This window comes from Mesorhizobium sp. (genome assembly GCF_004962245.1).
Classification (GTDB): Bacteria; Pseudomonadota; Alphaproteobacteria; order Rhizobiales; family Rhizobiaceae; genus Mesorhizobium.
Genome location: NZ_SUHQ01000030.1, coordinates 1 through 56,305, shown reverse-complemented (window position 1 = coordinate 56,305; position 56,305 = coordinate 1). Strand labels below are relative to the sequence as shown.

Sequence of the window (56,305 nt, the reverse complement as noted above, 5' to 3'; positions counted from 1 at the left end):
GTCGTGCCCGACAAGATGTCGCGCGAAAAAATCCAGCATCTGCGCGCTCTCGGCGCGGAAGTGCGCATGACCCGTTCCGATGTCGGCAAGGGTCACGCGGAATATTATCAGGACATGGCCGAGAAGATCGCAGCCGAGCTGCCCGGCGCCTTCTACGCCAACCAGTTCGCCAATCCGGCCAATCCGCTGGCCCACGAAACCACGACCGGTCCGGAAATCTTTCAACAGCTCGACGGCGACGTCGATGCGGTAGTCGTCGGGGTCGGCTCCGGCGGCACGCTGACCGGGCTTGGCCGCTATTTCGCTGATGTCTCGCCGAAGACCGAGATGATTCTCGCCGATCCGGTCGGCTCCGTGCTGGCGCCGTTGATCAAGACCGGCAAGATGATAGAGGCCGGAAGCTGGACCGTGGAAGGCATCGGTGAGGATTTCGTCCCGCCCAATGCCGATCTGTCGCTGGTCAAAAAGGCCTACTCCATCCCCGACAAGCAGAGCATGCTGGCGGTGCGCGACCTGCTTTCCAAGGAGGGCATCCTGGCCGGCTCGTCGTCCGGCACGTTGCTCTCGACAGCCTTGCGCTATTGCCGCGAGCAGACCGTGCCGAAACGGGTTGTCACCTTCGTCTGCGACAGCGGCAACAAATACCTGTCGAAAGTCTTCGACGATTTCTGGCTGGCCGAGCAGGGTCTGGCCGAGCAGGAGCAGCATGGCGATCTGCGCGATCTGGTGATGCGCTCGCACCGCACCGGCGACACCGTGTTTGTCGGCCCCGACGAAAGCCTGCTCAACGCCTATGGCCGCATGCGCCGTTCGGACGTTTCGCAGCTGCCGGTGCTGGATGAGGGCAGGCTGGTCGGCATCGTCGACGAAAGCGATATCCTCGCCCATGTCGAAGGCCCCTATGACAGCCGCTGGGACCGTTTCAAGGCCCCGGTCCGCACGGCGATGACCTCCACCCTGCACACGCTGCAGGCCAGCCAGACGCTGGACGCGCTGCTGCCGGTGTTCGACCGCAACGAGGTCGCCATCGTCTTCGACGGCGACGAGTTCATCGGCCTGATAACCCGCATCGACCTGATCAACCATCTGAGGCGCCGCGCACGATGACCATAAAAGCAACCGTATCGGGCAGGAACCGTCTGGCCTTCTCGACGCGCACGATCCATGGCGGCCAGAGCCACGACCCGACCACGGGCGCGGTGATGGTGCCGATCTACGCGACCTCGACCTATGGCCAGCAGAGTCCGGGCGTGCACAAGGGCTTCGAATATGCCCGCAGCCAGAATCCGACCCGCTTCGCCTTCGAGCGCGCGGTGGCCGATCTCGAAAGCGGCACCGCTGCCTTCGCCTTCGCTTCGGGGCTGGCGGCGATCGCCACCGTGTTCGAACTGCTCGATTCAGGCGCCCACATCGTCGCCACCGACGACATCTATGGCGGCACCTTCCGGCTGCTGGAGCGGGTGCGTAAGCGCTCGGCCAACCTCCAGGTCGACTTCGTCGACTTCACCGATCTTGCCGCGGTCGAAGCGGCGATCCGCCCGGAAACGAAAATGCTCTGGGTCGAGACGCCGACCAACCCGCTGCTGCGTGTCGTCGACCTCGAAAGCGTTGCCGCGTTGGCCAGGCGCAAGGGGGTGCTCTCGGTCGCCGACAACACCTTCTGCAGCCCCTATCTGCAGCGGCCGTTGGAGCTCGGCATCGACATATCAGTCCACTCGACGACGAAATACCTCAACGGTCATTCCGACATGGTCGGCGGCGTCGCCGTGGTCGGCGATAACAAGGATCTCGCCGACCGCCTGAAATTCCTGCAGAACGCTATCGGCGCCATATCAGGCCCGTTCGACAGCTTCCTGGCGCTGCGCGGCCTCAAGACGCTGGCGCTGAGGATGGAGCGTCATTCGTCGAATGGCCAGAAGATCGCGCACTGGCTGGAGAGCCGCCCCGACATCCGCCGCGTCATCTATCCCGGTCTTCCCAGCCACCCGCAGCACGCAATCGCCAGGCGGCAGATGCATGCCTTCGGCGGGATGATCACGGTCGAGCTCGACCGCGATCTTGCGGGGACAAAACGCTTCCTCGAACACACGCAGCTGTTCACGCTGGCCGAAAGCCTTGGCGGCGTCGAAAGCCTGATCGAGCACCCGGCGCTGATGACGCACGGCTCGATCCCGGCGCAAAAGCGGGCGGAGATCGGGATTTCCGATTCTTTGGTGCGGTTGTCGGCCGGGATCGAGGATGGCGACGATCTGATTGCGGATCTTGATCAAGCGCTGGCGAGCTGAAGGGGGGACGCGTGCCAGGCAACCGCTTCGACGTTGGCGCTGCCCCAGCTTTGTGGCCAAGCCCCTTCTCCCCGTCCCTCACGGGGAGAAGGTTCCGGCAGAGGGTTGAGGGGCAGAATTGTGGCCTTCACTGCAATTGCCGACGGCACGGTTGAAGTCATGACTATTCGTGAGCGCGACCAGCCAAAGCCCCCAGACACCCCCCTCACCTTCGCGGTGCTGGTCTTCCCCGGCTTTCCGATGATGGCGTTCAGTTCGGTGATCGAGCCGTTGCGCGCGGCCAATGTGCTCGCGAAAAAAGACTGCTATCGCTGGATCATTGTCGGCGCCGCCGCAGGGCCGGTCGAGGCTTCGAACGGCGTCGTCATCCAGCCCGGCTTTTTCGCCGGCGATGCGCCGAAGGTTGATCGTATCGTCGTCTGTTCGGGCGGCAATGCCGATCATCTTGTCGCCGACGATGCCGTGAGCTGGATCCGCAAGAGCCTGCGCGGTGGCGCCCATATCGGCGCGGTGGCCGATGCCGCCTTCTTTTTGGCGCGGGCCGGCCTGCTCGACGGCCATGCCTGCACCTTGCACTGGACCAGCCAGGCGGCCTTCACCGAGGCGTTTCCGGACATCGAGCTCAGGCGCGATCTCTACGTCATCGACCGCAAGCGCTTCACCTCGGCCGGCGGCGTCGGCAGTCTCGACATGATGCTGGAGATCATCACCAACGATTATGGCGCCGAGCTCGCGGCCGGCGTCGCCGAATGGTTCGTGCACAGCCCGCTGCGCTCCAGCGTCGACCGCAAGCTGATGCCGCTGCGCTTACGTACCGGCGTCCAGAACGAACTGGTTCTCTCGGCCATCGCCATCATGGAGGATGCGGTGGAGGAGCGCCTGGGCATGACGGAGCTGGCGGAGAGGCTCGGGGTGTCCTCCGACAAGCTCGAACGCAATTTCCGCTCCGAGCTCAGCATCTCGCCCAACGGCTATTACCGCCGCCTGCGGCTGAAGCGCGCCGCTGATCTCTTGGCGCATTCGACGCTGATGGTGCGCGACGTGGCGCTGGCCTGCGGTTTTGCTTCGATGTCGAGTTTTGCCCGGGCGTTCAGAGAGGAGCATGGGCATGCGCCGAAGGTGGCGCGGAGGCGTTAGGGCGTCGTCGCACCAGGCGCGCCTTGCCGAGTTCCTTTCCACCCCCCTCTGGCCCTGCCGGCCATCTCCCCCGCAAGCCAGAGGGGGGTGCTGTCCCTCCGGCGTCTCTGCGGCATCCAGCACAACATCTGCGGTATCCCGCACAGCCTCAGCGCAAGGCATGGCTCATCTTCTCCGCTTCCAGGAGGCACCCATGAGCATTGTCGTTTTTGACCCCGACAGCACCGAGGACGTGGATTTCAAGGACCGCATGCGCCACCCGGCGGCGTCCGACCCGGCCGGCGGCATGTGGCTGTCCGACACCGAGCCGTCCTTCATCGACGCGGACGCGCTGCGCAAGGGACGGCTGGCCAGGTTGCGCGCCTGGATGCGCGAGGCCGGCTATGGCGGCGTCGTGCTATTCGACCCCTACAACCAGCGTTACGCCACCGGCTCACGCAATATGTTCGGCTATTTCCTGCGCAACTCGACGCGCTATTTCTTCATCCCGACATCAGGGCCGATCGTGCTGTTCGAATATCCGCAAAGCTACCATGTCTCCATGGTGCTCGACACGATCGACGAGGCGCGTCCGTCCAAGCTGGTCTGGTCCTCCGTCTCGGGCCGCGACGACGAAACAGCAGGCCCGTTCGCCGACGAGATCGCCGAATTGCTGAAAACGCATGGCGGCGGCTCGATGAAGCTCGGCCTCGATCGCTGTGGTCATTTGCAGGCGCTGGCGCTGGAAAAGCGCGGTTGCGAGATCAGGGATTGCCAGGGCGAAATCCTGGCGGTGCGCGCGGTCAAGACGCCGGAAGAGGTCAAATGCCTGCAGGTGTCGATGGCCGGCGCCGAGGCCGCCGTCTATGCGGTGCGCGAGGCGATCAAGCCCGGCGTGTCCGAAAACGATCTGTTCGCCATCATGTATCACGAGGTGATCCGGCAGGGCGGCGAGTTCATCGAAACCCGCCTGCTCACCTCGGGCCAGCGCACCAACCCGTGGTTCAACGAGGCGAGCGGCCGCAAGATCAGGCCGGGCGAACTTTTGGCGCTGGATACCGATACGATCGGCTGCTACGGCTATTATTCGGACTTCTCGCGCACCTTCCGCTGTGGGCCGGGCAAGCCGACCGATTATCAGAAATCGCTTTACCGCATGGCCCACGACCAGGTTCAGCACAACATCTCGATCGTCAAGCCGGGCATGGCGTTTCGCGAGATTGCCGAAAAGGCCTGGAAGATCCCGGACCGCTTCGTCGACCAGCGCTATACGTCGGTCATGCACGGCGTCGGCATGCATGGCGAGACGCCGTTCATCGCGCACGCCATGGACTACGAGATCTATGGCCGCGACGGTTTTGTCGTGCCCGGCATGGTGGTCAGCGTCGAGAGCTATATCGGCGAGAAAGGCGGACGCGAGGGTGTCAAGCTCGAGGACGAGATCCTGGTCACCGAGACCGGCACCGAGCTTCTGTCGCGCTTTCCCTATGAGGACGACTTTCTTGACAGGCAGGTTTGAATGAAAGGCCCGGTCTCGATCGAGCGCGGCACGGTGGCCGCGGTCTTCGTCGACCTCCAGGAGGAGCATCGGCAGGACAAGCGCTATCTCGTCGAGGGTTTTGGCGACATTCTCGCCAACGTCCAACGCCTGCAGGCAACGGCGCGGTCCAACAAAGTGTTGCTCTACCATTCGGCTTATATCGTCGATCTTACCAAGGAGGCGCGGCGGTTCCATCCGGTCGATGCGAATGGCAGGTCGGCTTTCTCCGACAAGGACGATCCGCTCACCGCGATCTGTCCCGAAGTGGCGCCGGTCGCCGGCGAGATGATGCTGGTCAAGACTGAGGCCAGCGCCCTCGGTGCAGGCCCTGCCGCGGGCCGGCTCAAGGCCAAAGGGATCGAGTGGCTGGTCGTTGCCGGCGTGTGGACCGAGGCCTGCATCGACGCCACCGTCAGGGATGCAGTGTCATCAGGCTTTCGCGTGCTGCTGGTCAAGGATGCGTGCGGCAGCGGCAGCACGGCAATGCACCAGACAGCCATCCTCAACCTTGCCAACCGGCTCTATGGCGGCGCCGTCACCACCACCGAGGGCGCGTGCCGATTGATGGCAGGTGAGACGGTCGATGCATGGCAGGTCGTAGGTTCGGTGCCTTTGCGCTTCACCTATGAAAACGCGGCCCGCCTTTACGGCGAGCTCTGACGCTCCCAGGGGATTTGGTGGGAGCGGATGGCGATGGTCAGTGACGCCGAAAAGCCCGAGACAGCAAACCGGGGAAAATACGCGACGCTGCTCGAGCCGGCGCTGTGGACCTATGTCGACCGGGTCAACGCATGGTATCCGCCCGAAATGGACCTGCCGGTCGACCAGCAGCGGGCGCTCTATGACACGATGTGCCGGGCGTTCCACCGAGGCTATCCTGCAGGTGTCGAAGCCAGCGACGGCACGGTTGCCGCCGGCGGCCATGCGATCCCTGTCCGGCGCTACCATCTGGCGGGCAAGGCACCGCAGGCGATGGTCGTCTATTATCACGGCGGCGGCTTCGTGCTCGGCGGGCTCGACAGTCATGACGACATCTGCGCCGAGATCTGCGCCGGCACCGGCTTCGCAGTCTTGTCCGCCGACTACCGTCTGGCGCCCGAACACCTGCATCCGGCCGCCTTCGACGATGCGCTGGCGGTGTTCGAATGGGCGGCGGCGACAACGGCCTTGCCGATCGTGCTGTGCGGTGAGAGCGCCGGCGGCAATCTCGCCGCCGCGGTCGCGCACGCGGCGCGCCGCCACGCTCGCCCCGCAATCGGCCAGGTGCTGATCTATCCCGAGCTGGGCAGCGATGAGAGCGCCGGCTCCTATGTCGAGCACGCCGAAGCGCCGCTGCTGACGCTCAGTGACATCGAATTCTACCGTCAGGTCCGTTCCGGCAAGGCACAGGCACCAGACGATCCGACCTTCTCACCGCTGCGCGACACCGATTTCTCCGGCCTGCCGCCGACGGTCGTCATATCAGCGCAATGCGATCCGCTGTCATCGGACGGCGAGGCCTATCGCGACCGCATCCTCGCCGCTGGCGGCCGCTCCTGGTGGCACGAGGAACCGCGCCTCGTGCACAGTTTCCTGCGCGCCCGCAAAACCGTGCCACGGGCCGGCGAAGCGTTCACGCGCATCGTCGCCGCCATCGCGACGCTCGGCAAGGGCGAGTGGCCGTATTGACGTCGAGTTCCCCGCTGGCGGGAAATCGCAGCAGCCATTCGGGACTCAAAGGCTGGCGATCCTTCGCGCCCCCAGCAGCGCAAGCTCCACTTCCACCGCTGCGGAACAGTGCACAACAACTGCGGAAACGTGAACACTTTCCCGGTAGAGCCCGCACTATCATTGCCGATGGCCATAGGCACACCGGCGAAACGCATCCGCCCCCGCGAAGCGATCGGCCGGGCACCGACAAGGAGGGATCGACGATGAAGTTCATGTTGACCGACAGAGCGTTGCATCCGCAGGCCGAGCCCGTCGCCGACGGCTTCAAGAAAGGCCAGATGAATCGGCGCGAATATCTCGCCAGCATGGCCGCGCTCGGCGTCAGCGCCGCCGGCGCGCTGGCGCTTGGCGGCCTTGCGCCCTCCCCGTCCAGGGCAGCCGAGGAGCCGAAGCGCGGCGGTGTCTTGCGCGTCGCCATGAACGTCAAGGGCTGGAAGGACCCGCGCACTTTCGACGGCGTTGAAATGTCCAACGTTGCCCGCCAGTGCAACGAATATCTGGTGCGTTGGAACCGCGATTTCACTTTCGAGCCGTGGCTGCTCGAGAGCTGGGAGACCAGCGACGACGCTCGCGTGCTCACGCTGCACGTCCGCAAGGGCATCACCTGGTCGAACGGCGACACCTTCAACGCCGACGACGTCGTCCACAATCTTACGCGCTGGTGCGATGCCAGCGTCGCCGGCAATTCGGTCGCAGAGCGCATGGGGGCGCTGGTCGACGCCGCCTCCAAGAAACCGGTCGACGGCGGCATCGAGCGTGTCGACGACTTTACCGTCCGGCTCAATCTGCCGAAGCCCGACATTTCGCTGATCGCCGGCATGACCGACTATCCGGCGCTGATCATGCACCGCAGCTACGATGGCGACGGCGATCCGCCGAAGGCGCTGGCGATCACCACTGGACCTTGCGAACTGGTGGCATGGGACGCCGAGGTCGGCGCCGAGGTCCGCCGCAAGGATAAGCCGTGGTGGAAAGGCGACTTCTACCTCGACGGCATCCAGTGGATCGACTACGGCTCCGATCCCAATGCCATGTTCTCGGCTTTTGAATCGGGCGAGATCGACACCAACCACGAAACGGCCGCCGACACGGTTTCGCAGACGGACGCCATGGATCTGAGCAATTCGGAGCTTGCCACCGGCTCGACGATCGTCGCGCGCTTCAATGTCGGCAATCCGCCCTATGACGACGTCAGGGTACGGCGCGCCGCCCAGCTCGCTGTCGACAACGGCGCGATCCTGAAGATCGGCATGGACGACCGGGGCAAGCCGGCCGAGAACCACCATGTCGGGCCGATGCATGCCGAATACGCCGATATCGGGCCGGCGGTGCGCGATGTCGACCAAGCCAAGGCCCTGCTTGCCGAGGCCGGCAAGTCCGACCACGAATACGATCTCATCTCCGTCGACGTCGACTGGCAGAAGAACACCGGCGACGCCATCGCCGCGCAGATGCGCGACGCCGGGCTGAAGGTCAAACGCACCGTGCTTCCGGCGGCGACGTTCTGGAACGACTGGAGCAAATATCCCTTCTCCTGCACCGAGTGGCTCGGCCGGCCGCTGGGCGTCCAGGTGTTGGCTCTTGCCTACAAGTCCGGCGCCGCCTGGAACGAGAGCGCTTACGCCAATCCGGAATTCGACGCTTTGCTCGACAAGGCTCTGGCCACGCCCGACGCCGGTGCACGCAAGGAGATCATGGCCAAGATCGAACAGAATCTGCGCGACTCCGGCATCATCATCCAGCCCTATTGGCGCTCGGTCTACCGCACGTTCCGCAAAGGCGTGCACGGATGCGAACAGCACCAGTCGCTGGAGCAGCATTTCGAGAAGGTCTGGCTCGACGACGCGTAGTCTGTGTCGCCGGATCGGACAGCCGGCGGTCAGCGCAACGGGAAAGCCGGCGTCAACTGGCGACGCCAAGCCTTGAAATCTCTCGTCCGAGGCGCACTGTTTCCCGCACCAGCAGGTCCAGGTCCTCGCGCTGGGTTCGGTGATTGTTGATCGCCACCCGCAGGCAATGCTGGCCGTGCACCGTCGTATCTGAAAGGGCTGCGGTGCCCTCCTCCTGCAGCCTCAGCATGATCTCGGTGTTGAGTGCCTTCTGCTGCTCGGCCGTCAGCCCGTCGCCGCGGTAGCGAAAACAGACGATGTTGATGTTCGGTGGCGCGATCAGTTCCAGCAGCGGCTCGGCCTCGATCAGCCTGCCGAGCGTGAGGCCCTGTGCGATGTTCTGGTCGATCAGGCGGCCGAACTTCTCGATGCCGTGCTCCTTCAGCGCCATCCACACCTTGAGCGCCCTGAAACCGCGTGACGTCTGCAGGCCAAAATCATGCAACCATTGTCCGGAGGCGAGGCCGCGCGGCGTCGACTCCAGATATTCCGGCGTCACCGCAAACGTGTTGCGATGCGATGCGGCATCCCTGATCAGGGCGCAGCCGACCTCGAACGGGGCGTGCAGCCATTTGTGCGGGTCGAGCGCGATGGAGTGGGCGTGCTCGATGCCGGCAACGCGATAGGAATTTTCCGGCGCGATGGCGATCAGCGCGCCGATGCAGCCATCGACATGGAACCAGAGGTCCTCTTGCGCCGCCAGACTTGCAAGCGCCTGCAGATCGTCGATTGCTCCGGTGTTCACAGTGCCTGCCGTGCCGATTACGCAGGCCGGCCGAAAACCCGCCTTGCGGTCCTCGGCGATCGCCGCCCGCAAGGCATCGATATCGATCCGCAATCCGGCATCGGTGGGGATGCGTCGAAGCGCCTGGTTGCCCAGGCCGAGCGCTTCCATCGCCTTGCGATGGCAGGAGTGAAGCTGGTCCGAACCGTAGAAACGCAGCGGGTTTGCTACGGCGGCGACGCCATGCTCGCGCACATCGACGCCTGCCTTGACGTTGCGCGCCACGGTCAGGCCGATGATGTTGGCCATCGAGCCGCCGCTGACCAGCGTGCCGCTGGCCGATTGGGGAAAGCCCATCATCTGCTTGCACCAGTCGACGACCTGGCTGTCCATCAGCGCGGCGGCATGGTTGCCGCCACCGAGGTTGGAACCCTGGATCGCCGCCAGGAAATCGCCGAGTGCCCCGGTGAAATTGCTCGATCCCATATACCAGGACCAGAAGCGCGGATGGATGTTGCCCATCGGATAGGCCATTACATTCCGCGCAACCTCGCCATAGACCTGGGAAAGCGGCTGCGGCGAGCGCGGCAGGGGCTCCGCGAAAAAGGCTTTCACCTCAGCGGGCATGTCCCGCCACACGGGACGTTCCCGAACATCGCGCAGATAGTCGACGGCATCGTCGACGATCCGATGCGACAGCGCCTGAACCTCGGCCCAGTCGACCGGATCGAGCGTTTCTTCGGCAGCCGTGCCAGCGGCTTTCAACATGGCGTCCATCCGCGTCGCTCCCTATACGCTGTTACTCGGTCGGAAACTGGCAGCCAGGCGTCGAGCGCGAAAGCGCTGTTTCCTCCGCGTCCATCTCGGCTTCGATGCCGTCGAACAGCGGCGTCGTCATATAGCGTTCGCCGGTGTCGGGAAGCATGCACAGGATCACCGAGCCGGGTGCAGCGTTTTCCGCGATCTGGCGCGCCACCGCGAAGGTAGCCCCGCCGGAGATGCCGGTGAAAATCCCTTCTTTCTGCGCCAGTGCCTTGGCCCACTTGATGCCCTCGGGCCCGGGAACAGGCACCACCTCGTCATACAAGCCGGCGTCGACCGCCTCCTGCAGGACGTTGGGAATGAAATCCGGTGTCCAGCCCTGGATCGGGTGCGGCTCGAAGGCCGGATGGCTGGCGGCCGGCGCATCGTCGGCGCCGCGCTCCTGGGCCTTGCCGCTGCCGATGAGCTGAGCGTTGGCGGGTTCGGCCAGCACGATCCTGGTCTCCGGACGCTCCCGGCGCAGCACACGCCCGACACCGACGACGGTGCCACCGGTTCCGTAGCCGGTGACGAAGCAGTCGAGCCGCGATCCGGCGAAATCGTTGATGATCTCGCGCGCCGTCGTCGCCTCGTGAATGGCGGCATTGGCCTTGGTCTCGAACTGGCGGGCCAGGAACCAGCCATTGGCTTGCGCCAGTTCCACAGCCTTCATGTACATGCCGAAGCCCTTCTGGGCGCGCGGCGTCAGCACCACCTTGGCGCCCAGCATGCGCATCAGCTTGCGGCGCTCGATGGAGAAGCTGTCGGCCATGGTCACCACCAGCGGATAACCCTTCTGCGCGCAGACCATGGCCAGCCCAATGCCGGTGTTGCCGCTGGTTGCCTCGACGACGGTCTGGCCGGGCTTCAAGGCGCCGCTGCGCTCGCCCTCCTCGATGATGTTGAGCGCCAGCCGGTCCTTCACCGACGCCGCCGGATTGAAGAACTCGGCCTTCACATAGATTGTCACATGATCGGGGCCGAGATTGTTGATCCTGATCACCGGCGTATCGCCGACCGTGTCGAGAATGCTGTCGAACAGGCGGCCACGCCCGGCCGTGGTCCTGATTTTCTGTTGCTGCAACATGTTGATCTCCTCCTGTTTGTCGTCGTGGCTGTTGTCACGGGCCGGTTACAGACCGGCGGCTTGGGCGGCGAGGTTTCGAGACCTTGCCGCGGTACGGTTCCTTTGCCGGCGAGGTGGCAACGCCGGCATCCGGCGCGGAAATTCGTTGCCGGATGCAGTCTATCGCTTTCAGTGATAAAACAGAGGGCGACTGGCCAGCGTGGGAGCAAGCGTGGGAACGCACGTGGAATCCACCCGATCGAGCCTGGACGGCGGGGCGGCCGGGCTTTGCGTGCGGCTGCTCGGGCCGCTGACGGTCATCCGTGACGGCGCCACGGTGCAGCTGCCGGCATCGCGCAAGCTGCGCGCGCTCTTCGCCTATCTGGCGCTCGCGCCGCATGCCGTTGGCCGCAGCCGTCTGTGCGAGCTGCTATGGGATGTGCCGAACGATCCGCGGGGCGAGCTTCGCTGGTGCCTCAGCAAGCTCAGGGGCATTCTCGACGAACCGGATCGCCGCAGGATCGAAACGCCAGGCGACACGATCGCGCTTGATCTGAACGACAGTTTCGTCGACGCGATCGACATCGCCTCGGCCGCCGCGACAGGAATCGAGACACTCGATCTGGAGCGGCTGCAAGCGCTTTCCAAACTGTTCGTCGGCGATTTCCTCGACGGGCTGGAGATCGATCGCAGCCCGCATTTCAACAGCTGGGTGACCGCGCAGCGCCGCCGCTTCAGGTCATGCCATGCCGCCATTCTGGAACATCTCGTCAACAATCTCCCGGCAGGTGCTGACGAAACGTCTGCGCATCTGGAAAAGTGGGTGGAGCTCGCTCCGTTCGACGGGCGCGCGCATGCGGCTCTTCTGGCAGGGCTCGCACGGCGCGGCCAGATCGGCGCGTGCGAGGAACATCTCGCCTCCGCGGCGGAGCTGTTTGCTTCGGAGGACCTGGATTTCGGTCCCGTTCGTGAGGTATGGCGGACGATCCGCGGCGAACGACCGGGCGTGACGCGCTTGGCGCGACCGACACTCGTACCCGCCGTTCCCCAATCGGCAATTGTGCTTCCCGATGCCAGTATTGCTGCCTCGTGCAAGGCTTCGCTTGCTGTGATGCCGTTTGTCGAGGAAGCCGGCATCGGCGTTCGCGGTGGCCCTCGCGGTGGATTGGCCGACGGCCTGACCCACGACATCATCACCCGCCTGGCCAAGCTTAGGGACTTCTTCGTCATCGCCCGCGGCTCCGTCTTTGCGCTGGCGGAAAAAAACATCGCGCCGGAGGATGCAGGCCAGCGGCTGAACGTCGATTATGTCGCCACCGGGACCGTGCGCAGCCAGACAGGCCGCGTCGTCGTCAGCGTGGAGCTTGTCGAGGTGCGCACGGCCAGGATCGTGTGGGCCGAGACGTTCGAACGCAAGCCCGACGACATCTTTGCCGTCCTTGACGAGATCGGCAACAACATCGTCTCGTCGATCTCGGCCGAGATCGAGACAGTGGAGCGCAACCGCGCCATGCTGAAAGCGCCCAACTCGCTGAATGCCTGGGAGGCCTTCATCGGGGTCTTTGGCACATGTATCGCTTCACCCGCACGGAAAACGAGCTGGCCCGGCATTTCTTCGGGGTGGCCCTGAAGCTGGATCCGACCTTCGCCCGTGCCTATGCCGGCCTGTCCTTCACCCATTGGCAAAACGCCTTTCAGCGCTGGGGAGACCGTGACCAGGAAAGCGCGCTTGCCTTCGAGACCGCCGGCCAGAGTCTTTTGGTCGATGATCACAATCCGGCCGCGCACTGGGCCATGGGCCGGGCGCTATGGCTGCGCGGCGAGCAGGACGGGTCCCTCACCGAGCTGGAGCGGGCCGTGGACCTCAGCCCGAACTTCGCGCTCGGCCACTACGCGCTGTCGTTTGTACACTCACAGTCGGGCGACCCGAAAGCCGCGATCGGTTGCTCCGACCATTCGCGGCATCTCAGCCCCTTCGATCCGCTGCTGTTCGGCATGCTGGGCGCCAGGGCAATGGCGCATGTCCGCCTCGGCCAGTTCGACGAGGCCGCCGAATGGGCGCTGAAGGCGGCCGCTCGTCCCAACGCCCATGCCATCATCCTGGCGATCGCCGCGCACTGCCTTGCGCTTGCGGGACGTGTTGACGAGGCCCGCACTTTCGCGGCCACAATCCGCAAGGCGCTGCCGAACTACTGCGCCGACGACTTCATCGGCACTTTCCGGTTCGAGCCTGACGCCGCAACCCTGTTCCGGCAAGGCGCCAAGCGGATCGGGCTGGGCTGATCCAACCCAAGCCACTGCTTCAACCGATCAGTCCATTAACAGTCGGCTGAACGCGAATCGATAGCCGTCCGACAACCGGACAAAAGCCGCGCAATCGGCTGGGAAGGGCTGCGTTCGTCGCAACTATATGCCGAGCATCGTTTTGGCTTCGTTGAGCGCAGCCTCCGACCCTGCATGATCGCCGGCCGCGTGCAGTTTCTCGCCTTGGGCGCGCAGTTCCTTGACTTTGGTCATATCGGCCTCGGAGAGTGTTGCGGTCGGCAGCGCCGCGTCGATCGCGGCCATGATGGTCGGGCATTTATTTGCAAAGGCTGTCGCTGGAACGACCGCCAGGAAAACCGCAAGCGAAATTGATCGTAACATGGACGTTTCTCCCTTGCCGGCTCACGGAACGCGCCGCGTCGACGACCGGCGAGGGCATAGTACTTGGTAAAGCCTGGGCGTGGCAATCACGATGGTGTCGTTGAGCGTGCGTCAGCACCGATGCCCCTCGCATGTTCAGACGACCAGGACAGGGGCGAAACCGCCGCCGGGTGTGCGGAAATTGGTGGTCTGGCCCTGGTAGAGGCGCGCGGCGGCGAGCAGCACCTGGCCGCCATAAGTATAAAGCCGCACGTCCATCTTGCGCGGCGCTGGTGCGCCATCGATTTCGATCATGCGCTGTCCGGGTGCGGCAAATGACTGGGCCACGTAGCCGCCACGGGCGATCTCGGCCCACACCCCTTTGGTCACCTTGTCGCCTCGGTAGACCGCCTTGCTGCCGTGACCGGAGAGCGGCTTGAAGAACATGTCCTTGCGGGATTGCCAGGCGGCATCCGAATTGTCGGGCGTGACCAGCGTGGTTCGCGGAATGCCGGCGAGCTGCGCGCGCTGCTCCGGAGAAAGGCCGAACGCTTCGAGCGCCGCCGGATCGGACAGCAATGTCAGATTGCGCTTGCTTGCAAAGAGCGCATGGTTGTGCGGATTGGGCGTGACAACCACGGCGCCGTCCCGGTAAGCCGCTCTGAGCGCGGCATGCTCCCGGCGATCGAGCGTGAAATCGACCAGGCGGTTGTAGACGAGGTCAATCTCCCGTCCGTCGAGTCGAAGCCTGCCGCCATCATATTTCAGCTCGCTCGCGTCGCCGATCACCGCTTCGGTGCCGTGTTTCAGCAACAACTGCCTGGCAAGCACGAATTCAGGATAGAGATACTGCTCCTCAGGCCGGTCGTCGACGATCACGATTCTTCGCGGCGAACCGGCTCCGCGCTGGCGGCGCCATTCGTTCTCGAACATAGCGACGACGCTGGCTTCGAAGCGATCGTCCCTTGTGCCGATCAATGCCCGGTCGACTTCGGAGCAGCAGGCCTTCTGTGCCCTGGCCAGCAGGGCGTTGAGGAAAGCGCCACCGGCGTTGGTGTTCACCTCGATCAGCTTGGGACCGTCATCGTCGAGATGGAAATCGTAGCCCATCAGAGCGCCGAGCGGTCCAAAATCCCGATGCGCGATTTCGGCAGCCCAGGAGAGGACGGCATCGCGGTAGGGTGGCAACTTTGCTGTCGCTTCGATGGCGGCGACGATTTTCTGCATCTCGTCGATGGCGGACGCGGCGAGGAAGACCGGGACATTGGAAAACAGATGCGGCCGCGACGCGATGAAGGTTTCGCAGAAGCCGGGGTCGCCGGCTTCGCGGTTCAGTGCATTCCAAAGCGCAATCCGGTCGAGCGTAATGCAGAAGCATTTGCGGTTGAGCCGCGCCGACAGGGACGTGGTGGCCTCCGCCACGCTGGGGACTGTGAGCATGTCACCTCCTTGCCGGCCGCTGTTTCTGAGACTTTGCGAATTCAGAAGTTTCACCGACTTGCGGGCATTGATTTGCGTCAAAGTAGCGACGCGAAGTTGAGCTACACTGATATCATGAAAACCGTGTTGGGTCAGCTTCGGTTACTGCTGGCCGTGATCCTCCTGATCGCGGGCGGTGCTGCCATTGCTGGTTTTGCCGAGCGGACTTCTGCAATGGGCGTTGGTGCCGGCGTCACTGCCGACGTTGCGACGCTCTCGACGAACGCCCCGCACAAGGTGACAGGTCACGTCGCGTCCACAGGCCAGGACAACCATCACGCCTCATGTGAAGGCTGCCTGGATTGCGTGCACTCGACCGGTTCAGGCTGTTGTGCTGCAAGCATTTTCGCCGGCGAATGCCGCGTTCTTCACGACGCGCCGGATGCCGTCCGCTTCATGGCGGGTAAGGCGTTCCTGGCAACGGGCATCGACCCCGAGGCCCTCCTGCAACCTCCCCGGACATTCGCCTGATATCGCGCCGTCGCGGTGCTTGGGACTGTTGAACCCGGCAGTGTCCGCCAAGGCCCCATAGCGCGCGAACGATCCGCGAAACCGAACCGGTACCGGCGATCCGGGCTGCCATTGCGCGCCCAATTCCAGAGTTCGCCTGTCGGCTTCGCAACCAGCGTCGGCTTCACACCAACGACAAGGAAACAGTCATGAAAACCCACCTTCGAATGATCGCGCTTGCCGCATTCACAACGCTTTCAGGCGCGGCTTTTGCCCAGACGGATCCGCACCATCCCGAGGCCGGCGCACCACAAGCCACGACAGCGGCTCCGGCCGCGGAGGCGATGCCGGCGGTTTGCCCGAGCAGTGCACGACGATGATGTCAACGATGCAGACGATGATGCCCATGATGCAGCAAATGATGCCGATGATGCAGCAGATGATGCAAGGCGGCCAGGGCGGCATGATGGACAATATGCCGATGGGCAACATGCCCGAGGCCTCCAGGGTTTACATGGATGCCATGAAATGGGCGGGCCGATGATGAAGGCCATCCAGGCCGAAGATCCCGATGTCGCCTTCGTCCAGGCAATGGTTCCGCACCACCAGGGCGCGATCGATATGGCCCGTGCGGTCCTGCAATTCGGCAAGGACGATCAGGTCAGGGACTGGGCCAATCAGATCATCACGGCTCAGCAAGCCGAGATCGCCGCGATGCAGAAATGGCTCAAACAACATGTGAAGTGACGGGCAACATGTGAAGTGACGGGAGGAACCTATGAACAAACTCAGCATTCTGTCCGCCGGCGTTGCGCTGGGCGTGACGCTGGCCCTGATGAGCATGCTCTGTGCTCTGGCCTTCGCCATCTGGCCGGAAGCGACGCTCGATTTCTTCGGCGCCTTCATACATGGGCTCGACTTCAGCCCGATCAGATTGGCGGCGCAGATGAGCCCTGGCCGCGTTCTCTATGGTGTTCTCGGCCTTGGCGTCGTCGGCCTCGTGGCGGGTGTCGTGTACGCCTCGATCTACAACATCGTCGCCACCGGGCGGCGTTAGGGCAGATCTCATGAACGCCGCAGTCATCCCATGGACGATGTCGTCCGCGACGCTTGCCCTGGCGGGAATGATCATCGCGGGGACTAGCAATCAAAGGGAATCCAACCCATGAACCCCAATGCGCACCCCATGTCCGATCCCCCGACCGGCTCCGAACCAGAACAGGACGCCGAGGCAGGAACGGGCGGATTCTGGACGTCGAAGACCGGCCTGGTCACGATTGCCTTCCTGCTGATCGCCGCTTTCTTCCTCCTCTCCGAGCACCGGGCGCATGCCTTCGGTATCCTTCCCTATCTGCTGTTGCTCGCCTGCCCTCTGCTTCACATATTCATGCATGGTGGCCACGGGGGGCATGGCGGCCATCGGAGACATACGCAGCACAAGGAAACCGAGCCGGGCGCGCAAGGCGGCCCCACACACCGTAAAGGAGCATGACCATGGTCGAGCAATCTTCCGGCTACGGGCTCTGGGGCCTGGCTATAATCAATTCGGCGATTTTCATCCTGTTCGCCTTCAGCTTCTTCAAGCCGCGAACCGGCCGCGACTGGCGCTCCTTCGGTGCATTCAGCGCCTTCCTGGTGGCGCTGTTCGCCGAGATGTACGGGTTCCCCCTGACGATCTACCTGTTCTCGGGGTGGCTGCAGAGCCAATACCCCGGCGTCGACTGGCTCTCGCATGATGCCGGTCATCTCCTGGAGATGATGTTCGGCTGGCGGCTCAATCCGCATTTCGGTCCCTTTCACATTCTCAGCTTCTTCCTGATCGGCGGCGGCTTCGTGCTGATCGCGACCGCGTGGCGGGTGCTTTACGAAGCGCAGCGCCACAATCGCCTCGCCACCGGCGGCCCATATGCCTCCGTCCGGCATCCGCAATATGTCGGCTTCATTCTCGTCATGGCGGGGTTCCTCGTGCAGTGGCCGACGCTGCTGACGCTGGCGATGTTCCCCGTTCTGGTCGGCATGTATGTGCGGCTTTCCTTCATTGAGGAGCGTGAGGCGAGAAAGGAGTTCGGCGACGCCTACGACCGCTATGCCGCCCGCGTGCCCGCCTTTTTTCCGCATGTGGCCAGGCTGTTCGGCTCCGCCGGCGCGCGCCGCGCGCCATGAGAGCGAGTGGCGTTTGAGCATGATCCTTGTGCGCTGAACGAAAGACGAAATCCGAAATCGAAACCGAAGGAAACCATCATGAAACGCCGAGATATCCTGAAGGGCGCAGTGACAGGCGCCGCGGCTCTTGCGCTCCCGTCGAGCTTGCTCGCGGCAGCCTTCACCAGCCAGTCAGGCGGCCAGACGCTTGGCGTCTCGCGCCGCACGATCGAGGTGAACGGCAAGGCTGCAAGCGTCTTCGGCCTGCGAGGGGCCGACGGTGCGCCCGGCCTGCGCTTGCGGGCGGGCGATGCCTTCAATGTCCTGCTGCGAAACGAAACTGCCGAGCCGACGATCATACATTGGCACGGACTAACGCCGCCCTGGCCGAGCGACGGCGTCCCCGACGCGCCACTGCCGCTCATCGGCGCCCAGGCCGATCGCAGTTTCGATTTTCCGGTCGGCGAGCCCGGCACCCATTGGATGCATGCCCATACCCTGCAGGAACAATTGCTGCTCGCCGCTCCGCTTATCGTCGCCGATCCCGCCGACGCAAGGGATGAGCAGGAGGTCGTCATCCTGCTGCACGATTTCTCGTTCTCAACGCCGGAGGAATTGCTGGCCGGTCTGACGGGAGGCGCTGCACCGATGCAGCATGGCGGCATGAACATGTCCGGTGACGCCATGGCAGGGATGAGCCATGGCGGCATGGTGATGGATATCAACGACATCGAGTATGACGCCTATCTGGCCAATGACCGCTCCCTGGACGACCCCGAGGTCGTGCCGGTCGAACGGGGCGGGCGCGCGCGGGTGCGGATCATCAATGCCGCCACGGCGACCGCGTTCACGATCGACTTCGGCGCGCTTGAAGGCGAGTTGATCGCGGTCGACGGTCAGCCGGTCGAGCCGGTCAGGGGCCGGCTGTTTCCGATGACGATGGGACAGCGCATCGACGTGCGCGTGCGGTTGCCGCGCGATCTCAGCGCCTCCTTCCCGATCCTGGCGCTGCGCGAGGGGAGCAAGGAACGGACCGGAATTGTCCTGCGTCCGGCGGGAGCGGCGGTGGCCAGGCTCGGGACGGCGGCGGATGTCGACGCTCCGGTTCTCGACCTGACGCTCGAGGCGCAACTTCGGGCAATAGTGCCGTTTGGATCACGCCGTGCCGACAAGACGTTCGATATGGCGCTGACCGGCGACATGGCCGCCTATCGCTGGGGTCTCGAGACCAGCGCTCCGATCCTCGTGGACAGGGGCGATCGCGTCGAGGTCACGCTGCGCAACGACACCATGATGGCCCACCCGATGCACCTTCACGGCCATCGTTTCCAGGTGGTCGCGATTGATGGGCAGCGCTTCCAGGGTGCCGTTCGCGACACCGTGCTGGTGCCGCCGATGCGCTCGATCACCATTGCCGTCGATGCCGGCAATCCCGGCCAGTGGGCCTTCCACTGTCACCACCTCTACCACATGGCGAGCGGCATGATGTCGACCTTCGCCTACCGAAGCTGAGACACCGCTGCGTGCGATCGCGCCACGAAACGCGGCATGGAGAACGACGATGAGGAAGGTCAACCTGGAAGTGCGCGACCTTGTCGGCATGATGGATTTCGCGGCGGTCGAAAAACGTCTCGCGGCTTTGCCTGGCGTCGCCAGTGTCGCGATGAATGCGGGGTCGACCACCGCGACCATCGAGTTCGACGAGAGACGGACGAGCCCGCAGGCCCTTGCCCGGGAAATCGAGGCCTGCGGCTTCCATTGCCGCGGCGAGGTCGTGCCGCGGCATCTGTGCATTCCCGGCGGCACGACGGTTGCGCCGGGCCATCCGCACGCGACCGCCGGGCATGGTCACGCCGCCATGATCGAGCCGGCTCCAGCGGGCAAGGGCAAGGTTGCAGCCAAGCCGCCGCACGACGCCATGGCCCACGAGATGGGGCACGGCGCCGGCATGGACATGCAAGGCATGGTCAAGGACATGCGCAACCGGTTCCTTGTCAGCTTGGTTTTCACGCTGCCGATTTTCGCCATGGAGCCGATGGGCCTGGGCGAGCCCTGGCTGCGCCCGCCTTTCGGACTGAGCGAAGACGTCGCGATGTTTTTCCTCGCCAGCGCCGCGATCCTCTATCCGGTCTGGCCGTTCCTGGTCGCCGCCTGGCGGGCCCTGCGCAACGGCGTCCTCAACATGGCCGTGCTGGTGGTGCTGAGCGTCGGCACCGGCTACCTGTTCAGCGTCGGCGCGACCTTTTTCTTCGAGGGGCAGCAATTCTACGAGGCCGCGAGCGTGCTGCTCGTGTTCATCCTGCTCGGCCACTGGCTCGAGATGCGCGCCCGCGCCGGGGCGTCGGCCGCGATCAGGGCCCTGCTCGACCTCGCCCCGCCCAAGGCCACCGTCTTGCGCGATGGCAAGGAGGTCGAGGTTGCGACCGCGGACGTCGTGCTCGGCGACATCGTGGTCCTGCGCCCCGGCAACAAGCTTCCCGTCGACGGCGAGGTGACCGAGGGCACGTCGACCATCGACGAATCGATGCTGACCGGCGAGTCGATGCCGGTGACCAAGAACGTCGGCGACAAGGTCATCGGGGCGACCATCAACAAGAGCGGCACGCTGCGCTACCGTTCCACCAAGGTGGGCGCCGACACGGCCCTGGCCCAGATCGTCAAGCTGGTCCAGGAAGCCCAGAATTCGAAGGCGCCGGCGCAGCTTCTCGCCGATCGTGCCTCGCAATGGCTGGTGCTCGCCGCGATCGTCATCGGGCTTGCGACCTTCGCCGTCTGGTTCTGGTGGCTCGGCCAGCCCCTGCTGTTCGCGATGACCCTGACCATCACGGTCTTCGTCATCGCCTGTCCCGATGCGCTCGGCCTTGCCACGCCGATGGCCGTCATGGTCGGCACCGGCCTTGGCGCCGCAAACGGGATCCTGTTCAAGAATGCCGCCGCTCTCGAGGAGGCGACCAGGCTCGACGTGATCGTCTTCGACAAGACCGGCACGCTGACCATGGGCCAGCCCAAGGTCGTCGAGATCGTTCCGGCTGCCGGCGTTTCACCCGACGAGGTTCTGCAGGTCGCGGCCGCCGTGGACCAGGGGTCGGATCACCCGCTGGCCGTCGCCATCGTCGAGCGGGCCAAGGACCTGAAGCTTCCCGAGGTCTCGGGCTTCCTCAACATCGAAGGCAAGGGCGCCAGCGCCGCCATCGGCGGCAGTCCGGTTTTCGTCGGCAACCGGCGCCTTATGGACGAGCAGAAGATCGATCTTCTGGCGCTCGGCGAGAAGGCCGACACGCTCAAGGGCGAAGGCCGCACCGTCATCCATCTGGCGCGGTCCGGCAAGCTGCTCGGGCTGATTGCGATCGCCGACACGCCGCGCCCGACGGCCATCGCAACGATTGCCAAACTGCACGAGCAGGGCGTGCGCGTGGCCATGCTGACGGGCGACAATGCCGGCACCGCCAGACGCATCGCGGACATGCTCGGCATAGACATCGTCCTGGCCGACGTGCTGCCGGGGCAGAAGGTCGAAAAGATCAAGGAGCTGCAGGGACAGGGGCTCAAGGTCGGCATGGTCGGCGACGGCGTCAACGATGCGCCGGCCCTGACGCAAGCCGATGTCGGATTCGCCATCGGCGCGGGCACCGATGTCGCCATTGAAAGCGCCGACATCGTGCTGATGAAGAGCGATCCCTACGACGTTGTCGGTGCGATGACGCTTTCGCGCGCCACGCTGCGCAAGATGCACCAGAACCTCTGGTGGGCGGCCGGGTACAATGTCATCGCCTTCCCGATCGCGGCAGGCGTGTTCTACCCGTTCCTGCTGAGCCCCGAGATTGCGGCGTTGGCAATGTCGGGCAGTTCGGCCCTAGTGGCCGTCAACGCGCTTTTGCTCAAACGAACCAGGATCGAGGGCATCCATCCTGCCGCATCGACCACCGCAGGCGCCGGTCATGAGCACCCGACTGGCGCGCCGGCATGAGCGTATCGATGCAAGGTCCCTTGGCCGTGTCGCGATGGAGTCTTGGCGTACTTCTGGCCTCGGCCTTCGTTGTTGCGCTCGGCTACGGAATCGTCTTGCCGGTCCTGCCGATGATGGTCGAGCGGCTTGCCGGTTCCGCAGACCCGACATTCGCAGACCCGACATTCAACGCGCGGCACACCGGCTTTTTGACCGCTGCCTATGTCACCGCGCCGGTGGCGGTCGCGTTCCTCTGGGGGAGATGGTCGGATTCGATCGGGCGCAGGCCCGTTCTTGTCGCCGGTCTGCTCGGCTTTGCCGTCACCTTGGCGGTTTCGGCGCTGGCGCCGGGTCTGCTCGTTCTTTATGTCGGGCGGATCTTGAATGGCGGCTTCGCGGCTGCCGTGGTGCCAACGGCCCTTGCGTTCATTGCCGACACAGAAGGTGGGGCCGACACCGAAGCCGGGGACGATCGTCGCACAAGAGGCTTCGGCTGGATCAGCATGGCATCGATCGCAGGCTTTCTGGTCGGGCCGATGCTCGGCGGGCTCGCTGCGGAACTGGAGTTTGACCTGGGTGCAGCGGCTGCCCCACCGCAGGCCGTTCCCTTCTTTCTTGCGTCCGGCCTCGCTGTCGCGGCAGCCCTTGGCGTGTGGTTTGCGCTGCCTGGAAACCTGTTGCCAGGGGCCTCTGTCGAGGCGCGCAATCGCGGCCCGTCAATGTTCGTGCCCGGAGAGCTACGGCTGCTCGCACTTGCCGCTGTCGCTGCGGCGGGGCTTGGCGCGTTCGAGGTCGGGCTCACCCTGCGAAACGTCGAACTCGCCATGGGCCCCGCCACGCTGGGCCTAATGTTCGCGACTTGCAGCGTTGCGATGTTCGTGGTCCAGGGCCTTGTTTTTTCGCCGCTCGTCAAACCGGCAGCGGCAAGGTTGCTTGTGGCCCCCGCCTTCCTGGTGATGGCGATCGGCCTGGCGGTTCTTCCGACAATAGCCGGCCTCGGCAAAATGCTGTTCGCGGTTTCCGTTGTCGCGGCATCGGCCGGGGTGATCAGTCCGCTGCTCGCCTATTGGGTGTCGCGGATCACCGCACGAAGCCAGGGCATGGAACTGGGCATCCAGTCGGCGGCGGTCAGCCTCGGTCTATCGGTGGGCTCTGCTGCCGCCGGCCTGCTGTTCGGTTTTCGCGGTCTGGAAGGCGCGGCCTTTCTTGCCGCCGCCGCTGTCATGGGGCTCGCCGCGATCGCTAGCCTGAAGCTGCCGCGGCTGACAGCGTCTGTGACGGCTAACCTTCGTGCCGTTTCCGCCAGGAGTGTTTCAGAATGAGCATTTTTGAACTTTTGCCAACTGCCTGGAGAGTTAAGTGAAACGACATTCCTCGCTTCAATTTCTTGGCGCCGCCGGAACCGTAACCGGATCACGCTACCTCCTCGAAACGGATGGACACCGCGTTCTCATCGATTGCGGTCTCTTTCAAGGCTACAAGCAACTGCGCGATCGCAATCGCGCGGCATTTCCAGTGCCGCCTGAAACGATCGATACGGTGCTGCTGACCCATGCGCACCTGGATCACTCAGGCTACATTCCCGCCCTCGTGCGCAATGGCTTTCGGGGTGAGGTGATTTGTACCCCCGCCACCGCCGAGTTGTGTTCGCTGCTGCTCCCCGACAGCGGCTACCTTCAGGAAGAAGAGGCTAGGTATGCCAGGCGGAAAGGCTATTCAAAGCACGCAAGCCCTACGCCGCTCTACACGCTCGAGGACGCCAAGGCTTCACTCGAACACATCTCAACCCACGGCTTCGACGACGACTTCCAGGCCGGCCATGGTATCCGAGCCCGTTTCCTTCACGCCGGGCATCTTCTTGGCGCGGCGCAGATGAGCGTCGACATAGCTGGAACGACCCTGCACTTCAGCGGCGATCTCGGGCGCCAACAAGACCCGCTGATGCGGCCACCCCTTCCGCTGCTCGGAGCCGACATACTCGTGTGCGAGTCCACCTACGGCAACCGCAGACACCCGCATATTGACGCGGAGGCGGAGCTTGCGCCGGTGATCCGGCGTGTCGCCGGTCGAGGTGGCGTGATCGTGATTCCGGCTTTCGCGGTTGGCCGCGTGCAAGGCATCCTGCTGCACATTGCGCGCCTTCGTCAGCGAGGCGATATCCCGGCCGTGCCCGTTTTTCTCAACAGCCCGATGGCGATCGACGCCACGGACATCTATCATCGCTTTCATGACGAACACCACGTCAGCCTCGAGGAATGCCGGGCGATGTATTCGATCGCGACGCTGGTGAGATCGGTTGATGAATCCAAGGCCCTGAACCTCAGGCGGGGACCGATGATCATCGTGTCGGCAAGCGGCATGCTCACGGGAGGACGAGTGCTACACCATCTTCAGGCCTTCGGGTCAGACGCGCGCAATGCGATCTTGCTTTCGGGTTTCCAAGCCGGAGGCACAAGAGGAGCGGCTCTGGCAGCCGGTGCCGACCATTTGCGAATGTTTGGACATGATGTGCCGATCCGGGCGGAAGTCGTTCAGCTCGAAAGCTTTTCCGGTCACGCGGACGCAGACGAGATTCTCGACTGGATGCGTCAAGCCCGCCGCGCGCCCAGGATTACATACCTCACGCACGGCGAGCCGGACGCCGCAGATACGCTGCGTGGCCGCATCAATCGCGAACTCGGATGGCAGGCGCGTGTCCCCGAGCATCTCGAGCGGATCGATCTGGAGCAGCCGACATGAGTGACAGCCATGGCCGGTTACGTCTCGTCCGAGCGGGTATCGACACCTATCAGCAACCCGTCGTCTACATGCATCGCGATTGCCATGTCTGTCTGTCGGAAGGATTCACCGCTCTGACCCGGGTTCTGGCGCGCAGTGGCGACCGCGAGGTGGTTGCCACGCTCAACGTGGTTGTCGACGGTCACCTCGAACTTGATGTCGCCGCGCTGTCCGAAGCGGCCTGGACGATCCTCCAACCAGGCGCCGACGCAGTCGCCGTATTCAGCCATCCGGAGCCGCCCGCCTCGGCACCGGCGTTGCGGGCGAAGGCCTTCGGCCAGCGACTGGGCGAGACCGACTTCCTCGCCCTTATGCGCGACACGGTCGAGAATCGGCTGTCGGATATCGAACTGGCGGCATTCATCACGGCATGCGCCGGCGAGCGGCTCGACGTGGAGGAAACGGTTGCGCTCACCAAGGCGATGCTTGCGGTCGGAAATCGTATCGATTGGGGCAGCGGCGCGGTGTTGGACAAGCACTGCGTCGGTGGCCTTCCCGGAAATCGCACCACGCCCATCGTGGTCGCCATCGTTGCTGCAGCCGGCCACCGCATCCCAAAGACGTCGTCACGGGCCATCACATCCCCTGCCGGCACGGCAGACGCCATGGAGGTCATGGCGCCGGTGGCGCTGGGCCTCGAAGCCATGCGAAGCGTGGTCGAGCGCGAGGGAGGCTGCATCGTTTGGGGCGGAAGTGTCAGGCTAAGCCCCGCCGACCACATTCTGATCCGCGTCGAGCGTCCGCTCGACTTCGACAGCGACGGACAGATCGTCGCAAGTGTGCTCTCGAAGAAGGCCGCGGCCGGCTCGAGCCACGTGCTGATCGACATTCCGGTCGGACCGACCGCCAAGGTGCGCTCTGCCGCCGCCGCCGCGTCGCTCGAGGCAAGGCTCATTGCCACGGCCCAAGCTCTTGGACTTGGCCTCTCAGTGCTGCGCACCGATGGCCTCCAGCCGGTTGGATATGGCATCGGTCCGGCCCTTGAGGCGCGAGACGTGATGAGCGTCTTGCGCAACGATGCGGCAGCGCCCTTCGATCTGCGCAGCCGTGCGCTCGATATTGCCGGCGCCTTGCTTGATGTCGCACCTGGGGCGGTGGTGGGGAAAGGCCGGGCAGTAGCATCCAAGCTGCTCTACAGCGGCGCCGCCCTTGGCAAGTTTCTGGCGATCTGCGAGGCACAGGGCGGCTTTACCGAGCCAGGAGTGGCTCCGTATGTAAGGCCGGTTTTCGCCAACCGTACCGGCCAGGTCCAGGCGATCGACAACCGCCGGCTTGCAAAGATCGCCAAGCTCGCCGGCGCGCCGCGCAGCGCTACCGCTGGAATTGATTCAAGGGTTCGGATTGGCAAGAATATCCAGGCCGGTGAGCCGCTGTTTCACGTCCATGCCCGGTCACCAGGAGAACTGGATTATGCACTCGACTATGCTTCGGCTCATCCGGACATAGTCGAGATCGGAACCGGACAATGACCCGCGTGCTGCTTGCTTTCCCGTTGCAGCGAACCCTGGCTGACGCAATGGCCCCGTTGCTGGGCGCGCGAACCGGTCGGCTGGACTGGCGCCGCTTTCCCGATGGTGAATCCCTGATCACGATCGAACAGGATCTGCACGGCGCCGACATCGCCCTCGTAGCCAGTCTCCGCAACCCCGATGAACTCGCACTGCCGCTGCGCTTCGCGGCGGCGACGGCGCGCGAATTCGGAGCACGCACGGTTGGCCTCATTGCGCCATATCTGGCCTACATGCGGCAGGACAAGCGGTTCAATCCCGGCGAAGCCGTAAGCGCGCCATTGTTCGCACAGTTCCTGGCGGACAGTTTTGATTGGCTGGTGACGGCAGATCCTCATTTGCACAGGAACCCCAGGCTTTCCGAGCTGTTTTGCATCCCGGCCCATGCGGTCACCACGGCTCCCATTGTCGCGGGCTGGATCAGAGACAACGTCCCGAATGCCGTCCTGATAGGTCCCGACAGTGAAAGCGGCCAATGGGTATCCGACATTGCCGACCGTGCCGGCGTCGCCTATCAGATCTCGACGAAAACCCGCCGAGGTGACCGCGACGTCGAGGTGAGCCTTCCTTCGATCGAAGCGGCTCGCGGCCGAACCCCGGTCATCGTCGATGACATCGCGTCGTCGGGGCAAACCATGATCGAAACCCTGCATCACCTGAGGCAGCTTGGTCTGCCTCCTGCAGTCTGCATTGTCATTCATCCCGTATTCGCCCAGGACGCCTACGCCCAACTGTTGGCGGCTGGCGCCGAAAGGGTTGTGAGCACGGACTCGATTCCGCATCCGTCGAATGCGATTTCCATCGCCGGCTTGCTGGCCGAAGGTAGCGCCGAATTGTTCGGGAACTCTGCGCCCAGAGAAAAATTGTAAGCCCGACTTTGGCGCCCCGCCACTGGGGAAGTGTCAGCAAATCGCTGCTTCGCAAAGGTGCGTTCCTGCTCCAGGCGAAGGCGGGCGGTCACGTCTCCGTCATAAAAGATAGGACTGACCTCGGCATTCAGCAGGGACGAGCGAATGTCGACGTTGCTCGACCCGATCATCGTGATTTCGCCACTTCGCGTGCAGCAAGCGGCTCCGACAAAGGTGAATTCGAATGCCGGCTTCAAGCCGTTCCTCATAATACGAGCGCTGGGGGGTCCGCCCTCAAGGATTGTACGCAATCGGGCGAAGCGCATGTAACGCCATTTTGGATAGCTCGGCCTTCCAATAAGGACATACAGCACAAGGGCTGGAACCGGCAAAAAGAAGACCAGAAGCAGCCCTTTGCGGCATCGGGTGATCGACGAAAGGGGATGACCACCAACATGATGATGCACGTCCATATCAGAGCGATTTCTGAGAAGCGGAATACCTATGTCTAGTGTTCGTACGTGAACCTGACTCGCGCAGGCGCGGGGCGTCCGGGGGCGATGATGTCCACCAGAATATCATAGTGGTCTCTGCCGGGCAGCGTGACGAAGCCGCCATAGGTCACCGTCCCGGCGATTGCCATCGGCTCAAGTTCCAAGCTGTTCTGCCCAACATGTCCCAGGCCCGACACGGTTGCAGTCAACTTGGCGTTCTCGATGCGCGCGCCCGTCGCGACCTCGAAGACCGCAATGATGATGTGGTATTTATGCGCACCGCGCGTGGCGCCGCCATGCATGGTGGCCTCCGGGTGACTCTCAAGATGACCGCGTGCAATTGCCGCCGGCAAGACTCCCAGATACACGCCTAACCCCTGCGCGACTTTATAGTTTTCATCTTCTTTGGTCGAAACCAGGGTAACCACAAAGGGCAAATAGTGAACGGCCGTAACTCGCGCGGGCAGTTGCGCAGTCGTGACCAATCCCGCGGGTGTGTGACAAACTTTTCCACAGCCGCCGCCCCTGCATGTTGGGAGGCTGTGGCTCTGACATACGCCGCTAGTTGACCCGTACCAGGCTGTCGACGAAAGACCAGCGAAGCCGCCATTAGCCGCGACGAGGTGATTGGCGACGGCGGCCGGCCCTTCGGCCCTGGCGTGAACCACCGACGCCAATAGGCTCACCGCGAGTAAAACCGCGAGAAACATGTGCCCTGCCGCTGCCCCATTCGGCTGCGCCGCAACTGCACACGCTTTTGCTTGCAAGGTAACCATGGCATCATACCATCGAATCCTGGCAACGGGCGCCTTGACCTTGATCAAGAAATGCCAGGCGTCGGCGGGAGCGGTGGCTTTTGGAGGTGGCTCGACCTCATCCTGAATTTCACGAGCCAGACAGATGATTGGCTTTGCGGCACAGGCCCCTCGCAAGCCGATCAAGCAGCTGGCTGATCGAACTCTCTCAGCCAGCCGCCTTCAAATCCCGCCCGTTGCAGGCCGCTGCGGATGTACCGGCACGAGCGCATCAGCCGCCACAGGAGGCCGCTGCGATCGTTCTCGATCATCAGGACGATGGGGCCTTCGTCCAGGCCGAAGTGCCAGGGCGAAACCCACCAGTCAAAGGCGGCGTCGGGCGCTCCCGGATGCGTCGGGTTGAAGGCCGCCTTGAAACCATAGGCTTTGGCGGCCTTGAGCTTGGCCTGGTGAATGCAGAAGCTGATCGTCGGCCGCACGATTTCCGGAGCGAACGGCAAGGAGGCGGCGACGGCCCACGGCGCGAGCGTGCCATCATCGGGACCGTACGGAACGCCACGCGCCGCATAGGCGAGGAACCGGCGTTCGATACCCTTCAACTTGAGTGTGCAGGGGCCTGGGCCATCGCTCGCGGTGATGCCCCAACAGTGCTCGCCATAACCTTCAAAACCGCGCGGGTTCTCGATGGCGTAGCGGTGCTGGACCAAGGTGGCGCGCCGGCTGTTCTCGAAATAGTCGCTTCCCTTGCTGCGCATGAAGGGGTCTTGCAGGCCCCGAAGATCGATCCATACGTGCGAGAGCTGGTGGATGAAAAGCGGTCCCGCATAAAGATAGTCGTAGCCGTAACAGTGCTCCCATCGGAAGGTCGCGGTCCAGGCCGTGTAGCTGCTTCGGGGTAAGGGATATGTCGGCGAACCGAGCCCCAGGACATAGAGCAGGAGCGCTTCGTCATAGCCTTCCCAGCGATGCTTCAGAAATCCGTGCTCGGGTGTCCAACCGTGGGTGACGGTTTCTCCCCGGTCCTGCGCCCATTGCCAATCGGCCCGGCGGTAGAGCGCCTTCGCCAAGTTGCGGATTTCGGCTTCGGCCTCGGTATCGGCATCGAAATACTGCCCTGCGGCCAGCGCGCCCGCCAGCAGGAACGTGCTGTCGATGGTCGACAGCTCGCATTGCCAGGCCCGCCGGCCGGTCTGCATGTCCAGGAAGTGATAGTAGAAGCCGCGATATCCCGTGGCGTCCGGCTCCAGGCCCTGTGGGCTGTTCCAGAAGAAGCGCAGCGTTGCCAAGCTGCGTTCCACAGCCGCGCTTCGCGTCATGAATCCGCGCTCGACTCCCACCGGATAGCACGCCAGCGCAAGGCCGGTGGCTGCGATGCTGGCGGGGGAAATCGCTTCGGTCTTGTCCCGAATAAGACCGTTGGCAGGATTCGCTTCATGGATGAAATAGTCGAACGTCTCCCGCTGCAGCGTCGCCAGATCGTCCTGCATGGCAGGAGTGTTCACGAGGCGGTCGGAAGGATGCGATCGCATCTCTGCTCGCCTTCGAACCGCTGCTCACGGATGGGCCAAATAGAGGTGGTCGTACACACCTTTAACGCCTTTGACGCCTTCGGCAACCACGCGCACGGCATCCCGTTCACTCTGCGATCCGACTGCGCCCGAAAAATGCACCAGACCATCGCTGACCGTAAGAATTAACGCGTCGCCGTTGACGCCTGCGTCCTCTCGCAGCCGCGTAAGAATGCTGCGTCGAATCGCATCGTCACCTGCCGCCGTGGCGTCGTCGAGCTTTGCCGCAACGACGACGCGCAAAAGATCAGCACGGCTGACGACGCCGACCAGGCGCGGTCCCCTCAACACCGGTATACGCTTGATGCAGTGCTCCTGCATCAGAACGGCAATTCGCTCGATCGGAATTTCCTCGTCAGCCACAACGACGTCGGAAGTCATCAAATCCGCCACTTTCCAGCCGTGGCCCTTCACATAGCCACGCGCCTCACCTGACGACAATGCCGGGGCGCCGAGTTCCGACCTGCGCAGGAAGTCACCTTCGCTCACAATTCCAACCACGCGGCCGCCGTCGTCGACGACCGGCATGCCGCTGATGCGATGATCCAGCATGATCCGTGCTGCATGTCTTACGCTGTGGTCAGGCGACACCGTAACAACCTTTGCAGTCATTACATCCTTCGCTTTCATCTGCCTTCATCCCATAAGCTCAGTTCAAGTGAGCAGGTGCCCGGACACCAATTGATGATATCGTAGCGCAGACGCGCCCGGTCCCTTTGAGGCAAATCAATAACGGCTCCGAACCAGCCGACCCGGGCGACTTGAACGACTGCTCCCAGCGCTTGACGCTCACCGCCTTGCGCTGGCGGGACGGCTCGACGCCGCCATCCTATTCAGCCGACGATTACTTTCCGGTTCGAGCCGGACGCCGCAGCCCTGTTCCGGCAAGGCGCCAAGCGGATTGGACTGGGTTGAGGCAAGGCGCCGTCGGCCGGGGCTTTTTCTCGGGGTTTCTGAACCTTCATCACGGCTCCGCGCCACCAACAACGTCACGTCCGAAGCCGACGCCAGGTTCGCGGCAATCGTCAGATCGTCGCAAGATTCCTCGACCAGAGCGGATCAGGCGGGCTCAACGGATGTGACATTGCCTTCGGTATCCACAAGGCAGCTTGTCTTCTTGCCACCAGCATCGAGTTCAACCTGATAGGTTTTGGAATCGAGCTTGCTCGATGAAACCGGAAGTATCTTCGTGCTGTCGACGCCGCTCGCCTTGGCGACCGCGTTGGCGCAAAGAAGCTGAAGGTCCGCCGGGGCCGTCTCGACCTTGGTCCTGGACATCTGGTCCTGGGGAGGAGGAGGCGGCGCGCTGATGCAAGCGCTCAGGGGCCCAACCAAGAATCCAATTGCTATTGCCAGGATCGATCGTCTCACTGCACGTTTTGCCGACATCGCTTGTCCCTCTCCGAAATGCCGCTTCACACACCCTTGTAAAGGGCCGCCCCCTGCATGAGAACGATGACCTTGGCTCCAACCTTGACGCGGGATGCGAGATCGGTGATGTCGTCGTTCCTCATCCGGATACACCCTGATGACACGTCGAGCCCGATCGTCCAGGGTTCTGGCGTGCCGTGTATCCGGTAGATCGTGTCTTGGTCACGCTCATACAGATAGAGCGCCCTGGCGCCGAGCGGATTGTCAGGCCCCCCCGGCATGCCTCCCGCATGTTTGACCGCGTTCGGATCACGAGCGACCATTTCGGCCGGAGGCGTCCAGGTCGGCCATTCTGCCATGCGGCCGACGCGCACGATTCCGGCCCATCCAAACCCTTCGCGGCCCACGCCGATACCGTAGCGCATGGCCCGCTGACCCGGCTGCACAAGGTAGAGAAAATGCTGGTTGCCATCGATGATAATCGTACCGGGCACTTCCGCGGTGCGGAACTTGACCATCTGCGGGCGAAACGCCTCGGGCACTTCATTGTGCGCGGCATAGTATTTGCGCGCCTTGGTACGGTCATAGTCCACCCATTTGCGGGTTTTCGGATCGAAAACCTGTGTTCCCGCAGCCAGCGCCGCCACCGCGACAAGACCGAACGCTACCGCGACAATTGCCGTAAGGGAGCGCCGCTGGAGAGTGGCGCGTCCCGCGATCATCAGCTTTCCACTCATGGATTTGCCCACCCGTGCACCCGGGCGCCCTGCGCGGCAACCCATTGTTTGGCGTACTCGTAAGGATCCTGACGCTCCACCTGGAGCGCATAACTCATCTTCGTGACGTCCTCGGGCTTGAGGTCGACCTGTTCCAGGAACTCTACCACCCTCGGGTATTTTTTGCGCAGTGAGGCGGCGTAAGCGATATGGAAATGCGCGGTGTCCCATGACACTGGCGCGCTGGACTTCGAGACCCAGAGCGGGTCCTCGGAAGGCAGCACGATCCTCCACTTTGCCGGGTCAAACGGCGGCTCGGTAAGTCGGACAATGTCGTGCAGTTCAAACACGTGATGCGGCGCGTAGCAGGCAAACACCATCGGATGATCCGTGGCAACCGCGGCATCGACAGCCGCCATTCCGACATCCTCCGGCGTCTCCAGCAATGTCATCGTCTTGGCGTAGCCGTAGCTGTTGGCGCGGACACGCTCGATAGCCGTTGAGGACCAGCCCTCAGCGCCAATCCAAAGCTCCCCATGTCCGTCCCGATCAGTGTCCAACGCGGCAGTTTTGCGCGGATCGGTGAGATCCGAAATGTCACGAATCCCAAATTTGTCGGCAGTTTCGCGGGTAGCGCATATGCCTTGCCATGCCGGCACCCCGATGGGACTGATGGCTACCGTTCCAGCGCCGTCGACATATTTCTTCACCAGATTGTCCAGGTTGGGCAGCCAGATTTCGGGATGAATATCCACCTCGCCCGAATCGAGGCCGGCAAAGGCAATAAGCGTCCCCATCTCGCGCACATCAGCATCGAGCCCGAACTGTTCCTTCAGGCTGACCTTGAGAATGTTTGCCGTCGCCTGGCCCGACGGCCAGTTCGGCATCGCAATGACGAGATCAGCCGCGTGGACCGGGATGTTTACCGCCAGCATCGTCAATGCTGCCAGCGACATTTTCCGCAGACACTGCTGAAATCGGTTGTGCATTTTCTTCCCCCTCGCTTCGGTGCTGAAATGAACCGGGACGGGAACAACTTGTCGCGGCAAGCACCGGGTTGTGACACCAGTGCCATCTTCTGACGGCAACTGCTGAAGGTGCGGCAGTGCATTCGCCAAAGAAAGCGCCGTCACGTGCCGACCCTGCACGCTACTCGATGACACTCCGTCTGGGAAGATGCTCACAACGCGGCCGCCGCGCCCAACTTTCAAAATGTCCGCCGACACACGCCTTAGGAACTGTAGGGGGGCCGCATCAGAACGCCTGATGGCCTTCAGACTCCCCGTTTTGATTTACGTCAATGTGGCTCTCATCTGCAGGGATGACTGTGGTGCGGAGATACGAGGGGTTGAGCTGGCCAAGCCGCTTTTTCCCAGCCCAGCTCGCGGATCTATTCTGGAGCCGGCGCGGCAGATGCCTCGAACATGCGATCTCCAAAGGCCATGGCTGACCTCGTCTTCAGCGCCAGAGCGCTGACCAAAACTTACACCTCGGGCGAGACGCAGGTGCTTGCCTTGCGCGCGCTGGACCTGGAAATCTTCGCTGGAGAAGTGGTCGTTCTGCTCGGCCCGTCAGGCAGCGGCAAGTCGACCCTCCTCAACATCATGGGCGGGCTCGACCATGCCACAAGCGGTCAGTTGTTCTTCAAGGGTCAGGAGTTGACCAACCTCGATGATCGAGGCCTTACGGCCTATCGCCGCCAGCACGTCGGGTTCGTTTTCCAGTTCTACAATCTGATCCCCAGCCTGACGGCTTATGAAAATGTCGCTCTGGTTACGGAGATTTCCGATCACCCGATGCGTCCCGACGAAGCCCTCGCGCTCGTCGGGCTCAAGCCGCGGATGCACCACTTCCCGGCACAGCTCTCGGGCGGCGAACAGCAACGCGTGGCCATTGCCCGGGCGATCGCCAAACGGCCGGAGGTGCTGCTCTGCGATGAGCCGACGGGCGCCCTGGATTCGAAGACAGGCATTCGGGTCATCGAGGCACTGCTGGGCATCAATGCGCAGCTCGGCACCACGGTCCTCATCATAACGCACAACGCCAGCATCCAGGACGTCGCCGACCGCGTGCTGTTCTTCGCCGACGGTCAAATCTCGAGAATTCACAGGAACGAGGCGCGCCGGGCTGCCGCCGAGCTCGTCTGGTGATCCTGATGCGCGCGCTGGATATCAAGCTCTTTCGCGATCTTGTACGGCTGTGGGCCCAGGCGCTTGCGATCGCTCTCGTCATTGCCGGCGGAGTGTCCACAGTGGTTCTTGCTGTCGGCTCCTTGCGGTCTCTGGAGGAAACCCGAATTGCATATTACGAGAGGCACCAATTCGCCGATATCTTTGCGTTGGTCAGGCGTGCGCCGAAGACGCTGCTCACTCAAATTGCCGAAATCCCCGGGGTTGCCGCCGTGCAAGGGCGCATTGCCAAATTGGCCCTGCTCGATATTCCCCAGTTTCGCGAGCCTGCAACGGGGCAATTCATTTCGTTGCGTGAGGACGGTCAGCCCGCGCTTAATCGGCTGTACATAAGGTTGGGCCGGATGCCCGAGCCTGGGCGAGGCGATGAGGTTGTCGTCACCGAGGGCTTTGCCAAGGCACATGCATTCAAGCCGGGGTCCCACTTCGCTGCCATTCTCAACGGCCGCAAGCGCGACCTCGTCGTCGTGGGTATCGCGCTCTCGCCGGAATTCATCTACGCCATAGGGCCGGGCGACCGCATGCCGGACGAACGTCGCTTTGCCATCGTCTGGATGTCTGAAAAGGCTCTCGCCAGCGTCTATGACCTGGACGGCGCGTTTTCCTCGGTCACTCTCAAGCTGATGCGGGACGCCTCGGAAGGCGAGGTCATCAAGCGCCTCGACGCGTTGCTCGACCGCTACGGCGGACAAGCAGCATATGGGCGCAAGGATCAGACCTCACACGCCTTTCTGGAACACGGGCTCGATATGCTCAGGAATATGAGCCGCACGCTGCCGCCGATCTTTCTTTTGGTGGCAGCGTTCCTGATCAACGTGACGCTTAGCCGGATCGTCGCGCTCGAACGCGAACAAATCGGTCTGCTGAAGGCGCTTGGCTATCGGAACGCCGCCGTCGCCTGGCATTACATCAAATTCATCATCGTGATTGTCACGATCGGCGTCGTCATCGGCAGTGCGGCTGGAACGTGGCTGGGCACTTTCGTAACAGAGATGTATGGCGACTTTTATCGGTTCCCATTCCTCGTTTTCGTCCAAAGCCCGGATGTCTACGTCGCGGCTGCGGCGCTGAGCCTTGCTGCTGCGATCGTCGGCGCGGTGCGTGCGTTGCGCGATATCATGAGGTTGCCGCCCGCCGTTGCGATGCAGCCGCCCGCCCCGCCCCGCTTCCGCCGCCTGCTGCCTGCGACCTTTGCTGTCCGCAACGTCCTTTCACAACCGGCTGTGATGATGGTGCGCAACATCAGCGGCCATCCGATCAGGGCCCTGTTTACGATAGCGGGCATGTCGCTGGCGACAGGAATCCTGATCGCCTCGCTTTTCCTCAACGGCACGATGGAGGCGTTGATCGACGTGACGTATTTCATGTCCGACCGCCAGGATGCCACTGTGAGTTTTGTCGAACGGCGTCCGCTGAAAGCAGTCAATCAAATTGCGCGGCTGCCCGGTATTCTTGCGGCGGAGCCTTTTCGGGAGGTTCCCGTTCGCATACGGAATGGAAACATCGAGCGTCGGATCATGATCAGCGGAAGACCGCCCGATGCCGACCTCAACAGGATCATCGACACTGACCTGCATCCCGTCGAGCTGCCGGGAGCGGGTCTGGCACTTTCGAGTTGGCTCGCGCAGATTCTCGGGACACAGGTCGGCGATTTCGTCGAAATCGATTTGCTGGAAGGGCAGCGACGGACCGTCTCTCTTCCCGTGACCGCGTTGGTCGAGGATTATTTCGGCATTCAGGGAATGATGCATTTCGATGCCCTGGCTCGCTTGATGCGGGAGGCGCCGGCCGTCAATAGCGTGAGCGTAAGCCTCGATGCGAACGAGCGTGACCGATTTTACGACGCTATCAAGAGCATGCCGACGGTCAGCGGCGTGGCCCTGCAACGCGTATCGCTTGCTAACTTCCGCGATGCATTGGCCGTGTTGGTGACCACGATGGCAAACATTTACATTGGGCTCGCGGCCGTTATCGCCTTCGGTGTCGTCTACAACAGCGCAAGAATCTCGCTTTCCGAACGCGCGCGCGAGCTGGCCAGCCTGCGTGTCCTCGGCTTCACCCGGGGAGAAGTGTTGCGAATTCTGCTCCTCGAACTGGCCGTGTTGACGTTGCTTGCGCAGCCGCCGGGGTGGGTCATCGGCTACGGCCTCGCCTGGACATTGCAAACAAAAATGGCTGGCGAGTTGATGCGGTCTCGCTTGGTTGTGGAACATTCTACCTATGTACTTGCCAGCGCGATGGTGATTGCTGCGGCACTGTTCTCCGCGCTCGTCGTACGCCGGCGGATCAACCAACTCGACCTTGTCACCGTTCTCAAGACGCGAGATTGAACCATGCGCACGATCTGGATGAAGCGAACCGTGGGCGCCATGGCCTTGGGTGTTTTGGCAGCCGCTGCGGTCTGGTTCGCATGGCCACGGCCGATCGTAGTGGATCTGGCGACGGTGACGGAAGGTCCCATGGAGGTCACGATCGACGACGAGGCCAAGACGCGCGTCCGCCACCTCTATACGGTGTCCGCGCCAATTGCTGGAAAAGTCCTGCGAATCTCCCCGCCTCGCCATGTCGGGGATCAGGTTACTGTGGACGAGACGGTGGCGGTGATGCAGCCGACCGTACCGAGCTTCCACGATGCCCGCACGCACGAGGAGCTACTGGCTGCGCTGGCGGCAACCGAAGCGGCAATGACACTTTCGGAAGCCGAAGTTCGCCGGATCGAGGCGGCGCTCAAATTTTCGCGCACGGAGCTTCAGCGGGCAGAGGCGCTCGCCCGCACCGAGGCGATCTCGGTCAAAGGTTTGGACAAGGCGAGATTCGACGTCGAAACCAATGAAGCTGCGTTGGCAAGCGCCAAGGCGCAGGTCGAGGTGCGGCGCAATGAGCGCTCGAGCGTCGCGGCCCGACTCAGCGAACCGTCGGGCGCCATCCCGCAATCGAATCCTGCCTGCTGCATCCAGCTACGCGCCCCAATGAGCGGCAGCATCCTGAAGATCATTCAGGAGAGCGAAGGCGTGGTGCAAGCAGGTGCCCCGTTGATCGAGATCGGCGATCCGCGCGACCTCGAGATCGTCGCCGAGCTTTTGTCGACCGACGCTGTCCGGATCAAGCCCGGCGCACCTGTCCGGATCGATGGCTGGGGCGGATCACCCATCCGTGGCCAGGTGACACGGGTGGACCCGGCGGGGTTCGTCAAGATCTCTGCACTCGGTATCGAGGAACAAAGGGTCCGCACGATCATCGATTTCGTCGATCCTCCCGAAGCTTGGCCGTCGCTCGGTCACGATTATCGTGTGATCGTGCATGTCACGATCTGGAATGCGGAAGACGTGCTGACGGTGCCGGTGGCGGCTCTGTTTCGAAAGAGCGATGACTGGGCTGTCTTCGCAGTCAGGGATGGCCGTGCACGGGCAACGATCGTAAAGGTCGGTCAGCGAAACAACCGGGCAGCGGAGGTTCTGTTAGGCCTTGCCGCAGGCGATCGCGTGGTGCTGCACCCGAGTGACAGGGTCACGGACGGCGTGACCGTAGCCCAGCGCGAGGTACGATAACAAAAAAGCCCGGCGAACCGGGCTTTCCTTGAGGCTGCTGAACCATGTCGGGTGGTCCGAAACAGCAATTTGGTGCCCAGAAGAGGACTCGAACCTCCACTCCTTGCGGAACACGGACCTGAACCGTGCGCGTCTACCAATTCCGCCATCTGGGCTGGTGCGGGCTCATGTAAGCGGGCAAACGGTGGGTGTCAACGCGCTTTTTTGAAAGCCGCGATCCGCCGCCGGCTCAGTCCTCCAGCACTTCCTTGGAAGCCACGGTCGAATCGGCATTGAGCTTGTAGATAACCGGCACGCCGGTGCCGAGTTCCAGCTTGACGATCTCCTCGCCCGATTTGCCGTCCAGCGCCATGATCAGCGCGCGTAGCGAATTGCCGTGCGCCGCCACCAGCACGGTGCCACCGCGCAGCACATGCGGCTGCAGGTCGTGCAGATAATAGGGCCAGACGCGCGCTCCGGTGTCCTTCAGGCTTTCGCCGCCGGGCGGCGAAACATCGTAGGAACGGCGCCAGATATGCACCTGCTCCTCGCCCCATTTCTTGCGCGCATCGTCCTTGTTGAGGCCGGAGAGGTCGCCATAGTCGCGCTCGTTCAGCGCCTGGTTGCGGATGGTCTCCAGATCGCTTTGCCCGACCGCGTCGAGAATGTGCTGGCAGGTCTTCTGTGCCCGGATCAGCGCCGAAGTGAAGGCGATGTCGAATTTCATGCCGCGCGCCTTTAGCTTCGCGCCCGCCTCCTTGGCCTCGGCGTGGCCCAGCTCGGTCAGGTCGACGTCGCGCCAGCCGGTGAAAAGGTTCTTCAGGTTCCATTCGCTCTGGCCATGGCGTACGAGCACGAGAGTTCCCGACATTTTTGCTCCTTCAGCTTGTGGATAGGACCGCCTCAGTTCAATCCGAGCACGTCCCGCATCGAATACAGCCCCGGCTTCTTGCCGCGCGCCCACAGTGCGGCCTTGACCGCGCCGCGGGCGAAGATCGCCCGGTCCTCGGCATGATGGGCGAGCGTGATGCGCTCACCGGTGCCGGCCAGCACCACACTGTGGTCACCGACCACCGAGCCGCCCCGCAGCGTGGCGAAACCGATCGAGCCGGTTTTTCGCACGCCGGTGTGGCCGTCGCGCACCCGCACGCTGTTCCCGTCAAGATCGATGCCGCGCCCGGTGGCGGCGGCTTCGCCGAGCAGCAGTGCCGTCCCCGACGGTGCGTCGACCTTGTGCCGGTGATGCATTTCCAGGATTTCGATGTCGAAATCGTCGGCATCGAGCGCGCGCGCCGCCTGTTCCACCAGCACCGCTAGCAGATTGACGCCGAGGCTCATATTGCCTGACTTGACCACCGTCGCGTGGCGCGCCGCAGCCAGGATCTTCGCATTGTCGTCCGTCGAGCAGCCGGTGGTGCCGATGACGTGGACGATGCGCGCCTGCGCGGCATAGCCGGCGAATTCGACTGTCGCTGCCGGGCTCGTGAAATCAAGCACGCCGTCGGCCTTGGCGAAAGCCGGCAGCGGATCGTCGCCGATCGTCACGTCGATATTGCCGATGCCGGCAAGCTCGCCGGCGTCCTTGCCGAGATGGGGCGAACCGGCCCGCTCGACCGCGCCGGCGACGCGTGCGCCCGGTATCGTGTGGATGGCGCGGATCAGCGCCTGGCCCATGCGGCCGGCCGCACCCACCACCACCAGGCCCATATCTTTTGTGGGCGTGCCGTTCATAACGTTCTCCCGATCGCTTTTTTTGCGCGCCGCACCGGAGTTTGGATTGGCTTGCCGTCGTCGACAAGTCCCAGCCCCTTGTTGCCCTGCACCCGATGGAAACGGGCATAGACGCTGTGCGGGTCGGCCATCAGCGAGGCATGCGTGCCTTGTTCGACAAGCCGGCCCTGTTCCAGCACAACGATGTGGTCGGCATTGACTACCGTCGACAGTCGGTGCGCGATGACGATGGTCGTGCGCCCCTCCATCACACGGGTCAGCGCTTGCTGGACACGCGCTTCCGCCTCGTTGTCGAGCGCCGAGGTCGCCTCGTCGAGCAGCAGGATCGGCGCCTGCCGAACGATGGCGCGGGCGATCGATACGCGCTGGCGCTGGCCGCCCGACAGCGTCACGCCGCCTTCGCCGACAGGGGTGTCATAGCCTTGCGGCTGCTGGCGGATGAAGCTGTCGGCCTCGGCCTGCTGCGCGGCCAGTTCGATCTCGGCGTCGCTGGCGCTCAGTCGCCCGTAGCGGATGTTGTCGCGGATGGTGCCTTCGAACAGATAGGGCTGCTGCGAGACATAGGCGATCGAACTGCGCAGCGACCGCTTGGTGACCTTCGAAATGTCCTGGCCGTCGACCTCGATGCTGCCCGCCTCGACATCATGGAAACGCTGCAGCAGCGCCACCAGCGTCGACTTGCCGGCGCCAGAGGCGCCGACGATGGCCGTCATCTTGCCGGCGGCGGCAACGAAACTGAGATCCTGCAGGACCGGCGCGTTGGCGACATAGCCGAAAGACACATTGTTGAAGCGCACCTCGCCCCTGGTAATCTTCGCTTCGGCCGCTCCGGACGCGTCGCCTTGCTGCGGCTCGAGGTCGAGCAGCTCGTAGATCATGCGTGCATTGACCAGCGCCCGTTCCATGCCGACCTGCATGCGCGCCAGCCGCCGGGCCGGATCGTAGGCGAGCAGCAGTGCGGTGATAAAGGCAAAGACGGCACCAGGCGGCTGGCCGCCGACGGCTGCCCGGTAGCCGGAATAGGCGATGACCCCGGCGACGGCGAAGCCGGCCAACATTTCGGAGATCGGCGTCAGTCGTTCCGACACGCGGGCGATGCGGTTTGCCCGCTGCTCGGCGCCGGCGACAAGATCGCTGATGCGGCGCGACAGCTCATCCTCCAGCGTGAAGGCCTTGACGATGGCGACGCCTTGCGTTGCTTCCTGCATGGCGCCGATCAGCCGCGAGTTGATCTGCACCGCTTCGCGCGTGGCGCGCCTTATTCTGCGGGTCAGATAGACGACCGTGTAGATCAGCGGCGGTCCGATCAGCAGCGACATCAAGGAGAGCACCGGGTCCTGCCAGATCATGACGCCGATCAGCGCGGCCAGCGATACGGTATCGCGTGCCAAGGATGTCAGCGTCATCGAGAGCAGGTCGCGAATGCCGTTGACGTTCTCGTTGATTTGAGCCGCCAGCCGCCCCGAGCGCGTGTCGTTGAAGAAACCGACGCCGAGCTTCATCAGATGAGCGAAGATGCGGCGCTGGTAGCGCGCCACCAGATTGTTGCCGATCCTGGCCAGCGTCACCGCTTGGCCGTAGGTGGCCAGCCCGCGCAGCATGAAGGCACCCAGTATAGATACACAGATCAGCGCAATGAGATCGCCGCGCTGCTCGTAGAAGATCTGGTCGACGACATCCTTCATGATCCAGGCGGTGAAGGCGGTCGTGGCCGCAACCGTCACCAGGCACAGGACGGCCAGAACATAATACCAGCGATAGTCGCGGCTGTTCTCGGCGACGATGCGGCGGACTACCGCCACGATCTCGCCGGGCCGGGCTTTGGCTTGGTGGTTGGGCGACTGGTTCAAGTCTGGATCGTTCCGTGATGTCGGTTCGGCTTCGCCGCCAGGCTAATTAGGCAATCCTCTTAGCGCTCCGGTGGCGGCTTGCCTATGGCCGAGGCCGGCAAAACTTCATGGGATCAGGCCCGCCAGCGCCGCCCCGCCGTCTGGACGCCGAACAGCGAAGGGTTTCTGGCATAGGCCGCAAGGCCGGACAGCGCCGCCAGCGGATGGGTGATCACATAGACGGGCATGGTGCGCATCAACTCGCTGTGCGGGGCCTTGTCCTCGAAGGCAGCGCGGAAATTGCCCGCTTTCAGCGCCGGCAGGATTTTCTGCGCGATGCCGCCGGTCAGGAAGACGCCGCCGCGGCTCATGAACACCAGGGCGAGGTCGCCGGCGGTGCGCCCGAGGCAGGTGACGAACATCGACAGCGCTTCCTCGGCTACCGGATCTGACTTCGCCAGTGCCGCGGCCGTGATCTCAGCCGGCGTGGTGAAGGGCGCCGGCTTGCCGTCCGCCCTGGCCACTGCCCGGTAGGTATTGACCAGGCCGCGCCCGGACAGGATCTGTTCGCCGGAAATTCTGCTCTCGAGCTTCTCGATATGCGGAAAGACCTGGAAATCGCGCGGTGAGCGCGGCCCGATGTCCATGTGCCCTCCCTCGCCGGGCACCGGTATCCAGTGGTCCAGAGCGTAGACCAGGCCGGCGACGCCAAGCCCGGTTCCGGGACCGAGCACCACCCGCCCCGCATTGGGCTCCGGCGCATCGCCGCCGATCTTTTCCATATGTTCTTCGCCGAGCGCCACGACGGCCAGCGCCTGCGCCTCGAAATCATTGAGGACCACGACGTCGCTGAGGCCAAGGCTGGCAAACATCTTTCTCGGCTTGACGATCCATGGGCAGTTGGTCAGCGGGATCTCGTCGCTGTCGACTGGGCCGGCCACTGCCAGCACGGCGGAGTTGGGCCGTACCAATGAGTGGTCGAGCACCGCTGCCTGGATTGCCTCGTCGATAGTGTTGAAATTGGCTGTCTGGACGATGGTTGGCTCGCCGGCCTCGGAACTTGCGTCGAGCACGATCGAGAAGCGCGCATTGGTGCCGCCAATGTCGCCGATCAGGATCGGAAACCGCAACACAGTGTCATCGTCGCTTACGCTTGGCATGCTCTCATCCGTCCCGGTTCCCAGTGGCGTTCCGCCGTTCTTTCGTTGACTAGCGCATGACCTGGGAAAGGGAAATCGGTTTTCAAAATGAGGCGATCCACGGATCAAGAGCAAGATGAGGCCAGATTGGTCCAAACCCAGCCCGGCAGGACGATCAGATTCCACCTGCAGGGTGAGGGGCAGCGCAACGCCCCAAAAATCGCGTCAGTCCCCCGGTCGCGGCCGTGGCAGCGGAATGCCGATCTCGGGCGTTGCCGCGAAGGCGTTGACAGAGGCCGGAAGCGTTACCGCGCCGCTTACGGATGCCCGCGCCGGCGACGGAGCCGTCTCGAGAACGGGTGCAGCCGCGACCGGCACGCCCTCGCCATAATAGGTGACCGCTTCCGCCGAAGTCGGGTCTGGCCCGTCGAGCACCGCCTGGCATGCCGCAGGCAGGCTCGCCATCGTCATCACGTCGCGCGCTTTCGGCCTGTCCGGGTTCTTGTTGGGGCGCCATGGTTCCTCGGTGAACCACCAGGCCAGCGATTTGTCGCAGCCCTCGCCGGGCGCCGTGGTTTCCTGTCGCTTGCAGTTGGGCGAGCCGGGCTGACAGCCGATGCGGATGTGGAAGTGATAGTCGTGGCCCCAGAACGGCCTGACCTTGCGCAACCATGCGCGGTCGCCTTTCACCGTGTCGCAGAGCTTCTTCTTGATGCCGGGATTGACCAGGATGCGCTCGACCTCGGGGTAACTTGCCGCCCGCCTCAGGAGTCGCATATGTGCCGGTACCCAGAGCGCATCCTTCACCAAATGGGTCTTTTCGTCGACAAGCAGGGTGGCGCTCATGTTCTCGCGCTGGTCGATCGAAAGCTTGCGGTCGGGCATCGGCGTCAGCCAGATGTCGGCGTCGAGGCCGATCTGGTGTGAGGCATGGCCGGTCAGCATCGGCCCGCCGCGCGGCTGCGAAATGTCACCAACCAACAGGCCGGGCCAGCCATCGGCCGCGGCGTCGCGCGACAATTTCTCGATCAGCGCGATCATCGTCGGATGGCCCCAGCGGCGGTTGCGCGAAGGCCGCATCACCTCCCATTTCGGGCCGTCCAAGGGAATAGCGACGCCGCCGGCAAAGCAGCCCTTGGAATAAAAGCCGATGGATTGCGGCGCAGCCATGGCCGGCAGCTTTTTTGCGCCGAAGAGGTCTTTCGCCAGGGGTTCGGCCGCTGCTGGTCGCGCTCCAAGCCCCACCAGGGCAAGGACGGCGAGCCCCGTCAGCAGCAGTGTTTTACCGGACAAGGACCGCATCGATGTCTTCATGAAGCAGAACCCCTCTGCGAATTAAGTCGAATCATATCACGCCCGGCGCGATGTTTCGATCACGACCGCTCCATCGGGCTGCGCGGCTCGCCGTCGCGCCAGTTGCCGTCAGCCCACATTTGGTCGAAGGCCGACCGGTAATCGGGAAAGCGAAAGCGATAGCCGGTCGCCTTGATCGCCGCATTGGCGACACGCTTGTTCTCGCCATAGAAGGACCGCGCCATGGGCGAAAGTTGGGCGGTCTCGAACGGAATTTCGGGCGGCGGTGTGACCCTCATCAATCCTGCGGCATAGGTGACGACGTCCTGCGGCGGCGCCGGCAGATCGTCGGTGACGTTGAAGATGCCGCCGCGATTGACTCCGACCAGATGCCAGAGCGCCCCGGCAATGTCGTCGCAATGGATGCGGTTGAACACCTGGCCCGGCTTGACCAGCCGCCGGGCGGTGCCGTTTTCCAGATTGACCAGGGCATTGCGGCCCGGCCCGTAAATGCCTGAGAGACGCAGGATCGCCACCGGCCGGCCGATGTCTCGACCCAGTTTCAGCCAGTCCTGCTCGGCGGCGACACGCATCATCGAGCGCTTCGACACCGGTTGGCACTCCGCGGTCTCGTCCACCCAGCCGCCGCCATGGTCGCCATAGACGCCGACAGTGGACAGGTAGGCGATCCATTCGAGCGCGGGCATCTTCGCCGCGATCGTTCCACGCGCCGCATTCAGCACTGGATCGCCGGCCTCGTCCGGGGCGATCGAGACAACGAGATGGGTCGTTTTTTCGAGCGCGCCGCCGATTTCGGGCGTCAGCACGCCATCGAAAAGCAGCGGCTGGATTCCGGCTTGCCGCAGCGCTTCGAATTTCTCCGGGGCGCGCGTCGTGCCAAGGATCGTGCCGGCATCCTTGTTGGCGCGGGCAAACGCCTTGCCTGAATAGCCGGCGCCGAAAATGAAGATCTGCTTCTCGCTCATGCATGCGCCTCGATTTGATTTGCCAGCGCCAGGCGCCATTCGCGTTGCACGGCCTCGTCGCTTTCCGCTTTGACCGCGGCGGTGGCACGTTTGGCAAATTCCGAAGCCGGCACAAGCCGTGACAGCGCCCATACCGCAGCCCCGCGCACCAAGGGCGAGGCATCGCTGAGCAGAGCGCGCACGGCGTTGCCGAGCGAAGAATCGCCGGAATTGCCGGCGGCGATCAACACATTGCGGACAAAGCGGTCGCGGCCGATGCGCTTGATCGGCGAACCGCTAAAGAAGGACCGGAAAGCAGCGTCGTCGAGCACCAAGAGATCGGCGAGCGGCGGTTCGCGCAAATCGTCGCGCGCGGCAAGTTTCACCTCGGACGCAGCCCGGGCAAACTTGTTCCACGGGCAGGCGGCGAGGCAGTCGTCGCAGCCATAGATGCGGTTGCCGATCTTTTCCCGGAACTCATGCGGGATCGGTCCCTTGTTCTCAATGGTGAGATAGGAGATGCAGCGCCGCGCATCGAGCCGGTAGGGAGCGGGAAAGGCGTCGGTCGGGCAAACGTCGAGACAGGCGCGGCACGAGCCGCAATGGTCGTCCTCGGGCGTATCGGGTGCAAGCTCGGCCGTCGTGAAAATGGTGCCGAGGAACAGCCAGGAGCCGTGCTCGCGGCTGACCAGATTGGTGTGCTTGCCTTGCCAGCCGAGGCCGGCGGCTTCAGCCAGCGGCTTTTCCATCACCGGGGCGGTGTCGACGAACACCTTTACGTCGCTTCCCGAGCGGGCCACGATCTTGCCGGCGATCTCTTTCAGCCGGCCTTTCATCACGTCGTGGTAATCGCGGTTCTGCGCGTAGACGGAAATCGCGCCGCGGTCGCGCTTTGCCAGCACGGCGCTCGGGTCGTGGTCGGGGCCGTAGTTCATGGCTAGCACGATGACGGAGCGAACCTCAGGCCAAAGTGCCGTCGGCTCACCCCGCCGTTCGAGCGTCTCGGCGATCCAGCCCATCGAGCCATGGAAGCCGTCGGCGACGAACTCGGCAAGCCGGGCCGGCGCCTGCGGGATGGCATCGGGCGTGGTGACGGCAACGGCATCGAAACCGGCACGCTGCGCCTCGCGGTCGATCAGCGCGCGCAGGTTTTCCGCTCTAGAAATCGAGGTCCGCATAATGTGACACCGGCGACAGGCCACGCACCCGATCGGACAAAAGCGGCCGGAACGATGGCCGTGATTTCACCCGTGCATACCATTCGCGCGCGGCAGCGTGTTCGCGCCAGTCGATCTCGCCGAGATAGTCGAGCACCGACAGCGCAGCCGCAGCAGCGAGGTCGGCATAGGTGACCTTGTTGCCGGCCAGCCAATGGCGTGTGCCAGCCAGCCAGTTGGTGTATTTCATGTGCTGGCGGATATTGGCGCGCGCGGCGCGGATCGCCGCCGAATCGGGCGAACCGCCGCCCGCTGTTTCCGGCATGACCGGCTTCAGCACGCGCTCGCGCACGAGGTGCCGTGTCACCTCGCTATCAGCCTTGTTGAGATACCAGTCGGTCAGCCGGCGGATTTCGGCGCGCCCCATCGGGTCCTCGGCGAACAGCCGCTTGTCGCGCTTGAGCACGCCGCGCGTCTCGTCGAGATATTCGGCGATGACCATGGCGCCGACGATCGGTACGTCCCCCTCGGCAAGCAGGATCGGCAGCGTGCCGGCCGGGTTCAGTGCCAGGAACTCCTTGCGCCGCATCCACGGCTTTTCCTCGATCAGCGCCAGCTCCTCGCCATATTCGCCGAAAGCGAGGCGCACGAACCGGCAGGAGGCGAACATCGGGTGGTGGAAAAGCGTCAGCATGGTCCCGCGATAATAGAGCGCACTGGCAAATCGCCGGCTGCGCCGGTAAGTCTTGACCGCCCCGATTCATCGGGCCGTCAGGGTGTTGCGACCTATAGGAGGAGTTCCGCGCCATGACAAGCAAGCCGTTCTTCAAGCCCCCACTCGAACGCCGAGGTTGCCATGGAAAGCCAGACCATCGTCGAAGCGCTGCTGCTCGGCATGATCGAGGGCCTGACCGAATTCATTCCGGTCTCGTCGACCGGCCATATCCTGCTTGCCGGCCATTTTCTCGGCTTCCACTCGACCGGCAAGGCCTTCGAGATCTTGATCCAGCTCGGCGCCATACTGGCGATCCTCAGCGTCTATTTCCATCGTCTGTGGCAGATGCTGATCGATCTGCCGCGTGATCGGGGGACGCAGCATTTTGTCCTCGGCATCCTCATCGCCTTTCTGCCGGCGGCCGTCATCGGCGCGTTGGCGCATGGCTTCATCAAGACGGTGCTGTTTGAATCACCGAGGCTGGTCTGCATCATGCTGATCATCGGCGGCGTGGTTCTGCTGTGGGTGGATCGCCTCAAGCCGAAGCCGCTCTACCACGACGTCGAGCGGTTTCCGCTGAGGCTCTATCTGCAGATCGGACTGTTCCAGTGCCTTTCGCTGATCCCCGGCACGTCGCGCTCCGGCTCGACCATCGTCGGCGCGCTGCTTCTGGGCGTCGACAAACGGGCGGCTGCGGAATTCTCCTTCTTCCTCGCCATGCCGACGATGGTCGGCGCCTTCGCCTTCGACCTCTTCAAGAACCGCAATGTGCTGACCAGCGCCGATCTGCCGGTCATCGCCGCCGGTTTCATCGCGGCCTTCGTCGCGGCGCTTATCGTCGTGCGCTTTCTGCTCAACTACGTCTCGCGCCACGGCTATTCGCTGTTCGGCTGGTGGCGGCTGGTCATCGGCACCGTCGGGCTGGCGGCGCTCTTAATCTGGGGGTGAGGCGGTGCAGGTCTGACTGCTAGGTTGCGGTTCAGTTTCGCCCGTAGAAAACATTCTCGACATGCACCGGCCAGCGCCAGGGCAACACCGCGACCATGTCGAAGCGCACCGACAATCTTCCATAGTCGGACTGGCGCGAAAGCCAGAGATCGGCGGCGCTTTCGATGCGGCGCTCCGATTCGTAGCGAACAGCCTCCATGGCTTCCATCAGCGTGCGGCGCGCCTTCACCTCGACGATCAGCACCAGGTCGCCACGCCGTGCGATCAGGTCGATCTCGCCGAACCGCGTGCGGTGACGGCGCGCCAGGATTCGGTAGCCTTTCACCATTAATGCAGCAGCCGCCAGCCACTCGCTGCTGTGGCCGCGCCGATAGGCCTGCTGGCGGCTGGCCACCGGGCGCTCAGCCATCGCCGTCTTTTCCGGTGTCGCCATCCTTCCCGGCATCCCGTTTCTTCCCACTATCCTTGAGTTCGAGCAATCGTCGGTAAAGCGCCTGCTTCTGGCCGCCGGTCATCTTGGCGGCTTCCGCCGCCGCCTTGGAGGCCGGCATCTCGGCGGCAAGCGAAAGCAGAAGCCGGTCGATATCGGCTGGTTCGTCGGCCGTTGCTTCCGACGGGCCGACGCAGATGACGATTTCGCCCTTCGGCGTGTCGGCCGCCTCATAGTGTTCGGCGAGCGACTGCAAGGTGCCGGTCCGCATTTCCTCGAAGGTCTTGGTCAGCTCGCGGCCGATCGCCGCCTTGCGCGCGCCCCCCATTGCCTCGACCATGGCGCCAAGCGTCTCGGCCAGCCGCCGCGGCGATTCGAAGAAGATCAGCGTTGCCGGCACGGCTTTCAGCGCTTCCAGCCGCGTCAGCCGCTGTCCGGTCTTCACCGGCAGGAAACCGGCGAACAGGAAGGCGTCGGAGGGCAGGCCGGACGCCGTCAGCGCCGCAAGTGCGGCCGACGGGCCGGGGATCGGCACGACGCGAATGCCCTGGTCGAGCGCCTCGCCGACCAGCCGGTAGCCGGGATCGGAGATCAGCGGCGTGCCGGCGTCCGAGATCAGCGCCACGCTCTGCCCGGCCATCAAGGCCGCGATCAGCTTCGGTCCGGCCTCGCCGGCATTGTGCTCGTGATAGGCCGACGTGCGGCGGCGGATGCCGTAGCGGTCGAGCAGCACACGGCTGACACGCGTGTCCTCGCAGGCGACGATGTCGGCGGCGGCGAGCGTTTCCAGCGCGCGTAATGTGATGTCGGCGAGATTGCCGATCGGCGTCGCCACCAGGTAGAGCGCCGGCGCGAGCGGCCGCGCCGATATCTCGGTCTGGCCGATCACATAGCTGCGTTTCGCCAACTCGCCGGTCACCGGTGTTCCCCGTCAGAGCGTCCTCTGACGCTTCAATGCATTCGGCCCTGTTTGGCACGGCTCACACCGAGTTGCAAAACCCCATGCCGAAGTGAAGCGGTCGCCATGCCTTCGCCATAGTACGGAACGAAACCGTGTCCGGCGGATTTATGCCTGATCTCGGGAGGAACAGGATGGACAGCCTCAAGATACAGGACGTTTTCGAACCCTACTATGCAGGGCGCAAGCGCTTTGCCGCGCGAAAGGACAGGAGCCTGCCTGCCAAAGCCGACGCTGGCTCGGCTAAAAAGCCGCGAAGGCGTCGTCCTTCAAAAGCAACCAACCTGGAAATCAAGCCCTCGACCGGCACCACGATGGAGCACTGACCGGACGATGCCCAATCGCTTCGACATTTTCATCACCCGCCTCGAAACAAAAAGCGCCCGCAATGGCGTACCATCACACCCAATTAGCGATCAGCACCGCGTCCGCCGCGACAAGAGCGACGCCAAGACGGCTCGCTCCGGTGAGGCGCCCGCCGAGAAAGACCACGCCAAGCGCCGCCACAAGCACGACGCTTAGATGCTGCAACCTACGCGATTGGCGAGACGGTTCTCCCTTCGTCCTGGGGGGCGAAGCGACGCGGCGCAGGCCCAAGGGACCTATGCCGTGACATCAAAGCTTTTCGACGGCTCAGAATTCTATGCAGCATTCCTTGGCAGGGGTCGCAGGATTCCCGGATCAGGCCGAGGATGACGAAGGCGCGGTTGCGACGCTTGGCCACATCATTCAACCCAGATACTTCGAAACACGTGCTTCCAGAAGCTGAACCAGCTCCGGGTCCATGAATTCATAATTGTCCGGAATATCGAGGCAGATCACGCGAGCTTTCTTCAGGCTAGCTTTGAATGCCTTCTGCAGCTTGGCGCGGTGCGCCTTCTCCATCACGAAGATGATGTCGGCCCAGGCTACGAGTTCATGCGTCAGTGGATTGTCGGCATCATGATTGGTGCCGGCCGATGCGGCTTCGATGTCCCTGCGGCCGGAAAATACCTGCTCGGCCGTAGGGCTCCGCAAGCGGTTCTGGCTGCAGACGAAGAGGACGTACTTCACCGCCTACCGCGCCAAATCCGCCACCACCGCATCAAGCACGATCATGCCGGCCGGCGTGGCGCGCAGGCGAGCATTGCCGATCGGCGCCACCAGTCCCTCGCCCTGCAGCATCGAGAGCCGCGCGGTCGACAGGCCGCGCCCGGAAAACGCTTCGTAGCGCGAAAGATCGATGCCCTCGGCCAGCCTCAACCCCATCAAGAGGAACTCATCGGCCTCTTCCGAGCGCGTCAGGGTCTCGCCGCCGGTGATGCCGTGGCCCTTGGCCTCGACCAGATTGGCCCAGGTTTCCGGCATTCTCTCCGCGATCGTCACTGTGCGGCGGCCGTTTTCGACGAAACGGCCATGCGCGCCGGGACCGACGCCGACATATTCGCCATAACGCCAATAGGTGAGGTTGTGCCGGCTTTCCGCCCCGGGCCTGGCGTGGTTGGAAATCTCGTAGGCCGGAAGCCGATGCGCGGCGGTGATCTCCTGCGTCAACGCATAGAGATCGGCGGCATGGTCGTTGTCTGGAATGGCGAACTTCTTTGCCGCATGCAGCGCGTGAAACGGCGTTCCTTCCTCGATGGTCAGTTGGTAGAGCGACAGATGATCGGCGGCGTGGCCGATCGCTTGCTCGAGCTCCGCCTGCCATGCTTCCGGTGTCTGGCCGGGCCGCGCGTAGATCAGGTCGAAGGACAGCCGCGGGAAGATCTCACGCGCCAGGCCAATTGCATGCAGCGCTTCATCGACATTGTGCAGCCGGCCGAGGAAGCGCAGATCTTTGTCATTCAGCGCCTGCACGCCGAGCGATACGCGGTTGACACCCGCCGCCCGGTAGCCGCGAAAGCGCTCGGCCTCGACCGAGGAGGGGTTGGCTTCCAGCGTCACCTCGATGCCGGCAGGCACCGTCCAGTTCTTCGCCACCGCGTCCAGCACTGTCGCCACGGTTTCCGGCTTCATCAGCGACGGTGTGCCGCCGCCGAGAAAAATGCTGGTCACCTGGCGCGGCCCGGTGCGGTCGCGCATTGTCGCAAGCTCGGTCTCGAAGGCGCGCGCAAAGCGTTCCTGGTCGACCGGCTGGTGGCGGACATGGCTGTTGAAGTCGCAATAGGGGCATTTGGCCGCGCAGAACGGCCAGTGGATATAGACGCCGAAGCCGGGGCTGCGGTCGAGCAGCATGGTCATGCCGAGCCCGATCGTGCCAAATCCAGTCTGGCCTGCGCGAATTTCTGGAAGGCGCGGGCGCGGTGCGACAATGCCGTCGGCTGGCCGGGCTTCCAGCCATGTTTTTCCTCTGCGGTCATCTCGCCGAAGGTCTTTTCGAAACCGTCCGGCACGAACACCGGGTCATAGCCGAAGCCGAGTTCGCCGCGCGGCGGCCACACCAGCGTGCCCTCGACCTCGCCGCGAAAATATTCGGCCGCGCCGTCGGGAAAGGCCAGGCAGATGACGGCGACGAAGCGGCCCTTGCGCTGGGCAGGCGCGACTGCGCCGACGTCCTGCAACGCCACTTCCGCCCGCTGCATCGCCATGCCGAAGTCACGGGAGCCGTCCGGCGCCTCGGCCCAGTTGGCGGTGTAGACGCCGGGCGCTCCGCCCAGCGCATCGACACACAGGCCGGAATCATCCGACAACGCAGGCAGGCCTGTCGCCTTGGCGGCGGCAAAAGCCTTGATATGGGCGTTCTCCTCGAAGGTGGTGCCGGTCTCGTCCGGTTCAGGCAGGCCGTATTCGCTGGCCGACTTCGCTTCTATGCCGAATGGCGCCATCAGATCGGCGAATTCGCGCAATTTGCCGGCATTGTGGCTGGCGACGACAATTCTGTGCCCATCAAGCGAATGCATCAGATGCCCCAGATTCTTGGCTCGGCGAATTCGATCGAATTGCCGGAGGGGTCGCGAATATAGATCGAGCGGCCGCCCTGCGGCCATTCGAACTCGCTTTCGATGGCGATTTTCTTCGCTTCCAGATGCGCTTTCCAGCGCACGATCTCGTCCGCGCTTGTCGCAAAGCACAGATGGCCGTCGCCGACAGTGCCGTGCGGCGGCACTTTCAGCCTGGCGTCGGGAGCCGGCGGCACCTTGGTCGCCTCGGCGTTGAAGATGAGCAGCACGCCGTCTCCGCAGCGGAAGAAAAGATGCCTGCCCTCGACCTTGCCCAGCAGATCGAGCCCGAGCACGCCGGAATAGAAGTCTTGCGCGGCATCGAGGTCGGTCACGTAAAGGGCTGATTCGAGGATGGCTGAGGGTGTCATGGCAAACCGCAGGCTAACCTACAGCCATCTGCTGCAGGCTGACCAGTCGCTGGATGCCCTTCTTGGCCAATTCCATCAGCGCCGTGAACTGCTCCTCCGAGAAAGGCTCGCCCTCGGCCGTGCCTTGGATCTCGACGATGCCGCCCTTGCCAGTCATGACGAAATTGGCGTCGGTGCCGGCCGAGGAATCCTCGAGATAGTCGAGGTCGATGACCGGCTGGCCGTCATGGATGCCGCAGGAAATAGCCGCGACGTGGTCCTTCAACACCTTGGCAACGCTGGCCATCTGCCTGGCTTCCATCCAGCGCAGGCAGTCGTAAAGCGCCACCCAGCCGCCGGTGATTGAGGCGGTGCGCGTGCCGCCATCGGCCTGGATCACGTCGCAGTCGACGGTGATCTGCTGCTCGCCGAGCGCCTGCAGATCGACCACGGCGCGCAGGGAGCGGCCGATCAGCCGCTGGATTTCAAGCGTTCGGCCGCCTTGCTTGCCGGCCGAAGCCTCGCGGCGCATGCGCTCGCCGGTCGAGCGCGGCAACATGCCGTATTCCGCCGTCACCCAGCCCTTGCCGGAATTGCGCATCCAGCCCGGCACTTTCTCTTCGAGGCTGGCCGTGCACAGCACATGCGTGTCGCCGAACTTCACCAAGCATGAGCCTTCTGCGTGCTTGGAGACGCCACGCTCGAAGGAGATGGCGCGCATTTCGTCGAATTGGCGTTTGGAAGGGCGCATTCAGGCTTCTTTCCTGTCTTTTTTCGGAATCGTGGCCGGCTTGTAGCTGTATGGGGCGCATGGCGCAAAGGAAAATGGCCGGTTGCGTGGGCGCGGCCGAAGTCTATATCTTTGGACCGGAGGTTTTTGGCCAGCATGACCAAAGCAGTCGCTGATCCCAGTTCGCAGTCGTCCGCGCTACAGTCGCTCGACATGCGTTCGCGCGACATCTTTCGGCGCATCGTCGATTCCTATCTGAAGGACGGCGAGCCAGTCGGCTCACGCAGCCTGTCGCGCATTCTGCCGTCGTCGCTGTCGCCGGCCACCATCCGCAATGTGATGAGCGATCTCGAGCATCTGGGCCTGATCTATGCGCCGCATATCTCGGCCGGCAGGCTGCCGACCCAGGCTGGCCTGCGCTTCTTCGTCGATGCATTCATGGAGCTTGGCGACCTCTCCGACGACGAGCGCCGCATCATCGAGGCGCAGGTGCGCGCCTCCGGCTCGGGCGCGACGCTGGAGCACATGCTCACCGAAGCCAGCCAGATGCTGTCCGGCATGTCGCGTGGTGCCGGCCTCGTGCTCGCCGCCAAGAACGAGGTGGCGCTCAAGCACATCGAATTCATCCAGCTCGAGCCGACCAAGGCGCTGGCCGTGTTAGTGTCGCAGAACGGCGACGTCGAAAATCGCGTCATCGATCTGCCCGCCGGCGTCACCGTCTCGCAATTGCACGAAGCCTCGAACTTCCTCAACGCCCACATCCGCGGCCGCACGCTGGCCGAGGCGCGGATCGAGATCGCCCGCATCAAGGAAGAGACCAGGGCAGCCCTCGACACGCTGTCGCAGGAACTGGTTGAGAAGGGCCTCGCGGTCTGGGCGGGCGCCGAAAGCGGCTTGCCGGCGCGTCTCATCGTGCGCGGCCGCGCCAATCTGCTGGAAAATGTCACCGCCCAGGCCGACATCGAGCTGTTGCGGCATTTGTTCGAGGATCTGGAGACGCAGGACGGGCTGATCCAGCTTCTCGACCTTGCCGAGGAAGGGCCTGGCGTGCGCATCTTCATCGGCTCGGAAAACAAGCTGTTCTCGCTGTCGGGCTCGTCGCTGGTCGTGGCGCCCTATCGCGACAAGGATGCTCGCGTCGTCGGCGCACTCGGCGTCATCGGCCCGACCCGGCTGAACTACGCTCGCATCGTGCCGATGGTCGACTATACCGCGCAGCTTATTTCCCGCATGCTGCGGTAACGCATGCCACCCAAACTGGGCAGCAGTTTTGGAATAACGACATGCGCAATCAAGGAGAAAAAAATGGCGCTGGAATCATTCAAGGCTCAGATCAGCCTGTTGCTCGAGCAGATGATCAACCAGCCCGAGGATCAGCATGAAGTGCAGGAACAGCTGCGCGAGAAGCTGAGGGAAATGCGCGCCATGGGCCTGCCGCTGCCGGCCGATCTCGTCGAATTGGAAAAGCGCCTCGACGACGATTTTTACGCGGCCGGGAACTGAGCTTCGAAACGGAGACGAGATCCCCTTCAAATCTGCGGTGGCCAAGGACGGCGCGTTGATCGTCACCGAGGACGGTCCCATCCGGCGCGTTACCTACGGCGGCAGCCCGTGCTGACCGGCGGGTTCGCCCGGCCCGCGGCGCTGGTGCAATCGAATCCGGCCTCAGGGGGTACACGCCTGCCCGCCCCCGTGCGACAAGGCGCAGTCTTAAAAGTCGATTCCGATTTTTCGGGGTCATGCTCCAAGGCCGAAAACCATGACCCTCACCGGATTCCTTGCCTACAGCGCCGCTCTCGGCATCGCCGCCGCCATCCCCGGGCCGGGGCTCACCGCGCTTGTTGCGCGTGCGCTCGGGTCCGGCTTTTGCTCGGCACTCGCCATGTCCTTCGGGCTGATGCTCGGCGATCTCACCTATCTCACCGCCGTGGTGCTCGGCCTCGCTTTCGTCGCGCAGACCTTCGGCATGGTCTTCCTGGTGATTAAATGGCTGGGCGTCGCCTATCTTGCCTTCCTCGGCTGGCGTTTCTGGACCAGCGGCATCACGCCCGAAACGGTCGAGGCGAAGAAAGGCAGGGGCGGGCTGGTGTCGAGCTTTGCTGCCGGCCTCGCCGTCACGCTCGGCAATCCGAAGACCATGATCTTCTATCTTGCCGTCACGCCGACCATCGTCGATCTGAAGACCATCACGCTCGTCGACTACGGCATCCTCGTCGCGCTGACGGTGGTCGTGCTCCTGCTGGTGCTGGTGCCCTATCTGGCGCTGGCGGCCAAGGCGCGCGGGTTCCTGAAGTCGCCGCGCGCGCTGAGGGCGCTGAGCCGCACCGCCGCCGGTTTCATGGTCGGAGCGGCGGCTGCGATCGCCGCCCGGCAATAGGCATTTCGCGGCCAAGCCATTCCTAAAACAGGCCACTGCCTGAAATGCTTTTCCGGGGCGAAGCTGTTTTCAGCATGCGCCCCACTCGGATATTTTCAACCGACAGACTATCTTGCGCAGCGGACGGCCCTATCTTATGCCGCCTGACTTCGCCTGACTGCTTGGCCTATCTGACTCTGGCCCATCTCACTCTGGGGAGCGAAACCAATGAACAAGCCCGTCACCACCGCGCACACGCCCGGCCGCGGCCGAATCTACAATTCGATCACCGAGACGATCGGCGACACGCCGCTGGTGCGGCTCGACAAATTCGCCAGGGAAAAGGGCGTCGTTGCCAATCTGCTGGCCAAGCTCGAATTCTTCAACCCGATCGCCTCGGTCAAGGATCGCATCGGCGTCTCGATGATCGAGGCGCTGGAGGCATCGGGCAGGATTGCACCCGGCAGGACCACGCTGATCGAGCCGACCTCGGGCAATACCGGCATCGCGCTCGCCTTCGCCGCCGCCGCCAAGGGCTACAAGCTGATCCTGACCATGCCGGAAACCATGTCGGTTGAACGCAGGAAAATGCTGGCTCTGCTCGGCGCCGAGCTGGTGCTGACCGAAGGGCCGAAGGGCATGAAGGGCGCCATCGCCAAGGCAGACGAACTGGCCGCGACGCTGCCCGACGCCGTCATACCGCAGCAGTTCGAGAATCCGGCCAACCCGGAAATCCACCGCCGCACCACGGCTGAGGAGATCTGGAACGACACCCATGGCGAAGTCGACATCTTCGTCGCCGGCATCGGCACCGGTGGCACCATCACCGGCGTCGGCCAGGTGCTGAAGCAGCGCAAGCCCTCCGTGCATGTCGTCGCCGTCGAGCCGGAAGCTTCGCCGGTGCTGTCGGGCGGCCAGCCCGGGCCGCACAAGATCCAGGGCATTGGCGCCGGTTTCGCGCCAAAAATCCTCGACACGACGATCTATGACGAGATCGTCAAGGTCTCCAACGAGGATTCGGTCGCCAATGCGCGGCTCGTCGCCCGCCTCGAAGGCGTGCCGGTCGGCATCTCGTCGGGTGCCGCCCTGCAGGCGGCGATCGTCGTCGGCTCACGGCCGGAGAACAAGGGCAAGAACCTCGTTGTCGTCATCCCATCCTTCGCCGAGCGCTATCTGTCGACGATCCTGTTCGAAGGGCTGGGGGCTTAGAGCGTTTCAGTGATTAATTGAATCTTTGGGGGATTGAACGAAGCCGCTGA

Annotated in this window: 54 protein-coding genes, 1 tRNA gene and 1 pseudogene (1 of these 56 cut by a window edge); 30 read left to right on the top strand and 26 right to left on the bottom strand. The window is 63.6% G+C overall.

Going from position 1 to position 56,305, the window contains the following annotated elements; genetic code table 11:
• The 7 genes from E5X88_RS26740 to E5X88_RS26710 all read left to right on the top strand — a co-directional run.
• Positions 1-1,107, top strand: the 3' portion of a protein-coding gene (locus E5X88_RS26740; protein WP_292166551.1) for a pyridoxal-phosphate dependent enzyme. The gene continues 351 nt to the left of window position 1, outside the view; the window shows 1,107 of its 1,458 coding nt (coding positions 352-1,458); its start codon lies off the left edge, out of view; its stop codon occupies positions 1,105-1,107.
• Positions 1,104-2,285: a cystathionine gamma-synthase gene (locus E5X88_RS26735; RefSeq protein WP_292166549.1), complete on the top strand. Its 1,182-nt coding sequence runs from the start codon at positions 1,104-1,106 to the stop codon at positions 2,283-2,285. Before E5X88_RS26740 ends, E5X88_RS26735 begins: the two co-directional genes overlap by 4 nt.
• Positions 2,286-2,444: 159 nt before the next feature.
• Positions 2,445-3,422, top strand: a complete 978-nt coding sequence (locus E5X88_RS26730; RefSeq protein ID WP_292166606.1) for a GlxA family transcriptional regulator — start codon at positions 2,445-2,447, stop codon at positions 3,420-3,422.
• Between the two features lie 193 nt (positions 3,423-3,615).
• Positions 3,616-4,920, top strand: coding sequence for a Xaa-Pro peptidase family protein (locus E5X88_RS26725; protein WP_292166547.1), 1,305 nt, complete (start codon positions 3,616-3,618; stop codon positions 4,918-4,920).
• Positions 4,921-5,601: an isochorismatase family protein gene (locus E5X88_RS26720; protein WP_292166545.1), complete on the top strand. Its 681-nt coding sequence runs from the start codon at positions 4,921-4,923 to the stop codon at positions 5,599-5,601. It abuts the gene before it with no gap.
• A 33-nt stretch (positions 5,602-5,634) separates the two neighbouring features.
• Positions 5,635-6,609 carry an alpha/beta hydrolase gene (locus tag E5X88_RS26715; protein ID WP_292166543.1) on the top strand — a complete coding sequence of 325 codons (975 nt, stop codon included), beginning with the start codon at positions 5,635-5,637 and terminating at the stop codon, positions 6,607-6,609.
• 245 nt (positions 6,610-6,854) lie between these two features.
• Positions 6,855-8,501, top strand: coding sequence for an ABC transporter substrate-binding protein (locus E5X88_RS26710; protein WP_292166541.1), 1,647 nt, complete (start codon positions 6,855-6,857; stop codon positions 8,499-8,501).
• Between the two features lie 52 nt (positions 8,502-8,553).
• On the opposite strand, the gene E5X88_RS26705 is transcribed toward E5X88_RS26710, so the two are convergent.
• Positions 8,554-10,041, bottom strand: coding sequence for an aspartate aminotransferase family protein (locus E5X88_RS26705; protein WP_292166540.1), 1,488 nt, complete (start codon positions 10,039-10,041; stop codon positions 8,554-8,556).
• 22 nt (positions 10,042-10,063) lie between these two features.
• The gene (locus tag E5X88_RS26700; protein ID WP_292166539.1) at positions 10,064-11,152 is read right to left on the bottom strand and encodes a PLP-dependent cysteine synthase family protein; all 1,089 of its coding nucleotides are present in this window, start codon (positions 11,150-11,152) and stop codon (positions 10,064-10,066) included.
• 223 nt (positions 11,153-11,375) lie between these two features.
• Here E5X88_RS26700 and E5X88_RS26695 point away from each other — a divergent pair.
• Positions 11,376-13,414: pseudogene (locus E5X88_RS26695) on the top strand (BTAD domain-containing putative transcriptional regulator).
• Between the two features lie 123 nt (positions 13,415-13,537).
• Here the strand turns inward: E5X88_RS26695 and E5X88_RS26690 are convergent.
• Both E5X88_RS26690 and E5X88_RS26685 read right to left on the bottom strand, forming a co-directional pair.
• The gene (locus E5X88_RS26690) at positions 13,538-13,777 is read right to left on the bottom strand and encodes a hypothetical protein (protein WP_292166538.1); all 240 of its coding nucleotides are present in this window, start codon (positions 13,775-13,777) and stop codon (positions 13,538-13,540) included.
• Positions 13,778-13,912: 135 nt separating this feature from the next.
• Positions 13,913-15,196 (bottom strand): hypothetical protein, encoded by a 1,284-nt coding sequence (locus tag E5X88_RS26685; RefSeq protein WP_292166537.1) that lies wholly within the window; start codon positions 15,194-15,196, stop codon positions 13,913-13,915.
• Positions 15,197-15,205: 9 nt separating this feature from the next.
• On the opposite strand from E5X88_RS26685, the gene E5X88_RS26680 reads away from it, so the two are divergent.
• From E5X88_RS26680 to E5X88_RS26625, 12 genes are all read left to right on the top strand, one after another.
• A complete protein-coding gene (locus E5X88_RS26680; protein WP_292166535.1) occupies positions 15,206-15,706 on the top strand; it encodes a hypothetical protein in 501 nt (166 codons plus the stop codon).
• A 367-nt stretch (positions 15,707-16,073) separates the two neighbouring features.
• On the top strand, positions 16,074-16,229 hold the full coding sequence (locus tag E5X88_RS26675; RefSeq protein WP_292166534.1) for a hypothetical protein: 156 nt from the start codon (positions 16,074-16,076) through the stop codon (positions 16,227-16,229).
• Positions 16,226-16,432 carry a DUF305 domain-containing protein gene (locus E5X88_RS26670; RefSeq protein ID WP_292166533.1) on the top strand — a complete coding sequence of 69 codons (207 nt, stop codon included), beginning with the start codon at positions 16,226-16,228 and terminating at the stop codon, positions 16,430-16,432. Before E5X88_RS26675 ends, E5X88_RS26670 begins: the two co-directional genes overlap by 4 nt.
• 31 nt (positions 16,433-16,463) lie before the next feature.
• The gene (locus E5X88_RS26665) at positions 16,464-16,742 is read left to right on the top strand and encodes a DUF5676 family membrane protein (protein WP_292166531.1); all 279 of its coding nucleotides are present in this window, start codon (positions 16,464-16,466) and stop codon (positions 16,740-16,742) included.
• Positions 16,743-16,871: 129 nt separating this feature from the next.
• The gene (locus E5X88_RS26660; RefSeq protein WP_366664825.1) at positions 16,872-17,177 is read left to right on the top strand and encodes a DUF2933 domain-containing protein; all 306 of its coding nucleotides are present in this window, start codon (positions 16,872-16,874) and stop codon (positions 17,175-17,177) included.
• A gap of 2 nt (positions 17,178-17,179) precedes the next feature.
• Complete coding sequence (locus E5X88_RS26655) at positions 17,180-17,848, top strand: isoprenylcysteine carboxylmethyltransferase family protein (protein ID WP_292166529.1); 669 nt, start codon at positions 17,180-17,182, stop codon at positions 17,846-17,848.
• Positions 17,849-17,926: 78 nt separating this feature from the next.
• Positions 17,927-19,339, top strand: coding sequence for a multicopper oxidase family protein (locus tag E5X88_RS26650; protein WP_292166528.1), 1,413 nt, complete (start codon positions 17,927-17,929; stop codon positions 19,337-19,339).
• Between the two features lie 49 nt (positions 19,340-19,388).
• Complete coding sequence (locus E5X88_RS26645; protein ID WP_292166527.1) at positions 19,389-21,794, top strand: cation-translocating P-type ATPase; 2,406 nt, start codon at positions 19,389-19,391, stop codon at positions 21,792-21,794.
• Positions 21,791-23,095, top strand: coding sequence for an MFS transporter (locus E5X88_RS26640; RefSeq protein WP_292166526.1), 1,305 nt, complete (start codon positions 21,791-21,793; stop codon positions 23,093-23,095). Before E5X88_RS26645 ends, E5X88_RS26640 begins: the two co-directional genes overlap by 4 nt.
• Before the next feature lie 37 nt (positions 23,096-23,132).
• Positions 23,133-24,512 carry an MBL fold metallo-hydrolase gene (locus E5X88_RS26635; RefSeq protein WP_292166525.1) on the top strand — a complete coding sequence of 460 codons (1,380 nt, stop codon included), beginning with the start codon at positions 23,133-23,135 and terminating at the stop codon, positions 24,510-24,512.
• On the top strand, positions 24,509-26,020 hold the full coding sequence (locus E5X88_RS26630; RefSeq protein ID WP_292166523.1) for a thymidine phosphorylase family protein: 1,512 nt from the start codon (positions 24,509-24,511) through the stop codon (positions 26,018-26,020). Before E5X88_RS26635 ends, E5X88_RS26630 begins: the two co-directional genes overlap by 4 nt.
• On the top strand, positions 26,017-26,928 hold the full coding sequence (locus E5X88_RS26625) for a ribose-phosphate pyrophosphokinase (RefSeq protein ID WP_292166522.1): 912 nt from the start codon (positions 26,017-26,019) through the stop codon (positions 26,926-26,928). The genes E5X88_RS26630 and E5X88_RS26625 overlap by 4 nt, the downstream gene beginning before the upstream one ends.
• Before the next feature lie 487 nt (positions 26,929-27,415).
• On the opposite strand, the gene E5X88_RS26620 is transcribed toward E5X88_RS26625, so the two are convergent.
• The 6 genes from E5X88_RS26620 to E5X88_RS26595 form a co-directional block, all read right to left on the bottom strand.
• Complete coding sequence (locus E5X88_RS26620; RefSeq protein ID WP_292166520.1) at positions 27,416-28,342, bottom strand: hypothetical protein; 927 nt, start codon at positions 28,340-28,342, stop codon at positions 27,416-27,418.
• On the bottom strand, positions 28,339-29,643 hold the full coding sequence (locus E5X88_RS26615) for a glucoamylase family protein (RefSeq protein ID WP_292166519.1): 1,305 nt from the start codon (positions 29,641-29,643) through the stop codon (positions 28,339-28,341). The genes E5X88_RS26620 and E5X88_RS26615 overlap by 4 nt, the downstream gene beginning before the upstream one ends.
• A gap of 66 nt (positions 29,644-29,709) precedes the next feature.
• A complete protein-coding gene (locus tag E5X88_RS26610) occupies positions 29,710-30,354 on the bottom strand; it encodes a CBS domain-containing protein (protein ID WP_292166517.1) in 645 nt (214 codons plus the stop codon).
• 429 nt (positions 30,355-30,783) lie between these two features.
• Positions 30,784-31,002: a hypothetical protein gene (locus E5X88_RS26605; RefSeq protein ID WP_366664824.1), complete on the bottom strand. Its 219-nt coding sequence runs from the start codon at positions 31,000-31,002 to the stop codon at positions 30,784-30,786.
• Between the two features lie 137 nt (positions 31,003-31,139).
• Positions 31,140-31,832: a L,D-transpeptidase gene (locus E5X88_RS26600; protein ID WP_292166515.1), complete on the bottom strand. Its 693-nt coding sequence runs from the start codon at positions 31,830-31,832 to the stop codon at positions 31,140-31,142.
• Complete coding sequence (locus E5X88_RS26595) at positions 31,829-32,767, bottom strand: glycine betaine ABC transporter substrate-binding protein (protein ID WP_292166513.1); 939 nt, start codon at positions 32,765-32,767, stop codon at positions 31,829-31,831. Before E5X88_RS26595 ends, E5X88_RS26600 begins: the two co-directional genes overlap by 4 nt.
• Before the next feature lie 486 nt (positions 32,768-33,253).
• On the opposite strand from E5X88_RS26595, the gene E5X88_RS26590 reads away from it, so the two are divergent.
• The 3 genes from E5X88_RS26590 to E5X88_RS26580 are packed head-to-tail and all read left to right on the top strand — an operon-like array spanning position 33,254 to position 37,548.
• A complete protein-coding gene (locus tag E5X88_RS26590; RefSeq protein WP_292166511.1) occupies positions 33,254-33,961 on the top strand; it encodes an ABC transporter ATP-binding protein in 708 nt (235 codons plus the stop codon).
• A 5-nt stretch (positions 33,962-33,966) separates the two neighbouring features.
• Positions 33,967-36,330 carry an FtsX-like permease family protein gene (locus tag E5X88_RS26585; RefSeq protein ID WP_292166602.1) on the top strand — a complete coding sequence of 788 codons (2,364 nt, stop codon included), beginning with the start codon at positions 33,967-33,969 and terminating at the stop codon, positions 36,328-36,330.
• A gap of 39 nt (positions 36,331-36,369) precedes the next feature.
• The gene (locus tag E5X88_RS26580; protein WP_292166601.1) at positions 36,370-37,548 is read left to right on the top strand and encodes an HlyD family efflux transporter periplasmic adaptor subunit; all 1,179 of its coding nucleotides are present in this window, start codon (positions 36,370-36,372) and stop codon (positions 37,546-37,548) included.
• A 70-nt stretch (positions 37,549-37,618) separates the two neighbouring features.
• Here the strand turns inward: E5X88_RS26580 and E5X88_RS26575 are convergent.
• From E5X88_RS26575 to E5X88_RS26535, 9 genes are all read right to left on the bottom strand, one after another.
• Positions 37,619-37,703: transfer RNA gene (locus E5X88_RS26575), tRNA-Leu, on the bottom strand.
• 74 nt (positions 37,704-37,777) lie between these two features.
• Positions 37,778-38,398, bottom strand: coding sequence for a 2,3-bisphosphoglycerate-dependent phosphoglycerate mutase (locus E5X88_RS26570; protein ID WP_292166509.1), 621 nt, complete (start codon positions 38,396-38,398; stop codon positions 37,778-37,780).
• A gap of 32 nt (positions 38,399-38,430) precedes the next feature.
• A complete protein-coding gene (gene dapB / locus E5X88_RS26565; protein WP_292166507.1) occupies positions 38,431-39,258 on the bottom strand; it encodes a 4-hydroxy-tetrahydrodipicolinate reductase in 828 nt (275 codons plus the stop codon).
• Positions 39,255-41,108, bottom strand: a complete 1,854-nt coding sequence (locus tag E5X88_RS26560) for an ABC transporter ATP-binding protein (protein ID WP_292166505.1) — start codon at positions 41,106-41,108, stop codon at positions 39,255-39,257. The genes dapB and E5X88_RS26560 overlap by 4 nt, the downstream gene beginning before the upstream one ends.
• A 113-nt stretch (positions 41,109-41,221) precedes the next feature.
• Positions 41,222-42,247: a glucokinase gene (locus tag E5X88_RS26555; protein WP_292166504.1), complete on the bottom strand. Its 1,026-nt coding sequence runs from the start codon at positions 42,245-42,247 to the stop codon at positions 41,222-41,224.
• 204 nt (positions 42,248-42,451) lie between these two features.
• Entirely contained in the window at positions 42,452-43,540 is a 1,089-nt protein-coding gene (mepA, locus tag E5X88_RS26550; protein ID WP_292166502.1) for a penicillin-insensitive murein endopeptidase, read from the bottom strand.
• 59 nt (positions 43,541-43,599) lie between these two features.
• A complete protein-coding gene (locus E5X88_RS26545; protein WP_292166500.1) occupies positions 43,600-44,505 on the bottom strand; it encodes an SDR family oxidoreductase in 906 nt (301 codons plus the stop codon).
• Complete coding sequence (gene queG / locus E5X88_RS26540) at positions 44,502-45,662, bottom strand: tRNA epoxyqueuosine(34) reductase QueG (RefSeq protein ID WP_292166498.1); 1,161 nt, start codon at positions 45,660-45,662, stop codon at positions 44,502-44,504. Before queG ends, E5X88_RS26545 begins: the two co-directional genes overlap by 4 nt.
• The gene (locus E5X88_RS26535) at positions 45,643-46,335 is read right to left on the bottom strand and encodes a glutathione S-transferase family protein (protein ID WP_126036306.1); all 693 of its coding nucleotides are present in this window, start codon (positions 46,333-46,335) and stop codon (positions 45,643-45,645) included. Before E5X88_RS26535 ends, queG begins: the two co-directional genes overlap by 20 nt.
• Positions 46,336-46,497: 162 nt before the next feature.
• On the opposite strand from E5X88_RS26535, the gene E5X88_RS26530 reads away from it, so the two are divergent.
• Positions 46,498-47,304 (top strand): undecaprenyl-diphosphate phosphatase, encoded by an 807-nt coding sequence (locus E5X88_RS26530; RefSeq protein WP_292166495.1) that lies wholly within the window; start codon positions 46,498-46,500, stop codon positions 47,302-47,304.
• A 31-nt stretch (positions 47,305-47,335) separates the two neighbouring features.
• Here the strand turns inward: E5X88_RS26530 and E5X88_RS26525 are convergent, their stop codons facing one another.
• Together E5X88_RS26525 and rsmI are read right to left on the bottom strand one after the other, a co-directional pair.
• Positions 47,336-47,713, bottom strand: coding sequence for a YraN family protein (locus E5X88_RS26525; protein ID WP_292166494.1), 378 nt, complete (start codon positions 47,711-47,713; stop codon positions 47,336-47,338).
• Entirely contained in the window at positions 47,706-48,653 is a 948-nt protein-coding gene (gene rsmI, locus E5X88_RS26520) for a 16S rRNA (cytidine(1402)-2'-O)-methyltransferase (protein WP_292166493.1), read from the bottom strand. Before rsmI ends, E5X88_RS26525 begins: the two co-directional genes overlap by 8 nt.
• Before the next feature lie 173 nt (positions 48,654-48,826).
• Between rsmI and E5X88_RS26515 the strand changes: the two genes are divergently transcribed.
• Positions 48,827-49,018, top strand: coding sequence for a hypothetical protein (locus tag E5X88_RS26515; protein ID WP_292166492.1), 192 nt, complete (start codon positions 48,827-48,829; stop codon positions 49,016-49,018).
• A gap of 7 nt (positions 49,019-49,025) precedes the next feature.
• Complete coding sequence (locus tag E5X88_RS26510) at positions 49,026-49,214, top strand: hypothetical protein (RefSeq protein WP_292166490.1); 189 nt, start codon at positions 49,026-49,028, stop codon at positions 49,212-49,214.
• A gap of 207 nt (positions 49,215-49,421) precedes the next feature.
• Here the strand turns inward: E5X88_RS26510 and E5X88_RS26505 are convergent, their stop codons facing one another.
• The 5 genes from E5X88_RS26505 to rph are packed head-to-tail and all read right to left on the bottom strand — an operon-like array spanning position 49,422 to position 52,711.
• A complete protein-coding gene (locus E5X88_RS26505) occupies positions 49,422-49,745 on the bottom strand; it encodes a low molecular weight protein tyrosine phosphatase family protein (RefSeq protein WP_292166488.1) in 324 nt (107 codons plus the stop codon).
• Between the two features lie 3 nt (positions 49,746-49,748).
• Complete coding sequence (gene hemW / locus E5X88_RS26500) at positions 49,749-50,912, bottom strand: radical SAM family heme chaperone HemW (protein WP_292166485.1); 1,164 nt, start codon at positions 50,910-50,912, stop codon at positions 49,749-49,751.
• Positions 50,909-51,571 carry an RdgB/HAM1 family non-canonical purine NTP pyrophosphatase gene (gene rdgB, locus E5X88_RS26495; RefSeq protein ID WP_292166482.1) on the bottom strand — a complete coding sequence of 221 codons (663 nt, stop codon included), beginning with the start codon at positions 51,569-51,571 and terminating at the stop codon, positions 50,909-50,911. Before rdgB ends, hemW begins: the two co-directional genes overlap by 4 nt.
• On the bottom strand, positions 51,571-51,981 hold the full coding sequence (locus tag E5X88_RS26490; RefSeq protein WP_292166480.1) for a VOC family protein: 411 nt from the start codon (positions 51,979-51,981) through the stop codon (positions 51,571-51,573). The genes rdgB and E5X88_RS26490 overlap by 1 nt, the downstream gene beginning before the upstream one ends.
• A 13-nt stretch (positions 51,982-51,994) precedes the next feature.
• The gene (rph, locus tag E5X88_RS26485; RefSeq protein ID WP_145721920.1) at positions 51,995-52,711 is read right to left on the bottom strand and encodes a ribonuclease PH; all 717 of its coding nucleotides are present in this window, start codon (positions 52,709-52,711) and stop codon (positions 51,995-51,997) included.
• Positions 52,712-52,846: 135 nt separating this feature from the next.
• On the opposite strand from rph, the gene hrcA reads away from it, so the two are divergent.
• From hrcA to cysK, 4 genes are all read left to right on the top strand, one after another.
• Positions 52,847-53,932, top strand: a complete 1,086-nt coding sequence (gene hrcA / locus E5X88_RS26480) for a heat-inducible transcriptional repressor HrcA (RefSeq protein WP_292166478.1) — start codon at positions 52,847-52,849, stop codon at positions 53,930-53,932.
• A gap of 63 nt (positions 53,933-53,995) precedes the next feature.
• Complete coding sequence (locus E5X88_RS26475) at positions 53,996-54,193, top strand: hypothetical protein (protein ID WP_126036330.1); 198 nt, start codon at positions 53,996-53,998, stop codon at positions 54,191-54,193.
• Between the two features lie 256 nt (positions 54,194-54,449).
• Positions 54,450-55,067 carry a LysE family translocator gene (locus E5X88_RS26470; protein WP_292166475.1) on the top strand — a complete coding sequence of 206 codons (618 nt, stop codon included), beginning with the start codon at positions 54,450-54,452 and terminating at the stop codon, positions 55,065-55,067.
• Positions 55,068-55,274: 207 nt separating this feature from the next.
• Positions 55,275-56,255: a cysteine synthase A gene (gene cysK / locus E5X88_RS26465; protein ID WP_292166473.1), complete on the top strand. Its 981-nt coding sequence runs from the start codon at positions 55,275-55,277 to the stop codon at positions 56,253-56,255.
• Positions 56,256-56,305 lie beyond the last annotated feature (50 nt).

Excerpts from the sequence above, each read along its gene's own strand:
- dapB (WP_292166507.1), bottom strand. The coding sequence starts at position 39,258 with ATGAACGGCACGCCCACAAAAGATATGGGCCTGGTGGTGGTGGGTGCG.
- E5X88_RS26735 (WP_292166549.1), top strand. The coding sequence starts at position 1,104 with ATGACCATAAAAGCAACCGTATCGGGCAGGAACCGTCTGGCCTTCTCG.
- E5X88_RS26525 (WP_292166494.1), bottom strand. The coding sequence starts at position 47,713 with ATGGCTGAGCGCCCGGTGGCCAGCCGCCAGCAGGCCTATCGGCGCGGC.
- E5X88_RS26470 (WP_292166475.1), top strand. The coding sequence starts at position 54,450 with ATGACCCTCACCGGATTCCTTGCCTACAGCGCCGCTCTCGGCATCGCC.
- rph (WP_145721920.1), bottom strand. The coding sequence starts at position 52,711 with ATGCGCCCTTCCAAACGCCAATTCGACGAAATGCGCGCCATCTCCTTC.
- E5X88_RS26590 (WP_292166511.1), top strand. The coding sequence starts at position 33,254 with ATGGCTGACCTCGTCTTCAGCGCCAGAGCGCTGACCAAAACTTACACC.
- E5X88_RS26690 (WP_292166538.1), bottom strand. The coding sequence starts at position 13,777 with ATGTTACGATCAATTTCGCTTGCGGTTTTCCTGGCGGTCGTTCCAGCG.
- E5X88_RS26625 (WP_292166522.1), top strand. The coding sequence starts at position 26,017 with ATGACCCGCGTGCTGCTTGCTTTCCCGTTGCAGCGAACCCTGGCTGAC.
- E5X88_RS26640 (WP_292166526.1), top strand. The coding sequence starts at position 21,791 with ATGAGCGTATCGATGCAAGGTCCCTTGGCCGTGTCGCGATGGAGTCTT.
- E5X88_RS26670 (WP_292166533.1), top strand. The coding sequence starts at position 16,226 with ATGATGAAGGCCATCCAGGCCGAAGATCCCGATGTCGCCTTCGTCCAG.
- E5X88_RS26545 (WP_292166500.1), bottom strand. The coding sequence starts at position 44,505 with ATGAGCGAGAAGCAGATCTTCATTTTCGGCGCCGGCTATTCAGGCAAG.
- queG (WP_292166498.1), bottom strand. The coding sequence starts at position 45,662 with ATGCGGACCTCGATTTCTAGAGCGGAAAACCTGCGCGCGCTGATCGAC.
- rdgB (WP_292166482.1), bottom strand. The coding sequence starts at position 51,571 with ATGCATTCGCTTGATGGGCACAGAATTGTCGTCGCCAGCCACAATGCC.
- E5X88_RS26730 (WP_292166606.1), top strand. The coding sequence starts at position 2,445 with ATGACTATTCGTGAGCGCGACCAGCCAAAGCCCCCAGACACCCCCCTC.
- E5X88_RS26705 (WP_292166540.1), bottom strand. The coding sequence starts at position 10,041 with ATGGACGCCATGTTGAAAGCCGCTGGCACGGCTGCCGAAGAAACGCTC.
- E5X88_RS26535 (WP_126036306.1), bottom strand. The coding sequence starts at position 46,335 with ATGCTGACGCTTTTCCACCACCCGATGTTCGCCTCCTGCCGGTTCGTG.
- E5X88_RS26710 (WP_292166541.1), top strand. The coding sequence starts at position 6,855 with ATGAAGTTCATGTTGACCGACAGAGCGTTGCATCCGCAGGCCGAGCCC.
- E5X88_RS26630 (WP_292166523.1), top strand. The coding sequence starts at position 24,509 with ATGAGTGACAGCCATGGCCGGTTACGTCTCGTCCGAGCGGGTATCGAC.
- E5X88_RS26610 (WP_292166517.1), bottom strand. The coding sequence starts at position 30,354 with ATGAAAGCGAAGGATGTAATGACTGCAAAGGTTGTTACGGTGTCGCCT.
- E5X88_RS26605 (WP_366664824.1), bottom strand. The coding sequence starts at position 31,002 with ATGTCCAGGACCAAGGTCGAGACGGCCCCGGCGGACCTTCAGCTTCTT.
- E5X88_RS26685 (WP_292166537.1), bottom strand. The coding sequence starts at position 15,196 with ATGCTCACAGTCCCCAGCGTGGCGGAGGCCACCACGTCCCTGTCGGCG.
- E5X88_RS26490 (WP_292166480.1), bottom strand. The coding sequence starts at position 51,981 with ATGACACCCTCAGCCATCCTCGAATCAGCCCTTTACGTGACCGACCTC.
- cysK (WP_292166473.1), top strand. The coding sequence starts at position 55,275 with ATGAACAAGCCCGTCACCACCGCGCACACGCCCGGCCGCGGCCGAATC.
- E5X88_RS26650 (WP_292166528.1), top strand. The coding sequence starts at position 17,927 with ATGAAACGCCGAGATATCCTGAAGGGCGCAGTGACAGGCGCCGCGGCT.
- E5X88_RS26700 (WP_292166539.1), bottom strand. The coding sequence starts at position 11,152 with ATGTTGCAGCAACAGAAAATCAGGACCACGGCCGGGCGTGGCCGCCTG.
- E5X88_RS26585 (WP_292166602.1), top strand. The coding sequence starts at position 33,967 with ATGCGCGCGCTGGATATCAAGCTCTTTCGCGATCTTGTACGGCTGTGG.
- E5X88_RS26580 (WP_292166601.1), top strand. The coding sequence starts at position 36,370 with ATGGCCTTGGGTGTTTTGGCAGCCGCTGCGGTCTGGTTCGCATGGCCA.
- E5X88_RS26715 (WP_292166543.1), top strand. The coding sequence starts at position 5,635 with ATGGTCAGTGACGCCGAAAAGCCCGAGACAGCAAACCGGGGAAAATAC.
- E5X88_RS26720 (WP_292166545.1), top strand. The coding sequence starts at position 4,921 with ATGAAAGGCCCGGTCTCGATCGAGCGCGGCACGGTGGCCGCGGTCTTC.
- E5X88_RS26645 (WP_292166527.1), top strand. The coding sequence starts at position 19,389 with ATGAGGAAGGTCAACCTGGAAGTGCGCGACCTTGTCGGCATGATGGAT.
- mepA (WP_292166502.1), bottom strand. The coding sequence starts at position 43,540 with ATGAAGACATCGATGCGGTCCTTGTCCGGTAAAACACTGCTGCTGACG.
- hemW (WP_292166485.1), bottom strand. The coding sequence starts at position 50,912 with ATGACCATGCTGCTCGACCGCAGCCCCGGCTTCGGCGTCTATATCCAC.
- hrcA (WP_292166478.1), top strand. The coding sequence starts at position 52,847 with ATGACCAAAGCAGTCGCTGATCCCAGTTCGCAGTCGTCCGCGCTACAG.
- E5X88_RS26665 (WP_292166531.1), top strand. The coding sequence starts at position 16,464 with ATGAACAAACTCAGCATTCTGTCCGCCGGCGTTGCGCTGGGCGTGACG.
- E5X88_RS26510 (WP_292166490.1), top strand. The coding sequence starts at position 49,026 with ATGCCCAATCGCTTCGACATTTTCATCACCCGCCTCGAAACAAAAAGC.
- E5X88_RS26660 (WP_366664825.1), top strand. The coding sequence starts at position 16,872 with ATGTCCGATCCCCCGACCGGCTCCGAACCAGAACAGGACGCCGAGGCA.
- E5X88_RS26595 (WP_292166513.1), bottom strand. The coding sequence starts at position 32,767 with ATGTCGCTGGCAGCATTGACGATGCTGGCGGTAAACATCCCGGTCCAC.
- E5X88_RS26475 (WP_126036330.1), top strand. The coding sequence starts at position 53,996 with ATGGCGCTGGAATCATTCAAGGCTCAGATCAGCCTGTTGCTCGAGCAG.
- E5X88_RS26530 (WP_292166495.1), top strand. The coding sequence starts at position 46,498 with ATGGAAAGCCAGACCATCGTCGAAGCGCTGCTGCTCGGCATGATCGAG.
- E5X88_RS26675 (WP_292166534.1), top strand. The coding sequence starts at position 16,074 with ATGCAGACGATGATGCCCATGATGCAGCAAATGATGCCGATGATGCAG.
- E5X88_RS26655 (WP_292166529.1), top strand. The coding sequence starts at position 17,180 with ATGGTCGAGCAATCTTCCGGCTACGGGCTCTGGGGCCTGGCTATAATC.
- E5X88_RS26570 (WP_292166509.1), bottom strand. The coding sequence starts at position 38,398 with ATGTCGGGAACTCTCGTGCTCGTACGCCATGGCCAGAGCGAATGGAAC.
- E5X88_RS26615 (WP_292166519.1), bottom strand. The coding sequence starts at position 29,643 with ATGCAGGACGATCTGGCGACGCTGCAGCGGGAGACGTTCGACTATTTC.
- E5X88_RS26515 (WP_292166492.1), top strand. The coding sequence starts at position 48,827 with ATGGACAGCCTCAAGATACAGGACGTTTTCGAACCCTACTATGCAGGG.
- E5X88_RS26555 (WP_292166504.1), bottom strand. The coding sequence starts at position 42,247 with ATGCCAAGCGTAAGCGACGATGACACTGTGTTGCGGTTTCCGATCCTG.
- E5X88_RS26600 (WP_292166515.1), bottom strand. The coding sequence starts at position 31,832 with ATGAGTGGAAAGCTGATGATCGCGGGACGCGCCACTCTCCAGCGGCGC.
- E5X88_RS26725 (WP_292166547.1), top strand. The coding sequence starts at position 3,616 with ATGAGCATTGTCGTTTTTGACCCCGACAGCACCGAGGACGTGGATTTC.